Here is a 57,671-nt window from a genome sequence, read left to right as displayed (position 1 = left end):
ACGATCGTACCTGCGCACTTACATGGCAGCCGAACCACACCACGGCATAGGCCTGCAACTCATTACTGATAAAGCCGGACTTATATCACAAAATACTATCGCGGGCAGCTATGCTTATCACTTAGGTTTATCGCCAACCTCAAACCTGGCGGTAGGTATAACAGCGGGAGTTAACCAGTACTCCATAAACAGCTCAGAGATCACGGTTGAAAACCCGATAGACCCGGCCATTAACAATGGTAATAACAGCAAATGGAACCCTGATGTTAGCGCGGGCGTGTTACTTTATGGGCCTAACTATTATACAGGCTTTTCGGTACAGCAAGCACTATCGCAAAGCATCTTTTCATCCAGCTATAATCAAAGTAAAACCGTGCCGCATTTTTTATTTACCGGTGGCCTGCGTTTATACATGACGGATGATTTGACCCTGCTGCCCTCAGTACTGGTAAAATTTATTGACCCCGCCCCTACTACCTATGATGTAAATATGAAACTCGCGTTTCGCGATGATTTTTGGGTGGGCGGCTCTTACCGTAAAAATGATTCGTTTGGCATATTGGCGGGCTTTAACCTGAGCTCGCTTATCAATGTTGGATATTCGTACGATATTACTACGTCCAGCCTCAACGCGGTAAGCAAGGGCTCGCACGAAATTGTGATCGGCATAATGCTCAACAATACTTACAATGTAAAGTGCCCGCAAAGAAGTTTTTAAGCTATGTTAGATACTTTATACAAAACCTTTAACTTAGGCGGCGGCAATAAATGCCTGTAAAAACCCGTTTTCAACTTTAAACTATTTCTTTAACAATGAAGTCACTAAAACAATATGGCAGCATTTTGCTTATTGCCGCTTCGGTAGCAGCAATGCCGGCCTGTAAATCAAAGAAAGCCGTAGTAGCGCCGCCACCGCCGCCAAAACCGCCGGTTGAAAAACCTGCTACTCCGCCGCCGCCACCGCCCGTAAAAGAAGAAACCCCGGCTCCGCCACCGCCGCCGGCAGCGCCAAACTATAATTTTAGCAACATACAGTTCGAATTTAACTCAGGTATACTGAAAACCGACTCGTACGCGCTGCTTGACAAGGCCGTTGCCGAAATGAAAAAGGATGACGCGGTATCATTTATGCTGGATGGCCATTCATCAGCCGAAGGTTCAGAGAAACACAATATGGACCTATCAGTTGAGCGTGCCAACTCGGTAAAAACTTACCTTACCAACAGTGGCATAAGCGCCAACAGGCTTACTGTTAAAGGTTTTGGCGAAAGCAAACCAATATCAAGCAATACTGACGAGGCAAGCCGTGCGCTTAACCGCCGTGTTGAGATCAAAAAACAGTAATACTTTTATACTAAAACAAAAACGGAGCGCCGCAATAATGCGGGCGCTCCGTTTTTATTTATAAGGTATTTGCTTATTTAACCTCAGTAATAAACTCTTCAACAGGGGTACGTACCTTTTTCAGGTTCACCAGCCAGTCGTTAGCTTCATCGCGGTAGCCTAAAGGCAATAGGGTAACACTTTTCAGCCCTTGCCCGGCTAAGCCTAATATTTCATCAAGCTGCTCATGTAAAAACCCTTCCATTGGTGTAGCATCTACCTTTTGTTCGGCAGCGGCGGCTATGGCCAAACCTAAAGCTATATATGATTGCTTAGCAGCGTGTGCAGCATGCCATTCCTGGCCTAATGGTTCATACGTACTCCAAACTCTGTCAAGGTAAGCATTCATTGCATCATCAGGCAGCCCACGCTCCTGCACGGTACGTTTAAACACTTCTCCCATACGATCATACGTGTACTTATCCCATGCGGCAAAAACCAGCAGGTGTGAACAATCGGTTATCTGGCTTTGATCAAAAGCGATAGCTCTTATTTTAGCCAGCACCTCGCGGTCAGATATTACAAATATTTTATAAGGCTGTAAGCCTGATGATGATGGTGCCAAATGGGCGGCATCCAATATATAATCCAGTTTCTCCTGCGGAACTACAGCTCCGTTCATTTTTTTGGTGGCATAACGCCAGTTCAAATTTTTTATTAAACTCATAGTGATTTTACGTTTTATTGTGCGGCCAAAATTAAATGGTTAAACATTTAATTTTGTCATATGGCAACCATAATTATTTTGCCTTTGAACGACAAATCACCGTAAAATCAACACTTGTACTATGCTGCAGGCAGGCATAGCAGTTTACCATCACTCTGCCCTTTTCTTTTTAAACTCCACATCCAGTTCGGCAAGGTAAGTATCATAGCCTTTCAGATCAATAAAAGCTGCCGGGTTATACGTATCGCCGGGTTTGTGTTTGGTATGCAAGTTAAACTGACTGGCGTGAGATGACACCCATATATCAAACGAAAGCTTCTTCATAGCATCAAAAGTGTAAGCATAATCCTTTTCAATAGCCGGGTATTCGCTCACCTCGCCAAATTTCTTTTCGGTTACGATGCTTGGCATGTTAGCTATCAGCACGCGGTAAGTGCGCACCGCATCCTTTACATCCAGCAAAAAGCTGCATGAGCCCTTGGTATGCCCGGGGTGGTGCAACATAGTTAGTTTTGTATCTCCCAATATAATGCTATCCTTATCGTGCAATATCCTGTCGGCTTTAATAGGCACGTAGGTACTAACGCCATTACCTAAAGCATAGTCACTGCTACCGCCATCGGCCATTACCTGCGCGTCGGCCTCATCAACCATCATTTTAGCGCCTGTTTGCTTTTTAACGGCAGCCATGGCCCCTAAGTGATCATAATGGGCCTGGGTGGTGAGCAGTATTTTTATATCCTTAAACTTAAAACCCAGGGTAGCGATATTCTTTTTTATTATATCAGCAGAGTTAGCCAATCCGGTGTTGATCAGGATGTTTCCCTTAGGTGTTACGACAAGGTAGCTCGCCAGATCATAAGTACCCACATAATACAGGTTACCCGCAATGCGGAACGGCTGATATGGCTTTGACCATTCGGCAGGCGTATCTTTGGGCTCAATTACTTTTTGTGCTGATGCCGAGAATGCAGTAAAGGCAAATAGGGCAATAAGCAGGGTTGTTTTTAACAGGGAGTGTAGCATAACGCAAATATAAACCGCCATGTAACATTTATGAATAATTACATTGCATAAACTTTATAATAACTAATTTAGCTTTGCTACTATCGGTAAAAGCCCTTATAATAACAAATTTACCGGTATCCCTGGATTATGCTGATCGTATTAAATATCATTTTCTGCATCGCTTTTATAGGCTTCGCTTATCTCAACTTTAATGATGTTGACTGGTACCTGTGGGTGCCCATTTACCTGAGCGCCGCAGCTTGCTGCGGATTTGCCGCCGCTGGTACTGTTTATCCTACTATATATCTCTTACTCATCGCGTTTTACCTGATATATGCCGTATTGCTGTTTTTTCAGAAAGATGGCGTGCGCGACTGGATAAGTAAATACAACAAACCAAGCCTGGTTGAAAGCATGCAGGCCGAAAAGCCTTACATCGAAAAAACACGCGAGTTTTTCGGGCTGCTGATTATTGCCGGGGCTTTATTAATTAACTTTTTGGCCGTATAAAAGCTATGTTTGGGTACGATACTGAGGCATTAAGGCATTTGCTTGCCACTATAATTCAAAACAATATTAAGCTTGATGCCTGGACATGGTTAAGCAAACAAGGCGATATTAACAACACTGCGAATTTTAACGCGGCCTTTGCCATGATGCCCCGTAAAACAGGCAAAGCAGTTATTACCATAACTACTGAACAGGCCGAACAGTTGAACACCATCCGCCCGGGCTTTGTTATCGAGGGCTGGACCGCAGACCGCCTTGGCCGTGTATACCTGTTGTTGCAGGCCGATGCCACAAACAGGGAGCATTATTTCGCCGTAATTGAGAACCTGTTTTTAGCCGCCGAGATGAATGAGTTGGTAGCTTTATATTCAGCATTGCCAATTTTAGCTTATCCGGATTTTTTGGTAAAACGTTGTGCCGAAGGCATTCGCAGCAATATTGGGAGTGTGTTGGAGGCTATTATGTACCATAATCCCTACCCGGCCGAATACCTGCCCGAAGCCGCCTGGAACCAACTGGTGATGAAAGCCATTTTTACCGACAAGCGCCTGGATCTGATAACCGGCCTTAACGATCGTAACAATCCCGAACTTGCCCGTATACTGATGGATTTTGCCCGCGAGCGCGGTGCCGCTGGCCGCAGTGTAGTGCCTGAACTATGGCATCTGGCTTCGCCATTTACCGATGCCGGCATAGTGAATGCCGTTAAACAACAATACAGTACCATTTAATAACACCAATAAATTGAACGATTATGTGCTGCAGCCATTCATTTGAAGATAAACCGCTTCCGGGCCAAAAACCCGAGGCATTTGATATAAGCGCCGTTAAAGGCATGAAATTTTTTGACCCGCATGTGCACATGACATCGCGCACTACGGATGATTACCAGGCTATGGCCGATGCAGGTGTGGTAGCACTGATTGAGCCTGCCTTTTGGCTGGGCCAGCCACGTACTGGTATTGATAGCTTTCGCGATTATTACAGCAGCCTGGTAGGTTGGGAGCGTTTTCGCTCATCGCAATTTGGCATTAAGCACTATTGCACAATCGGCCTTAACTCACGTGAGGCTAATAATGAAGCCCTTGCCGAGCAGGTAATGGAAATACTGCCGCTGTTTGTTTATAAAGATGGCGTGGTTGGCGTTGGCGAAATAGGCTTTGACGACCAAACTGCTGCCGAAGAAAAATATTACCGCCTGCAACTGGATCTGGCTAAAGAGGCGGGTTTGCCTGTACAGGTACATACCCCGCACCGCGATAAAAAACATGGTACCCAGCGCAGCATGGATATCGCTATTGAACATGGCCTTGATCCGTATACGGTCATTATCGATCATAATAATGAGGAAACGGTAAAGGAAGTGCTTGACCGTGGTTTCTGGGCGGCATTTACCATTTATCCGTTCACCAAAATGGGCAACCAGCGTATGGTTGAGGTGGTGAAGCAATATGGCTCTGAACGGATCATGATCAATTCGGCTGCCGATTGGGGCATCAGCGATCCGCTGGCCGTACCCAAAACCGCCGCCCTGATGAAATTAAATGGCATCAGTGCCGAAGATATTGAACTGGTAACTTACCGCAACGCGATAACTGCCTTTGCCCAAAGCGGACAAATTGATGAAGCCGACTTTGGTGTGAACATTGACCAAAGCGCCAGGTTTGAGGGCAACAGCATTTTACGCGGCGGCCAGCAGCCAAGGGTAGATAAATCGTCCATCATTATCAGTTAATTGTTTTGAGTAAAACCATCAGTTACCTGCGCATGATGCGCCCGGCCAACATCGTTACCTCCGTAGCTGATGTGCTGGCGGGCATAGCCATCACCGGCATATTTGCTGACCCGGGCGCTTTCATGATGCTTGGTTATTTATCAACCACACTATTATTATGCTTTTCAACCGCCTGCCTGTATGGTGGCGGCATTGTATTTAATGATGTTTTTGATGCCGAGCTGGATAAAATTGAGCGCCCCGAGCGTGCCATTCCAAGCGGCATCATCAGCAAAGCATCTGCCGCAACATTGGGCAGTGTATTGTTGATAACCGGTATTACAGCAGCCGTTTTTTGCGGAGTCATGTCGGGTATATTGGCTGTAGCCATCGCCTTTTTCGCATTGCTTTATAACAGGATCAGCAAGCATCATCCCTTTTTCGGGCCGCTTAATATGGGGCTTTGCCGTGGGTTGAACCTGCTGTTAGGCATCAGCATACTGCCTGATGTATTGCAGCATTGGTACATGCTGGCCGTGGTGCCCATCATCTATATATTTTGTATTACGATGATAAGCCGCGGTGAGGTGCATGGGGGCAGCAAGGGCAATTTGTACATCGCTTCAGGCTTATACGGCATTGTGGCGGGCATCATCGCCTATTTTGGTTACCGTAACGGAACGCTATTATTAACCTCGGTTTTTCTGATACCTTTCATCTGGATTATATTCCGTCCGTTATTAAAGGCTATTCAACAACCTGTTGGTAAAAATATAGGCGCGGCTGTAAAGGCAGGTGTAATATCGCTCATCCTGATGGATGCGGCTTGGGCGGCAACATTCAGCACATTTTTCGTAGCTTTATTGATAGCCTGCCTGTTACCATTATCCATGTGGCTGGCTAAAATATTTGCCGTTACCTGATTTTATTTTTTAACGTTTTTTGATTCGGAGCTTTAATGGAGCATTTACAACAGTCGTTCACTGTAAAATTTGAATATAAAGTACTTTTCACCGCCGGGCTTTTTGAAGCCGGCAATAGCATTTTCAACGATTTTTTATCGCAGGTAAATACTGCCGTACAGCGTAAAATATTTTTTGTGATTGATGCGGGTGTAGCCCAGGCGCATCCGCAATTAACAGCAAACATCAAAGCTTACTTTGCAGCTAACAACACGGTAAAACTGGTTGATCATATCCTGATCATTCCCGGTGGCGAGCAGGTAAAAAATGATACCACTTATTTCGACCAGGTGGTTGAAGCGGTAAATACTTACGGCATCGACCGTCACTCATACATAGCGGCCATTGGCGGCGGTTCGGTACTCGATATGGTGGGCTATGCCGCGGCTGTATCGCACCGGGGCATTAAGCATATCCGCATACCTACAACGGTGCTATCGCAAAACGACTCAGGCATCGGGGTAAAAAATGGTATCAACTATTTTAATAAAAAGAATTTTCTGGGCACGTTCGTGCCGCCGGTAGCGGTGTTTAATGATGAGCAATTTTTGACCACACTTAGCGACCGCGACTGGCGTTCGGGCATATCCGAAGCTATTAAGGTAGCCCTGATAAAGGATGCCGACTTTTTTAACTGGATTGAAGCCAACGCACAAGCCCTGGCTGAACGTGACATGACCGTAATGAACCAATTGGTTTGGCGCTGCGCCAAGCTGCACATGGAACATATTGCCGGTGCCGACCCGTTCGAGAGCGGCTCATCGCGCCCACTGGATTTTGGCCACTGGAGCGCACATAAGCTGGAGTATCTGAGCAATTTTGAGGTAAGGCACGGCGAAGCCGTTGCCATGGGCATAGCGTTGGATACGGTTTATTCAAACCTTTCAGGTCGCCTTACATCGGCTGAAAGCCAAAGGGTAATTCAACTGCTGCTTAATTTAGGCTTTGAGGTTACCCATTCGCTATTGCAGGTAAATGAGGGCAACAGCCCGATACTGGATGGCCTTGAGGAATTCAGGGAACACCTGGGCGGGCAGCTTACCATTATGCTGCTTACCGCTATAGGCCGTGGGCAGGAAGTACACGAAATGGATACCGCCCTGCTTGAACAAGCCGGCCATATTTTAACAGATACACAGCAACACCAGTTGCAATAAACGTTATCTACCTATGCAGATCAATAACGCGCATTTAACCTACTGCACCAATATACATCCCGGCGAGAGCTGGGCCGATCATTTCGCTGCCTTAAAACAAAACTTTCCGGAGGTTAAGGCGCAGTTATCTCCTGACAAGCCAATGGGTATCGGCCTGCGCCTGTCTAATCAGGCAAGTCTGGAAATATTGATGGGCGATAACATGCAGCAGTTTAAGGAATGGCTGTTTGATAACAACGCGTACGTATTTACCATGAACGGCTTTCCGTACTGGGGCTTTCATGATACCGTGGTAAAAGACCAGGTACATGCGCCCGACTGGACAACCAGTGACCGTTTAGCCTATACCCTGCGTTTATTCCATATCCTTACCGCATTGATTCCTGAAGGCATGGAAGGCGGTATCTCCACCTCTCCGTTAAGCTACAAGCATTGGTTTGATACCGGCGTTGAAATGGAAGAGGCCAAACTTGTCGCCACAAAAAAAATATTGTTGGTGGCCGAGGAGTTAAGCAATATCTATGAGCAAACCGGCATTCTACTGCACCTGGATATTGAACCGGAGCCGGATGGCATATTGGAAACCGGCCGTGAATTTATTGACTGGTATGAGCATGTTTTACTGCCGCACGGCATTACCCATTTTGCGGAGAAGCGCGACCTGTTAGCTCATGAAGCCGAAGCACTGATAAAGCGCCATATCACCCTATGTTATGATGTTTGCCACTTCGCCATTGGTTATGAGCCGCATCAGGCGGTGATAGATGAACTGGAGGCCAAAGGCATAGTTACGGGCAAGATACAGATCAGCGCTGCCCTTAAGGCTACCTTTACTGGCGAACCGGATAACAAACAAGCCATATTGGATGAGTTTGCCAAATTTGATGAGCCCACCTACCTGCACCAGGTAATTGCCCGGTTGCATGACGGGCAGCTTGCCCGCTACCCCGACCTGACAGATGCCCTGCTGCTGAAAGATGACGCCGCAGAATGGCGCGCGCATTTTCACGTGCCGATATTTCTGGAAGATTTTGGCCTGCTACAATCAACCCAGAGTGACATAAGCGAGGTGCTGGAAATCTGGAAGAACAAACCGTTCACCAATCACCTCGAAGCTGAAACTTATACCTGGGGCGTATTGCCACAGGAGTTAAAAGTACCCATGGCGCAATCCATCAGCAGAGAGTTGGCGTGGGTAAAAAACAAACTAAGCATTTAATACATTCGTACCTATGAATAAAACGGTTGTTATTGATATTGTTGGCCTGTCAACCTCGGTTATTGGCGAGCATACCCCCTTCCTGAAACAATATATCGCTAAAAAAAACCTTACTACCATTGAGCCGCTTTTGCCCGCGGTTACCACCTCGGTACAGTCGGCTTACCTAACCGGCAAATGGCCAGCGGATAACGGCATTGTAGGCAACGGCTGGTATGACAGGGTGGATAGCGAGGTAAAATTCTGGAAACAATCGAACAAACTGGTTAACGGTGAAAAAATATGGGACAAAGCCAAAAAGGAAGATCCCTCCTTTACCACATCCATGATGTTTTGGTGGTACAATATGTATTCAAACGCTGATTATTCGGTTACACCACGCCCAAATTATTTGGCCGATGGCCGTAAGATGCCCGATTGCTATTCGCACCCGGCTGAATTGCGCGATGTGTTGCAAACTAAGCTGGGGCAGTTCCCGTTATTTCAGTTCTGGGGGCCGGGCGCTAATATTAAATCGACGCGTTGGATAGCTGATGCATCTATGCATACGGATGATCTGCACAACCCTACCCTCACGCTTATCTACCTGCCACACCTGGATTATTGCCTGCAAAAATTCGGACCGGATATTGCTAAAATAGCACCTGAATTAAAAGAGATAGATGATGTGGTGAAAGATTTGGTTACGTTTTACGAGCAAAAAGGCGCAAAGATCATCCTGCTTTCGGAGTACGGCATCGCTCCGGTAAATAACCCCATACATTTGAACCGTTTGCTGCGCCAGCATGATCTGCTGGGCATACGCGTAGAGCGCGGTTTGGAACTACTGGATGCGGGTGCCTCAAAAGCGTTTGCCGTGGCCGATCATCAGATAGCTCATATCTACATCAATGACCCATCAGTTACTGAAAAAGTAAAAAGCCTCATTAAATCTGTTAAAGGTGTTGAACTGGTGCTTGACCGTGAGGAGCAGGCCAAATACCATATTGACCATGATCGCGCTGGTGACCTTGTAGTGATGGCCGATAAGGATAGCTGGTTTACCTACTATTTTTGGCTGGATGATGCCGTAGCGCCCGACTATGCCCGCGTGGTTGATATCCACAAAAAACCGGGTTACGATCCGGTTGAAATGTTCATGACTTCAAAGGCACGTGCCGGGTACAAGCTGTTGCGTAAAAAGGCAGGCTTCAGGTATGTAATGGATGTAATACCGCTGGATGCTACTCTGATCAAAGGATCACACGGAAGGGTTAACGTAGCCAATCAATATAAACCTGTACTGATTACTGATAATGCAGTGGCGGGTACCCTGAACGCGCCGGATGTTTTTGATGTGATATGGCAGCATCTTAAAGGCTAACCTATTCCTTAATTGTTTAGGCCGGTTGATTGGAACACCTTTTGCACTAACTGGTGTAATATTTTCTAATCACCTGTAACATATGCCTAAATGGATTAAAACTACCCTGAAAGTATTGGGTGGAATATTAGCACTTATACTGCTCTTATTTATTGCGGCAACGCTATACATCACCTTTAACAAACAAAAGGTATTAACCCTTATTACCCAAACCGTTAATAAAAGCATTGATGGTAAGCTGGTAATCGGCGAGCTTGATCCTACTTTTTTTTCGGCATTCCCTAATGTGGCGGTATCGCTAAAAAATGTATCATTAAAAGATAATCAATGGCCAAAACACAAGCATACGCTTTTACAGGCCGGTGATGTAGAAGTAGCCGTAAATGCCCTTTCATTGATAGCAGGCAACGTTAACATACAGAAGATCAGTATAAATAATGCATCTATCGACTTTTTTACCGACAGCACAGGCTATAGCAACACGGCTGTTTTTAAGAAAGGCAAACCTAAACCTGATGCCGATAAAAATAAAGATAGCGATGAAGGTGCGGCAGCTATCATCAAACGTATTGACTTAAACAAGGTTGCCTTTTCCTTAAATAACCAAAAGGCCAATAAGTTATTCAGCTTCTATGTAAACTCCCTTAAAGGTAAGGTTGATTACCCAAGCAGTGGCTGGAAAGCTAAAATAAACCTGGATACCAAAGTTAAAAGCCTTGCCTTTAATACCAAACGGGGCAGCTTTTTAAAGGACAAACAGTTACGCGGACCGTTCGATATTCAGTACACTGAAAAGGATGGTGTGATAACCGTAGCACCCAACAAATTAAATATTGGCGAAGATCCGTTTATTATAGGCGCTAAGTTTGAAACGGCTAAAGATCCTGTAAAATTCACCATTAATATAAAAGTTGACGAATTGCTATGGCAACATGCCGCTAATGTACTGGCTCCTAACATAGCCACTAAACTAAATATGTTCAGCATATCAAAACCGCTTGAAGTTACCACCTCTTTAGTAGGCGATTTTGGCGGTGGCGGCGATCCGGCCATTAATGTGCGCTGCAAGGTTAGCAATACTACCCTTAAAACACCCGGAGGTGTGATGGAAAACTGCAGCTTTAATGGCATGTTTACTAATGGCTATGAAAAAGGTAAAGAATTAGGCGACGAAAACTCAGCCATAGGCTTGTATAATTTTACAGGTAATTATAAAGGTATGCCTTTTACAATGGATACTACAACCATCGTTAACCTGATCAAACCTATCGCTTCGGGCGCATTCCGCTCCAAATTTGATGTAGCTAAGCTGAACAATGTTTTTGAGGGCGATCCGCTTAAATTTAACAAAGGCGTTGCCGACCTCAACCTGCACTATAAGGCCGATATTGTGGATTATCAGTTAAACAAGCCGGTATTCCGCGGTGCCATTAACATAAAAAACGCTGATATGACCTATGTACCGCGGGGGCTTAATCTTAAAAATTCATCGTTATCATTATACTTTACCGATAATGACTTGTTATTTAAAAACATACAATTACAAAGCGGCCGCAGTATTGTAAAAATGGATGGGCGGGTAAAGAACTTTTTGAACCTGTATTACAAAGATCCGGAGAAGATGGTGCTAACGTGGTATGTTCGCAGTCCGCAATTATACCTGGGTGAGTTTTTAGGCTTTTTAAATAAGAAAAGCTATGTACGCAAAATGCCGAAAAAACGCACCAACAACGGTAACCTTGCCGAGCAACTGAATGATGTATTTGAAAAGGCCAGCGCCGAACTTCACATGCTGGTTGAAAAAGTATACTATAAAAAATTTCTGGCTACGGATGCCATTGCCAGTGCCGAACTTACCGATAATGGCGTTACCATCAACAGCATCAGCCTTAAACATGCCGGTGGCTCACTTAACATAAGCGGCCGTGTGCAGCAGGATGGACCGGCTAACTCGTTCGATATAAAAACAAAGGTGAACCATGTTAACATAAGCACCTTTTTTTACGCGTTTGATAACTTTGGCCTGAGCAGCCTTACCAGCAAAAACCTGACAGGTTTTCTCAGTTCAAACGCCAGCGTAAAAGGGCGCATTACCAATGATGGCAGCCTGGTGCCGCGGTCTGTATTCGGTACCTTGTCGTTCGATCTAAAGAATGGCGCTTTAAAATCATTCGACCCTATAAAGAGCGTGGGTAAATTCGCGTTCCCTTTCCGCGATCTGGATAATATCACCTTCCCGCAGTTGAATGGTACTTTTGATTTGCGTGGCGAAAAGATCAACATCAGGCCAATGCAGATCAGTTCGAGCGTACTGAATGTGGATATGGCCGGTGTTTATTCATTAGGCACAGGCACTAATATAGCTATTGACGTTCCGTTGCGTAACCCTAAGGATGATTATAAAATAACCGACCCCGAAGAACGCCGCAAAAAACGCATGAAGGGCATAGTACTGCACCTGCTTGCCGCCGATGGTGACGATGGAAAGGTAAAGATTAAACTAAACCGCAACCGCAAAAAAGATAAGGATAAAGACGACGAAAAGGATAAGAAAAAAGAGGAAGAAGCGAAGTAAGCAATAGCTATGCTACTACCCTGCTCCACTCCGGGTGCCGCTTTAAAAAGCCTTGCACATAAACACATAGCGGCACAATTTTGGCACCCTGGCCCTCAATGTACTGAAATACCTTTTCAACCAATGCCGAGGCTACGCCTTTGCCTTCAAGCTCCTGGGGCACCTCGGTATGTACAAGGTAATATTTGTCGCCTTTTTTTATGTAATCAACAAAAGCGCGATAGCCTTCTACAACAAATTCAAAATTGTGGATAGCCTCGTTATTTACCAGTTCAATATCAGTGTATGACGACATAAGCAGATGGTTTGTAATTCAAATTTAACCATAATATACCGTATACCAAATACCCGGTAACCGCGTATAAAAAAGGGCCTTGTATAACAACAAGGCCCTTTGATATTGATTAAATATAAGTATTATTATTTACCCATCTGATCGATAACGGCCTGTGTTACGCCGGTGTATGAAAAACCACCATCATGAAACAGGTTTTGCATGGTTACCATGCGGGTAAGGTCAGAGAACAGGGTAACCACATAATCAGCACACTGATCGGCATTGGCATTACCCAACGGACTCATCTTTTCAGCAAATTCAATAAAGCCATCAAAGCCTTTAACACCCGAGCCTGCAGTAGTGCGGGTTGGTGATTGCGATATGGTGTTTACGCGTACATTCTTTTTCATGCCGTACTCGTAACCAAAATTACGGGCAATGCTTTCTAATACGGCTTTGTTATCAGCCATATCATTGTAACCCGGAAAGTAACGCTGGGCTGCAATATAGCTTAACGCCACAACTGAACCCCACTCGTTAATCAAATCCTTTTTCATGGCTTCCTGCAATATGCGGTGTAAGCTCAGGGCTGATATATCAAAACCTTTAAAGGTATAATCGTAATTATTTTCAGGATAAGGGATGCTTTTGCGCACGTTAACGCTCATGCCTATGGAGTGCAGTATAAAATCAACACCGCCATTAAAATGCTCCTGCGTTTTGGTAAGCAGGTTTTCAATATCCTGATTGCTGGTAACATCGGCTGCAATAACCGGGGCATTGCATTCTTCGGCCAATTTGTTTAATTCGCCCATGCGCAAGGCTATAGGGGCATTGCTTAATACTATTTCGGCACCTTCCTGTACGGCGCGCTGTGCTACCTTCCAGGCTATTGATTGCTCGTTAAGGGCACCAAATATTATCCCTTTTTTACCTTTTAATAAATTATAAGCCATTATATGAGTTTTTTATAATCGGGGTAAAGTTATAATTATTTTTTCAGTTGACGGTGTTCAGTTTACAGTTGGCAGTTTGCAGTTACCAGTGGGCAGTGGACGGTTTGCAGTGGACAGTTGGCGGTTGGCTTTTTAACCAAATAACTGCGAACTGATAACTAAAAGCAAAATGCCACCGGTAACTGCAAACTCATAAAAACTCACAAAGAAAGCAACTCCCTTGCGTTTTGCAGGGCACTTTCGCCGGGCTTGTCGCCGCTTAGCATTTTGGCAATCTCGAGTACGCGCTCCTGCTCGGCCAATTCCTTTATGCGGCTGTAGGTAATATCTCCCTGTTGATCCTTATATACAAAAAAGTGGCGCTGCCCTTTACTGGCAATCTGCGGCAGGTGCGTTATGGTGATTACCTGCAGGTTGGCGGCTAAACGCTCCATGATCTGGCCTACCTTGTTGGCTACCTCGCCGGATACACCGGTATCTATCTCATCAAAAATAATACTTGGCAAGGCCGTATATTGCGCCACCAGCGATTTAATGCTCAGCATCACCCGCGAGAGCTCACCGCCTGATGCTACCTTGCTCATTTCGCCGGGTGTATGCCCTTTATTAGCCGAGAAGAGGAAACGCACATTATCGGTTCCGGTTTTAATAAAATCAACCGTAGTGGTTAGCTCTATTTGTAATACGGAGTTAGCCATGCCCATTTCCGCAAGGGTAGTTATCACTTGTTTTTGTATTGAGGGGATAGCTTTGGCCCGCTTTGCTGATAGTTCGGCGGATTGTTTTTCCAGTTCCTTTTTTATAGCGGTTATCTCTTTCTGCAGCTTTTCGATAGCATCATCACTGGATATGGCCTGCTGTATTTTGCCCGACAGATCATCCTGCAATTGCAGCAGTTCGGCATTACTGCTTACGCGATGTTTTTTTTGCAGATTATAAATTATGCTTAACCTGTCGTTAACCTCCGTGGCGCGGGCCTCATTGGTAAAGGTGCGCTGCTCCAGGTTTTCAATTTCGGCAGCTATATCTTTCAGTTCAATAACCGTACTATTTAAACGGTTATGCAGATCCTCTATTTCGGGGTTAAATTTCTCTAATGCTGATAGCTGCAGTCCGGCTTCTTTTAGTTGTGCTAACACAGCGGCTTCACCATCCTGTAACAAATAATTAGCGCCAAGCAGGTTACGCTTTATTTCTTCGGCGTTGTTTAAGGTGTATAACTCCTGCTCCAATTGTTCCTGCTCATCGGCGGCAAGCCCGGCCTTTTCCAGTTCATCATACTGAAACTGGTAGTAATCAAGATCGGCCTTAGCCTTTTCACTATCTTCTATCAGTTGCTTTAAGCGGTTATTTTCGGCACGGTATAGCTTAAATTTAGTTTGATAAGCCTCCAGTTGCACGGCATTACCGGCAACAGCGTCAACCACCATCAATTGAAATTCGGGGTCGTTTATTTCGAGCGTAGCATGTTGCGAGTGTATATCGATCAGCTTTTCGCCCAACTGCTTTAACGTGGCCAGGTTTACAGGGGTATCATTAACAAAGGCGCGCGATTTTCCATCGGCCGATATTTCACGGCGCAGCACGGTTTCGGCCTCATAATCCAGGTCGTTATCAGTAAAAAATTCCTTTATATCAAGGCTATCCACCTTAAACAAACCTTCAATAATGCACTTTTTTTGCTGGTTAAAAAAGTAGCGGCTTTCGGCGCGCTGCCCTAATATAAGCGACAGGCCACCCAATATAATAGACTTACCCGCACCGGTTTCACCGGTGAGGATGTTGAGGCCTTTATCAAAGCTGATCTCCAGGTTATCAATCAGCGCGTAATTATTTATGGTTAGCTTTTTAAGCATGGTGCCAGTATCCGTTTTTTGCGGATACTAAATTACAAAATCGGCCGTAAGGTTGTTTGATTTACTTTTCAGGAATCTCCGGAATATGATATCTCACAAGGCTGGTAGTACTGATCAGCCTGTCGCCCTGCTGAACGTCGGTTTGTATAGTGCCTATGCCTTTAACCATATAATTATTGTAGGTGTAAAGCAAAGCATAGCTTCCATCATCCAGCTTGGCCGATACAGATACGCCCGTGCTTACCACTTTGCTATAATCCTTGCCCTGCACTTTACGGGTCGTATCGGGGTTTTTCATATAGCCTACCTGCATAACCTCCTGCCCTTCTATCGTACCGCTTGGGGTAAGCCGGCCGGTCCAGCCGGTGTTGATTTTGGCAGTATCAACCAAATAATAAAAATTAACCGGTTCGGCACCTAAAAGCGCATCCTGCTTGCGGGTGTAATAGCTATGCCCGTCAGAGTAATAATATTCTTTTGAGCTGCCGTTTTGCTCCGAAAGTACATTAGCCTCATAATATACCACGCCGTTCACCGTCACTGTATTACCATTTAAAGTTTTGGTTACGGTATCGGTTGTTGAACCTATGGCCTCGGCATATACCCAATAACTCCCTTTAACAAGCGGCTGATAGCTATCAACTGATGCAATGATATTTTCATACCCGCTAAAATCGGCCGGATCTTTTTTGCACGCGGCCATCATCAACACAAAAACAGAAGTTACGAGTACCAGTTTTTTCATATACCTGCCCTATAATTTTAAAAAATGCAAGCAAATTGTATATGTTACAATAAGCCTCCATCCTTTAAACTGATTTTGCCCGAAAAAGGTTAGGTTTAAATACGATGGCAGACACTTTTTTTACTATTTGATAACAACTGTAAAGAGTAGTAACAAACAAAGCCTCTGCCGTGCAGGCAAAGGCTTAACAATTGTGAAAAAAGTATGCTATCAATTAAATGATAACCGGTTTTGGTAATAATCTAATATTTTGGTGCGGATAAAGTAATCGTACCGGGCAATAATGAGGTTGGTGCGAGAGCGGTCAAGGTTGCCTTTGGCGATAACAAATTCAACCGAAGTAACAGCACCGGCATTAAACCTGATCTCGGTAGTACGGAAAGCCTCCGCATAAGCCGCCACCTGGTCGGCCTGAATTTTATAGCGTTCCATAGCCAACGACATGTTGGCATAGGCCTGCTCAACATTTTGCTTCAGCTTTACCTTGGTAGTGTAATCAACATATTGTGATTCCTGCAGGTTTATTTTTGCAAGCGCTACATCGTTCCTGCGTTTAAAACCGTTAAGAAAAGGAATAGACAGGTTTAACCCGAAAGATGTGTTATAGTTGTTACGGAACTGGCTTGTATAACTTCCTGCCGACCCGCTCGAGTACTGGGTAAACACGCCCGAATAAAAACTCAAAGTAGGGAAAATCCGTCCTTTGGCTGCTTTAACCGCTTTCTGAGAACTTTGCACCCGCAATTCAGTCGCTTTAACCTGCGCCAGATCTTTCAGCGCGGTATTATAAACATCATCCTGGGTAGTTTTGTAAGCCGCGGGCAATTCATCAGCGCTCAGGCGTTCAAATTTTATATTTTTATTATAAGGGATATTCATCAGCTCAAGCAAATTAAGCCGGGAGGCGATCAGGTTATTTTTAGCGGTGATAAGCGATAGCTGATCGCTTGCTAATTGTCCTCGTAAATTGTAAAACTCGGCAGGGGTAACGTTACCATCACGATTGAGCACGGCTAACCTGTCGGCCTGTTGTTGCGATACCTGAACCTGGGTTTCGGCCTGTGTTACCTGGTCCTCATTATTAAGCATGGCCAGATAGGTGGTTATAACATTAAGGCTGATGCTGTTCTTTGCTGCCTGAAAATCCATTTGTCCGGCCTGATAGGCCAATGCAGTTTGTTTAATGCTGCTGAACATGGCTAAACCATCAAAAAGCACCAGGTTACTGTTAAGGTTATAATTTGCGTTAGTAATTTGCGCGTTAACGTAAGTAAGATCCGCATTCTGGCTACGGCCATTGTTGATAGAATGGTCAACAGCGCCGTTAATGGTTGGTAGCAGATTGAGCCTTGCTTGTTTCCAGTAAATGCGCTGGCGCTCCATTTCAAGTTCGCTTTTTTTAACATCGAGGTTGTTGCGGATAGCAATATCAAGGCATTGCTGCAAGCTATACACCGTATCGGTTTGTGCCTGCGCGGTGCCGCCTGTTAAAACAAAGGCTATAACTATAATATATAAAAAGTATCGCATGAATATCAGAGTGTTGTAGTTGATTCTATCCTGCCATCCAGCAGGTTGATGATGCGCGAGCCGTACTCGGCATTTTTTTCGGAGTGGGTTACCTGGATAATGGTTACGCCGTCTTCCTTATTTATTTTGCTGAACAGTTCCATAATTTCCTCACCCTGTTTTGAGTTGAGGTTACCCGTAGGCTCATCTGCCAAAAGTAATTTTGGTTTACCTATAAGCGCACGGGCAATACCCACCAGTTGCTGCTGCCCGCCCGATAGCTGCGCCGGGAACAGATCCTTTTTACCTACAATGTTAAACCTGTCAAGCATATCGGCCACGAGGGCCTTGCGCTCCGCACCTTTTATATTTTGGTAGATGAGCGGGGTTTCAATGTTCTCGTAAACGGTAAGCTCATCTATCAGATGGTAGGCCTGGAACACAAAGCCTATATATTGCTTGTACAATGCCGAGCGTTGTTTTTCCTTTAACTGATGTACGGGCTGCTCCATAAAATAATGGTAACCGTTGGTTGGTTCATCAAGCATACCAATGATGTTAAGCAACGTTGATTTGCCCGAACCTGACGGCCCCATGATGGATACGAACTCGCCCTGGTCAATATCCAGGCTCAGATCATTAAGCACATAGGCTTTGTTGCCCCCTGTTTGGTAGTATTTTGAAATATGTTGTAATGACAGCATAGTTGTTCTGCTTTTTTTAATTGTGATTATGCCATTAATATATGAATAACATACCAAAACAATAAATAACTACATATCAATAACTTACAACAAAACAACATTGATTTCCTGTTCGCTTATGTAACATGGAGCGTACGGTTATGATACAGTTTTTATCCGCAGCGGCATTAAAGCAAAACGCCCCGCTTTCGGCGGGGCATCTGCATTCATATTAACTAAAAACTATTCGCTTCGTAAACTCCTGACCGGGTTGGCCAGTGCGGCTTTTATTGACTGGAAACTTACCGTTATAAAGGCTATGCCAACAGCGATGAATGCAGCCAGGGCAAATATCCACCACTCAATATCAATACGGTATACAAAGCTTTGCAGCCACTTGCTCATTAGCCACCAGGCTAACGGGAAGGCAATTAATGCGGCCAGCAGCACCAGCTTTAAAAAATCGCGAGAGAGCAGCAACACTAAACCGGCAATATTGGCACCAAGTACTTTACGTATGCCTATCTCCTTAGTGCGCTGCACCATGATCATGAATGATATGGCCAGCAAACCGATACATGATATAATTATGGCGATGATGGCTCCGCTTATAAATATGGTTGAAAGGCGCTGCTCGGCTTTGTACTGCCGCTCGGTATTTTCATTTACCCACGAACCCTGAAAATCAGCATTAGGGAATGTTTGTTTCCACTTACGCTCTATCATGCTAAAGGTTTTCGACAGGTTTTGCGGCCTCACTTTTACAAATATGTAATTCATTTCATAGCCGCTCAGCACCAGCGTTAGCGGCTCTATTTCGCTACGTAACGAGCGGAAGTGGAAGTTTTTCATTACACCAACAATTAGCGATGGTTTTTTATCATCCATCGGCAAATAGGTACCTACCACGTTTTTACCGCCAAGCTGCGCAGCCATCTTTTCGTTAACTACAACGGCATTGCTATCAGTAGTAAACTCGCGCGAAAAGTCACGCCCCTCAAGCAACTTTATACCCATAGTTTTGGCATAATCATACGATACGCCTTGTATATTGGTATGTATATCATGGCCTTTATAAGTAAACCCGATTATTGAGGTGCGGGTTGATCCGTCCTTACCACTACCCATATTATCATAGGCGCCTGATACGGCTACCACGTCGGGCTCGCCGTTCAGTTGATTGCGGAACAATTCGAGCGAACGTGCACCATTAACAGAATTGCCTACCGGTATGCTTACCACTTCATCCTTACTGTATCCTAAGGGTTTGCTTTTCAGGTAATCAATTTGTTGCCAGGTAACCAGGGTACATACAATAAGCAGGGATGATAACGAGAATTGAGTTACCAGCAGTATGTTGCGCACCTTGCCCGGCTTTACGGTGTTTACGGTACCTTTTAACACCATTACCGTTTTGTAACGCATCATCAGCAAAGCCGGATATAAACCGGCAATTATTGTTATCAGGATAAATAAGCCGGTAATAACCGCTAATTGAACAGGCTGCAGCAGCATATTCATAGATATTTGGCTGCGGAAGGTTGCTTTAAAGCCCGGCAACGCGAAATTGGCGATGACAATACCAAGCACGAGCGCAAACAGGCACACTAATAAAGTTTCTATCCAAAACTGGGAGAGCAATTGCCATTTATTTGCGCCAAGTGTTTTGCGTACACCTACTTCGCGCGCACGTGTAAAAGCGCGCGCTACCGAAAGGTTTACAAAGTTGATGCAAGCGATAACCAAAATAAAGATACCTATAGCAAGTAATGCCATTACATAGGTTTTGTTAACCGAGTTACCCTCAAGGCCTACCAGTTCAGTATCAAAATGGTTATAAGCAAAAGGCAAAAGGTTCAGGGTGTACACGTTGCCTTGCGCATCAGGCCGGGCACCATCGCGCTTCATATCAGCAATGGTGGTTTTAAATGCCTTTTTTACAAAGCTTTGCAGGCGGGCATCAAATACGGCAGGCTTAACATTATCATTAAGCTGTACAAATACGTTATGATCGTGATGGTCCCAGCTCTTCATGTTAGCCTGGTATTCGGGCGCGTTCTCAAACCGTAACAACAAATCAAAGTTAATGCTCGAGTTTTGCGGAAAATCCTTTACAACCGCGCTTACCACAAAACTCCTGGGCTCGCCCGAGTAATTAAGCTCGATACTTTTACCAACAGGGTTGGTTTTACCAAATATGGCAGTGGCCACAAATTCAGAAATCACGACATTGTTCAAATCCTTCAACGGCGAGGCGTTATCACCCTTAACCACCGGAAATGTGAACATTTTTAAAAAATCCTGATCAACAAAACGAATGCTTTCTTCAATTTGCTTATTACCATAGCGTACAATGGTACCACCATTGCCCATGCGGGTAATGTATTTTATATCCTGGTACTCGGCCTTAACAGCAGGGGTAAGCGGCGCGGGCATTGAGGTGGATTTCTCAACTTTATCAGCTCCGTTCTTTGTGAAATAAAGCTGGTGTATCTTATCCAGATTGGTGTGGAACTTATCGTATGAAAATTCGTAATACACCGTAAGGAACAACATGATACAACAAGCCACTGCCACCGAAAGGCCAATGATGTTCATGATATTGAATACCCTGCCTTTCCAAAGATTTCGCCAGGCGGTTTTTAAGTAATTTTTTAACATGATATGGTTGTTATATTTTAAAGATCTGAACTAAAACGTTGATACAGCACACTTACCAATGCCATACCAACCAAACAAATTACTGGTTATCAAATATTTAAGTTCAACAACCAATACTACAATGTACGCATGCGTAACAACAGGTGTTCGCTTATGATACAAACTGATTACTCGCTGCGCAGGCTTTTTACCGGGTTAGCCAATGCCGCCTTTACAGCCTGTGTGCTCACCGTAACAATAGCGATAAGCAAAGCCATACCGCCCGCCAGCGCGAACATCCACCAGCTAAGGCTGATGCGGAAGGCAAAATCCTGCAGCCATTGCGCCATAATGTAACCTGCAAGCGGCGCGGCAATAAGCAGGGCCAGCATAACCAGTTTCACAAAATCAGCCGATAGCATGGCGGTTATGGACGTTACCGAAGCACCTAAAACCTTGCGGATGCCTATCTCCTTTACACGCTGTTGCGTGGTGAAGGTTATCAGCCCGAATAAACCCAGGCAGGCAAGGAAAACAATGAGCATACTGAAACTAAAAAACAGTTGCTTCAGCTTAGCCTCGTTCTTATATTGGTCGTTTACCACATCGCTTACCCATTTATATAAAAATGGTTTTTCGGGGTAAGTGCTTTTAAATAACGCGTTAATAGTAGCTAATGAGTTTGAAGGATGGTTTTGTTTGAGCCTGATGAGTATATATCCCTCATTAGACTTATCAGCACGAATAATGCAGGGTTTCATACCAAAATGTAACGATTGATTATGAAAATTGCTGATTACCCCTACCGGGATGCCTTCAATATTTGCTGTACGCGAGTTGAGTTTCAAACCTAAAAAACCTGCCGTGTAGTCGGTAATAATTACCGGCCTGGTCTTCATCATTTTGTTCAGCTTAATTTCATCAACCATCATCAGCGAATCAAAATTCACCACATCGGTTCTCATCTCACGATCAAACAACCTGCCGCTTTTGAGTTTAACTTTGAGGGTAGCAGGCAGGTCAGCATCACCACGAATATAGTTTACCACAACCTTACCGCTTTGTCCCGGCACGCTGATCTCGGTTGACATATTGCCCGGCCCCTCACCGGGGCTCCACGAGCTGATACTTACATTTTCAACACCGGGCAACTGCCTCAGCCGCTGCTTAAAAGCCTCGGCACCCGGGCCCCAGTTATTATAATTCAACTTTACAAGGTTATTTTTATCAAACCCAACATCGGCTGTATCAATATAATTTAGCTGGTAATGCACCACCAATGTAGCTATGATGATACCTATTGAGATAACGAACTGCCCCACCACCAGGGATCGTTTGAGCCAGTTAAGCTTAAAACCCGACGGCAGTTGGCTGCGCAAAATAGTCATGGGGCCGGGGCGCGAAAGATACCATGCCGGATATATGCCCGTGAGCAGGCTTACAAGTAGCATGGCTAAAATAGCCATACCCACAAACCCTATGTTATAAACATTGAACACCAGTGCATGACCAAGATAAGCCTCAACATAAGGAATAAACAAACTGGCGGCACCAATAGCCAGTACAAAGGCGATCACAAAAAACAATACCGACTCGGTAATGTAGCGCGATATAAGCTGGCCTTTGCTGGCACCAAGCACTTTACGCACACCGGTTTCCTGCATGCGGGTAAATATGCGCGAGGTTGTGAGCGTCATGAAATTAAAGCAGGCTATAACCAGCAGCAAAGCCGCCACCGCTATAAAAATATATAAGCTGCGCATACTGCCATGCACATCCTGTACTTCGGCAAAGTCCGACCGCAGGTAAACATCCTCAAGCGGCTGAAACTGGTAACTGTAACCGGGCTTTTTAGGCGCGGTGAAACCAGCGTACCAGTTATTTACCTTTTTGGCAAACCTGCCTGCATCAGTACCGGGCTTTAGCAACAGGTATTGTGTATTGAAGGTACCATATTCTTCTTTAGCAAGCTGATCATCGCTGGTACGATAGGCAACTATTGATATTACATCAGCACGTAAATGGGTATTTACAGGCAACTCCTTAACTACCCCGGTAATGAGGTAAGGCTGCGGATCGCCATACTCGGGAATGGTATAATATATTTTACCTACCGGATCCTGACCCTTAAAATGCTGCTGCATGAATTTTTCGGTGATCACGAGGTTGGCATAACCGGCCACAAACTTTTTAGGGTTGCCTTTGGTAACCTTTAGATCGAGAAAGTTCCATACCGATGCTTCGGCCAATAAATTTTTTACAGCTACACCATCACTGTTAGCGCCTATTTTAAGCCTGTCGCCAACTACCTGCATACGGCAGTAATCCTCCAGCTCCGGAAATTCCTTTTTAAGCGTTGGCCCCAGGCCGGTAAACGTTTGCGGAAAACGATCATCGCCCTTAACCCTGTTATTTACAGATATGATACGGTATATCTGCTTAGCCTTGCTCCATTGTTTATCGTACGATAACTCATCGATCACAATAGCGGCCACCAGCAGGCATGCCGCAAGGCCAACACTAAGGCCTATGAGGTTAATGGCCGCGTAGGTTTTATTGCGCCACAGGCCGCGCCAGGTTATCAGTAAGTTTTTTGTAAACATGATGATATTTTAAGCTGATAATATTTATTACTCGCTGCGTAAGCGCTTAACCGGGTTTACAATAGCTGCCTTAACGGCCTGAAAGCTGATAGTGCAAAATGCTATTAACACAGCAATTATACCGGCTGTGGCAAACATCCACCATTGCAGTTCGGCACGGTAGGCAAAGTTTTGCAACCACTTGTTCATTAACCACCAGGCCAGCGGCGAGGACAGCACCAACGATATCAGCACCAGGTAAATAAAATCCTTTGAAAGCAAAGTTACTATGCCCGATACCGAAGCGCCCAGCACTTTGCGTATGCCTATCTCCTTACCGCGCTGCTCGGCAGTAAAGGCAGCCAAACCAAATAAGCCCAGGCATGATATAATTATAGCCACTATAGCGAATACCGACATCAGGCCCGATACCTTGGCATCTTCCTTATACATATTATCAAACTCCTGATCAAGAAAGGTATAGTTGAACGGGTCGCCTGGGCAATACTTATCCCATACTTTTTGGATGCCTTTAATGGCTTCGGCCTGTTTGCCGGGTGCTACCTGTATCAGGTAATCGGTACTATAATAATCATCTAACTTAATAATGGCCGGGCCTATCTTTTCGTGCAAACTCTTAAAGTTAAAATCCTTTACCACGCCAATAACCTGCCCGGTATCTCCACGCGAAACTAAACGCTGCCCGATGTAGGGTTTATGCAGGTTGAGTTCCTTTACAGCGGCTTCATTCAGTATAGCGTTCTTTCGATCAAACTTTCGGCCTTCATCAAACCAACGGCCTTCCTTTAATTGCATTTTTACGATCTTCATGTAATCAGCATCAACCTGAAAATAAGCCATTGCCGGGTCAAAATCCTTTTCACGGCCATCCCAATCCAAGCCGCCTGATGATTGCCCGTCGTTGTTTTGTATCGAACTCATAGCCATAAGCGATACATTGGTTACCATATTCAGCGCTTTCAGGTCGTTCTTGATACTTTGTGTAGTACTGGCGCGCTGCTCATCTGTTATCGTCCTGAAAAATCGTCTGAATGGCAAACCGAACGACAATACCTGCGAACGATTATAACCGGGATTTTGGCTGCGGATAAAACTCATTTGCCTGTAAATGGTGATCACACCCACTATCAGTAAAATAGAAAAGCTGAACTGTACCACCACCAATGCCTTGCGCAGGGTAGCATCATTCAGTTTAAGTACGCTGATGCCCCTGAACGTATTAAGCGGTTTAAATGATGACAGCAGTAATGCCGGATAAATACTATTTAACACCACCGCGAAGAACAACGTACCCAACACTACCGTCAATAAGGATATGTTACCCGGATCGAGCGTAAAGTTGCGCCCCGTAAAGCTATTGAACCAGGGCAGGCTCGCGCTTATGATAATTACCGTGAAGATCAACGCGAACAAACTGATCACCATTGATTCGGCCACGAACTGCATGAACAGGGTGCCACGCCCCGCGCCTACTATTTTTTTGATGCTTACCTCCTTAGCGCGTAAACTTGCACGCGCGGTAGTAATGTTTACGTAATTGATACAGGCGATCACGAGCAGAAAAACACCCAACGCCCCAAACACTACTATAGCCTTTTTATTACCCTGCCGTAGCGCGGTATTTTGTAAACCGCTCTCAAAATGCAGATCTTTTAACGGGGTAAGTGATATAGCCAGGTTGTTTGTTTCGCGGGCTTTTGCCGTAATGGTCTCAATTTTTTTGGCTACTTTTTTAGTATTGCTACGCGGGTTAAGCTTTAAAAACGTGATGTAGTAAAAATTACCCCATTGCATCTCATTCTCCTTCTCCTTTGGGTTGGCGCGTCTTGAAGCTATGGGCGCAAGCACATCAAAGGTAAAACTGGAGTTGGCCGGAATATCTTTTATAACACCCTGCACCTTATAATCAAGCGTATCAATATGGATGATCTGCCCCACGGCCTCTTTATTGCCGAAGTATTTTTTGGCCTTACTTTCGGTAAGTATCAGGCTAAAGGGCTCACTATTGAATGCTTCCGGCCCACCGCTTACAAATTCATAATCAAAAACATCAAACCAACTGCTGTCTATCAGCGCTACATCCTTCTCCGGGAAAAACTCACCATTTATTTTAAAATAAGTAGGCGCATAGTTTAGCGGCCTGATGCGGGTAACTTTTTCAACCTCTGGTATCTGGCGTGAAGCTTCCTCGCCCATGCGGTATGATGAGTTCTCCCATATCCAGGTGGTACGTTTATCAATTGAAAGATGGTTTTTAATACGATAAATATTGGCGGCGTTTTGATGATAACCGTCAAAATTAAACTCGTTTTGCACCCACATAAATATTAGCACGGCAGCCGCCATGCCAACCGCCAGGCCGCCAATGTTTATAAAACTTACTACACGGTGCTTCCACAAACTTCGCCAGGCTGTTTTAAAATAATTTTTGATCATGATAATATGCGGTTGTGTTAAAATTCAATTTATTCGCTGCGCAGGCTTTTTACCGGGTTGGCCAAAGCCGCTTTTATGGATTGAAAGCTTACCGTTATAAAAGCGATCAGCAGGGCCATTACACCAGCCAGCGCAAACACCTGCCAGCCTATAGTAATGCGGTAAGCAAAATCAGCAAGCCATTTATTCATGGCGTACCAGGCAATGGGTATAGCAATAGCTAATGATATACCTACCAGCAGCATAAACTCTTTGGTGAGCAATTGCACCACACCGGCAACGCTTGCGCCAAGCACCTTGCGAATACCAATTTCGCGGGTTTTAACCTGCGCGGTATATGTGGCTAAACCAAGCAGCCCTAAACACGATAGCACAATGGCCACTGCCGAAAACAGGTTGAACAATGCCGACGTACGCTGCTCCTTTTGGTAAAGGTTGTTAAAGGCTTCGTCTAAAAAACTATAGTTAAACGGTATCTGCCCGTTATATTGTTTCCACTGTTGGGTGGCAGCCTCTACCGCTTTGTGTGCCTGTACACCGGTTGTTTTTATGTATACCCGCCAGCAAGCCTGCGGATTGTAAGTAAATACCACCGGCTCAATTTTATTATGCATGGAGCTGATATGAAAATCCTTAACCACACCTGTGATGGTGCCATTGGTTTTCCATAAGCGCATGCGTTTGCCTATCGGATCTTTTAAGCCCATGGCTTTTACAGCGGTTTCGTTCACAATAAAATGTGCCGAATCGGCCACGGCGCCGGTAAACGTTTTACCCTCCAGCATCGGGAACTTGAAGAATGGCATGGAAGTTTCATCAACTTGAATCGGGCGGAAGAGCAGGTTGGAAGCAGCAGGCTTACCCTCCCAGTCATTGTCGCCTGTCCAGCCCTGGTTATCGATAATATTGGCGCCGAGCCTGGTTACTGATAACACGCCGGGCTGCTTTAACAATTCGGCCTTCACGGCCTCGTAGTGTTTCTGCATATCGGTACGCATGCTGAACGAAAAAACATTTTCCTTATCGTACCCTAAATTTTTATTACGGATGAAATTTAATTGGTTGCCAATAATTAATGTGCCGATGATAAGTACTACCGATACCGAAAACTGAACCACAACCAACACCCTGCGAAAGGCCACATTACCCAAACTGCCCGCAATTTTACCCTTGAGCGCCTTTAACGGCTCAAAGGATGATAACAGCATAGCAGGGTAAATACTGGTTGCCATTAAGGTGAACAGCAACGTGGCGGCAATGCACAGCCATATTTGGTAGTTGGTTAAGCTAAGTGTTAAATGTTTGCCCGAAAAATCATTATAAAGCGGTAACAACACATACATCGCTCCGATGGCTATAATGGTAGCAATGGCGAACATCAACGCCGTTTCAACCACAAACTGGATAAATAGCTGCAGCTTACCCGCGCCAATTATTTTACGCATGCTTACCTCACGGGCACGCAGCATGGCGCGCGCGGTTGAAAGGTTTACATAATTTATACAGGCAATAACCAGTATCATTACAGCTACTATGCTAAACGTTTTTACTGTTTCGATAGCGCCGCCGCTTTCGCCTATTTTGTATAAGTGGGTTAGCAGCAGCGATTGCGTTACATAAGGTACAGGCTTATCCTCGGGCTTGTTACGCTCGTGTATGGCTTGTAGTTTTTTGGTAACCTGGTTAAGGTTTACGCCATCTTTTAAATGCAGGTACGTTTCGAAGCTGAAATTACTCCAGTCGGCATCCATTGATGACAGCCGGGTTTTGCCATCATAATTAACGTTGCCTTCAACGTAAGCTATCTTGTTAAAACGGGATATAGGCAGCAGCAGGTCATACCTTACCGTTGAATTTGCCGGGGCATCCTCAATTACGCCGGTAACCTTCATCTGCTCATCATGGCCTAAAATAACAACTTTCCCTATCGGATCTTCGTCACCAAAATAACGCTCGGCAACTGAGCGGCTTATCACTACCGACTGATCGGCCGGGAACGGGTTACGCTTATCACCGCTTATTAGGTTAAAGCCAAAAATAGTGAAGTACGATGGATCGGTAAAGGCTACCTTATCCTCTGTAAATACTTTATCCTTATACTTGAACGGGGTATTGCCGCCAATGTTCATAATGCGTACGGCATCCTTTACCTCGGGCAACTCGGCTTTGGCATAAGTAGCCACAGGCGCTATCACTACGGAGAATACCTGTTTTGTTGGCCCGGTACCACCGATAATGCCCACCTTATAAATATTTTTAGCCTGATTGTTAAAACCGTTAAAGCTCAACTCATCCTGCACCCAAAGCAATATAAACAAACTGATAACCAACCCTAACGCCAGCCCGATAACGTTAATGCCGGTGTAAAACTTATTACCCCGTATGTTGCGCCATGCTGTTTTAAAATAGTTACGTATCATAAATTATTTTTTTAGGCAGACAGAAATTTGATTAATTACTCGCTACGTAAACTTTTTACCGGGTTGGCTATGGCCGCTTTAACCGATTGAAAACTTACGGTAAACAAGGCTATGCCGAAAGTTATTAAGGCCGCCAGCACAAATACCCACCACTGCACCGGGGTGCGATAGGCAAAGTTTTGCAGCCATTTATCCATGCTGTAATAGCCCAGCGGAACAGCGATCAGCGTGGCCACCAGTACCGGTTTAAGCATATCGCCCGATAACAGCATCAGTATATTTTGTACCGATGAACCCAGCACTTTGCGTACGCCAATCTCCTTGGTGCGCTTTGCCGCGGTAAATGATGCCAGCCCAAACAAACCTAAACAGGCTATAAATATGGCCAGGCCCGAAAATACGCTCAGTATGGTTTGCTGCCGCAGATCGGCCTTGTAGGTGGTATCAAACTTCTGATCAAGAAAGGTATACTCCATCGGGTAAGCAGGAGCGGCTTTGGTGTAGGCTTGTTTAATAATGTTCAACCCGGCGGTTATATTACCCGGCTTTAGTTTTATTACAGCTACACGTCGATCCTCCGCAGGAGATATCACCAGCGCATCCATATTCTCTTTTAGCGAGAGGAAATTATAATCCTTTACAACCCCTATAATACGCCTGCGCAAGCTATCGCGCATGTTATTGATGATCCACTTACCAACGGCCTGCGCCGGGGTAAAGCCCAACTGGCGGGCGGCGGTTTCGTTGATCAATACTGAGTTTGTGGTATCAGTAGCAAAAGTTGACGAAAAATCACGACCGGCAAGTATCTTTAATCCGAGGGTTTTTACATAATCAAAATCGGCAAACTCGGTGCGTGCGCTATAGGTATCGTGCTGGCCTTCCACATCAAAGCTATGCCTGTCATAAAAACCACCCGGCTCGCCTGACATTAGCGATACCGACTCCACATTGCTGTTTGCCAGCAACTCGTTTTTAAAGTTTAAGCGGTTATTATAAATATCGTTATTATCAATGGGTACTATCACGCTTTGCTCCTTGCTGTACCCTAAATCCTTATTTTTTACAAAGCTCATTTGCTTTTTAATAACGATGGTACTGATGATCAGGAAAACCGAGATACTGAACTGCACCACCACCAGCGCCTGCCTGAAATAAGCACCGCCTTTACCTAATTGCAGCTTACCTTTAAGTGCCTGTATGGGCGAAAAGGACGACAGGAAGAACGCCGGATAGCTCCCCGCTAAAAATCCGACAAATACTATCACCCCAAGTAAAAACAAATAGATTGCCGGCGAGTTCCATGATATGGTGAGTGAATAGCCTAATAAACTGTTATACCACGGCATTACCAGCAGCAGCAAGGCCAGGGCAAGCGTGCAAGATATAATGGTTAGCAATACCGATTCGCCGATGAACTGGCTTATTAAACTGTTACGCATGGCGCCCAACACCTTGCGCAGGCCCACCTCTTTGGAGCGCTCAACGGCACGAAGGGTAGCCAGGTTCATGAAGTTAATGCAGGCGATAACCAGTATCAGCACAGCAATGGAAAGAAAAATATAAACTACCTTTTTATCGCCATGTTTAACATTATCAAAAGTAGAGGCCTCCTGAAAGTAAACATCTTTTAAAGGTGTTAGCGCAAGGTCAAAATGGGCATGCATCTGCGCCAGATCCTTACCCATGTACTTATCCATAAAAGCAGGGAATTGCTTTTCCAGTTGCGCCGGATCAACGTTTTCATTTAATTCTACATAAACAAACTCGTTGTTGTTACGCCATTTTTTAAACCACTCCTCGTTGGTATAATTGGTAATAGGCATTACCATGGTAAAATTAAGATGCGAGTTTGATGGAACATCCTTAACTATACCGGTAACCTTTAGCTGCAGGCTTTTATCCATCTCTATCACCTTACCTATGGCATCGGCATTGCCAAAATATTTTTTTGCTATAGTTTCGGTTAGTACAACGCTATGCGGATCTTTTAAAACAGTGCTAACATTGCCCTTAACGAGCCCGAAACTGAACAGCTCAAAAAAATCGGGATCAACAGCGTAAATATTCTTCTCGTTAAATGAATTATTGCCCAGCTTTATCAGGGCCTGCGTTGGCATAACGCGTACTGCCTTTTTAATATCCTTCGGATAATCATTCAGCAACGCCGGGCCATACGGGCCAGAAAGATACGGAACACGCACCTTGCTCACATCGTAACCACGCATTACCCGGTAAATGTTTTTGCCTTTTTCATGAAAGCTATCCACACTAAACTCATTTGTGATGTATAGAAATATCATCATGCAAACGGTAATGCCTATGGTTAGGCCAAATATGTGTATAAATGAAAATGATTTCTTTTTATACAGGTTGCGCCAGGCTATTTTCAAAAAATTCTTTAACATGATACCGATGTTTTATAGGTGATTACTCGCTGCGCAAACTTTTAACCGGGTTGGCAATAGCTGCTTTAATAGCCTGGTAACTAATGGTAGCCATAGCTATAAATACAGAAATTACCCCGGCACCAATAAATACCCAAATGCTTATATCAATACGATAGGTGTAGCTTTTTAACCATTCTGTCATCCCCCACCAGGCCAGTGGTGCCGCCACGATGAAGGATATGATCACCAGCTTTAAAAAGTCGATAGACAGCAGGCGGGTAATACGCGCTACCGAGGCGCCCAAAACCTTGCGCACCCCTATTTCCTTAATGCGGTTTTGTGCCATGTATGTAGCCAGGCCAAACAAGCCCAGGCACGATATAAATACCGTTAACCCGGCAAACAAGGTAGCCAATGTGCCTACACGCTGCTCTTCAGCGAATTTTTTGGCATAGTCCTCATCTACAAAAGTGTACTCGAACGGGTAATCCGGATTATATTTTTTAAATATCTGCTCAATATTTTTCAGGTTGGCAGCGGTGCTGCGTGCCGGGTTAAGCTTATAGTGAACAATGTTAAACCATGAACTTGGCCCCTGTATCACCATCGGGTGAACCGGCTCATAGGGCGATTGCAGAATAAAATCCTTAACTACGCCTACTACATGCCATTTAGTATCACCATTATTAATAATTTGCCCTACCGGGTTTTTAAAACCCATTATTTTAACCGCCGCCTGGTTAAGCAACATGGCTAAAGAATCGGTCGGGTATTTTACAATATCAATATCGCGGCCATCAACTATCTTTAATCCAACAGTTTTGGTAAAGTCGCCATCAACGTTAAATACATTAAAATCAAGCCGTGCATTAGGGTCTTTACCCGGCCAGCTATAACCCCAGCTATCACTCCAGCCTTCGGTAATTGGCGCACTGGTTTTGGTGATACCTGTTATAGCGCCGCTCGCTACCATCTCGCTACGGATGGCATTATAGTGCTTACCCATATCGCCATTCATATAGCTGTATACCAGGTTATCCTTTTTATAGCCGGTATCGCGGTTTTGGCCATACTGTAACTGGCTTTTAATGATGATAGTACAGATGATGAGTGCAATAGCGGTAGTAAATTGAATAATCACTAATACCTTACGCGGAGCAACAAGCGCATTGGCTGCTTTAAACGTACCTTTTAATACTTTAATTGGTTTAAATGATGACAGGTAAAAAGCCGGATAACTGCCTGCAATGACACCGGTAAGCAGGATGAAGCCGATGAATAATATCCAAAAATCAACACTTGCATAGGGTAAAACTAACTCCTTACCGGTTAACTGACTAAAGCCGCTCAAGCTTAGCTGAACAATGAGCAATGCCAGTATACCTCCAAACAAGGCGATCAGTATCGACTCGGCAAGGAATTGACCTATCAGCAACCCTCTTGGTGCACCTGCAACCTTACGTATACCTACCTCTTTCGCGCGTTTTTCGCTTCGTGCGGTACTCAGGTTCATGAAGTTGATACAGGCTATTAGCAATATTAAACCTGCTATTATAGCAAACAGCCTTACTGTACCTATACGCCCACCTACGTTTACGCCATTTTCAAACTGTGAGTACAAACGCCACTTACTCGCAGGGTGCAAAAACACTTCGGTATCCTTTTGATCGGAGTGTGATTTGGTGATGTTTTTTATACGTGCGTTAGCCGTTGCTAATGATACACCTTTTTTTAACAAAGCATAGGTTTGCACCGAATTATTGCCCCAATATTCATCATCCCAGCCAATCTTTTTCATGTAACTCCAGGGCAGCAGGTAACCAAACTTAAAGCGGGTATTATTGGGCAGATCCTTCATCACAGCCGAAACCGTAAAGTTGGCATTACTATCAATCTTAACCGTTTTGCCCATAGCGGCCTCGTTGCTTCCATACAGCTTTTTGGCCAATTTTTCTGTTAATATGATGGATGAATTATCAACAAGGGCCTTCTTCCGTTCGCCCATTGCCAGCGGAAAGCTGAACATATTGATAAAGCCCTGATCGGTAAAATATCCCCGTTCCATCAGCTTTTTATCGCCAACGGTAAACAAAAAAGTACACTCGGTGGTGTGGGTGGCATCCTCTATCTGCGGGTAATCGGCCTTCAGGGTTTTAGCCATTATTTTAGGTGTGGTATTCCAGCTCCAAAGGTTACCATCAAAAACAGCCCTGTTGTACATGGTGTACAGCCGGTCTTTTTTCTCGTGAAACTGATCGTAACTCACTTCATTTTGCACCCATAATAAAATAAGCGCCGCACTGGCCATACCAATGGTTAAGCCTGCAATGTTAATAAAGGTGAAGGCTTTATTCTTGATCAGGTTGCGCCATGCAATTTTAAGATAGTTTTTTAACATGAGGTTTATGTGTGTATTGTGATAGCTATTTTTTGAATTGATTACTCGCTCCGCAGGCTTTTTACCGGATTGGCGGTAGCTGCTTTAAAGGTGTTTAATGATACCACCACCAATGTTAGCAGCAGTATGCCTATACCTACAAAGCCAAATACCCAAATACTCATATCAATATGGTAAGTGTATTTTTGCAGCCAGTTGTGCATCAGGTACCAGGTAACCGGCACGGCAATTATAAAGGCCAGCCCCACCAGTTTTAAAAACTCGGTTGATATCAGCATGATAACCTGTTTTACCGTTGCGCCCAGCACCTTGCGAATACCTATCTCACGGAAACGTTTTTCGATAGTGAACGATGCCAGCCCCGCCAGGCCAAGGCAGCAGATAAATATGGCCAGCCCCGCAAAAATATTGGTAACACGGCCTATCAACTCCTCGGTATAAAATTTTGCACCGTATTCCTGATCGGCAAACTGGTATTCAAACAGATCTTCAGGACTATATTTGTTATAGATGGTTTTGATAGATGCCAAGGCCTTTTTTGGCTGTATGCCATCATTTAACCGCACGTTTATCCAGTTAACGTTGTTGTTACTGTAATAGGTCATCATCGGCCTTACCGACTCATAGGGTGAGGTCATTACAATATTATCGGTAACTCCTATCACCGTATATTCCTTTGGGCCATAACGCATTTTCATACCTACGGGGTTTTTAAGCGCCATAGCCTCAATTGCCGCCTTGTTAAGCAGCATGTTCGAGCTATCTGCCGGAACGCCGTCAAAATCGCGGCCTTGTAATATGCGAACGCCTAATGTTTTGCTAAAACCCGCATCCGTAAACATTCCCGAAAAAATAATTGGGTCGCCCGCGGGCTTGCCAGCGTAATCAGGCCCGGGTGATTGCCACCATATGTCGGTAACGGGCGAAAAGCTGCGGTTAACCGCCTTAATAAGGCCTGTTCGCAGCAATTCATTCTTTACCACATCGTAATTTTTGTTAGTGCCCTGGCTTGCCGGCAGCATAATCAGGTTATTGGCATTGTAACCCGTGTCGCGGTCTTTAACATGCTGTAATTGCTGGTAAATTACTATGGTTGATGATATAAGCAATATTGACATTACAAACTGCCCAACCACCAGTACCCTGCGGGGTACTATAGCGCCTTTGCCTACCAGTATGCTGCCCTTTAAAACTTTTACCGGATTAAATGACGACAGGTACAACGCCGGGTAGCTGCCCGCGGTTATACCGGTAAATAGTATAATAATCAATGCGCCCAGCCAAAGTAACGGCTCACCAAAGTTCAGCACTAATTTTTTATCAACCAGTTGGTTGAACATCGGAATTAACACAATAACCAGTATAACCGACAGGGTAAAGGCGATGATCGACAAGATCATCGATTCAGCAAAGAATTGTAGTACCAGTTGCTTCCTGTCAGACCCGAGGGTTTTGCGTATACCTACCTCCTTGGCGCGCTTTTCACTACGCGCGGTTGATAGGTTCATGAAGTTAACGCAGGCAATAAGCAATATTACCAGCGCTATGATGGCGAACAGGCGTACGTACTCTATCATGCCGCCTACGTTTTTGCCATCCTTAAAATCATGGTACAAATGCCATTTGCTCATGGGGTAAGCAAAGTAGGTGCTAACCTTTTCGTCAGGGTTGTGCTTTTTCATTACCGCACTTACAATACGGCCAACTTCAGCCTCGGTAGTACCGGGTTTAGCCTTAACATATACCCGCCACGATGAGTTGCGCCACTCGGCTATGTTTCTTTTAGTATCCGGGTCTGAATAGTTAAAGGGTACCAAAGCATCAAAACGCACGGTTGAATTACCGGGAGGATCGGCAATAACGGCGCTTACCTTAACCGACTGGCTGGTATTTAGCTTTAACACCTTATTGATCGGATCGGCATCACCAAAAAACGCTTTGGCAAATGTTTCGGTTATCACAATGGACGATGGATCTTTTAATGCCTGCGCCGCACTGCCTTTTATAAACTTACAGGTAAAAACATCTAAAAAAGCTTCGTTAACATATAATATATCACGCTTAAGCTTAATGTTTTTATAATCAATAAGGCTGCTTTGCGTTTGTGTGGTTACGGCAGCTTTTTCAACTTGCGGATATTCGGCTTGCAGCTCCGTAGCCAGGGGGAACACCATGTTCTCATCCGTAAATATGTTGTTCTTGAAATTACGGGTGGCTACGGCCTGGTAAATCCTGTTGTACGCGGTATTGAACTTATCAAACGATATTTCATCCTTCACCCACAAAAAAATAAACATGGCGCACGTTATGCCTATGGTTAAACCCAACAGGTTAGTAAACGCGAAACCCTTATTACGCACCAGGTTTCGCCAGGCTATTTTAAGGTAGTTTTTAAACATGTTTATTGTGATTTAAAGGTGAATGTTTTGAGTGATGTTGGTTTATATCATGATGTTCTCTACCACGGTATGCCCATCCAGCAGGCGGATGATGCGGTGGCTATAGCGGGCATCATGCTCGGAGTGGGTTACCATTACTATGGTGGTACCTTGTTCGTTCAAATCGGTTAGCAGTTCCATTACCTCGTTACCGTTGCTTGAGTCAAGGTTACCGGTAGGCTCATCCGCCAGTATCAGTTTAGGTTTGTTTACTACCGCGCGGGCAATGGCCACACGCTGTTGCTGACCGCCCGATAATTGCTGCGGGTAGTGGTTACGACGGTGCATGATCTGCATTTTATCCAGCACTTCCTCAACGCGTTTTACACGATCGGCAGCGGCTACACCGGTATAGATCAGCGGTAGTTCCACATTTTCAAACACGGTAAGCTCATCAATAAGGTTAAAGCTCTGGAAAACGAAACCAATGTTATGCTTACGCAGATCGGCACGTTTACGCTCACTATAGTGCGCTATCTCGGTACCGTTAAATACGTAGCTGCCACCATCAGGGTCATCCAACATGCCAATAATGTTCAGCAAGGTTGACTTGCCGCAGCCCGATGGACCCATAATGGCTACAAACTCACCTTTTTTTACTTCGAGCGACAGCCTGTTAAGCGCAACGGTTTCAACTTCCTCAGTACGGTAAAACTTTTCGAGATCAGTTATCTTTATCATTTTTTCCTCCTTAACCACCCGGTGGTTATTATATTAATTGTGATTGTTCTTTATTAAAAATTCTTTGTTATTGTTTCAGTACCAGCTCCTGCATATCGCCATAGGTATCGTAGCTTGATGTTACCACCTTATCGCCCGGTTGCAGGCCTTGCAGCACCTCATAATAATCAGGGTTTTGGCGCCCAAGCTGTACATCAACCCGGTAGGCGGTTTTGCCATCCTCGCTCAGCTTAAATATCCAGTTACCACCGGTTTGCTGGTAAAAGCCACCTTTAGGCACCAGCAGCGCCTGCGTTTCATCACTCAATGCCAGGCGTATCTGCAAGGTTTGGCCGCGGCGCATCTCCTTGGGTATGGCTCCTAAAAATTCCATATCAACCTGGAAACGGCCATTGGTAACCTGCGTAAAAACTTTTTTAATGCGCAGTTTATAGGTCTTATCCAAGGTAAACTCACCCATCAGGCCATTGTATACACGTGAAATATAGTGCTCATCCACATCAACCCTAACCTTATATCCTGATAAGACATCGATTTGCCCTAAACGTTGCCCCTTATTTTTGGTCTGCCCGATTTCGGCATCCATTGAGGTTAACTGCCCGTCAACCGGCGCACGAACGATCAGGTCGCCCACCTTTTTGCGCATCAGTGCCAGGGTACTTTTCATGTGATCGTATGATTCGCCCATTTGCGTGAGTTGCTGCTTGGTTGAGGTCGAATCCTGGTTCAGAATTTTAGTGGTCAGTTTTTTACGGTTAACAGCATACTGATACTCGTTCTCTGATTTTTTGAATTCCTGCAAACCGATAGCCTTCTGATCATACAAATGCTTATTGAGCTTATAAATACGCTCGGCCTCTTTCAGGGCATTATCAACCTCGGCCATCTGGTTTAATTTGCCAATTGTGTTTTGCTGCGCGTTATCGCGCGATATCTGCATTTGGGTAAGCACGTTAAATACCGATGTTTCCTCATTAGCCAGGCTCAGCTCCAGGTCAGTATTGGTCAGTTTCAATATCGGCTGTCCGGCTTTCATGGTGGTGCCATCCTCAACAAATAGTTTTTCAACACGGCCGCCCTCAACCGCGTCAAGGTATATGGTGGTTTTAGGCATTACAACGCCGTTAACCGGTATAAACTCCTGGAACGGGCCTTTTTTGATCTCGCTTACGGTAATACGCTCGGTATCAACATTAAGCTTGCTTTTGCCCGATGTAAAATAGATGCTGCCACCCACCAGTAATACGATGCCCGTAATACCGGCTATGGTAGTTATACGTTTAGTGTTCCACGTCTTTTTCTCAATTTTTCTGTCCACTGTAATATAAATGAATTTACTGTACTATAACAAAAACACATGCCACAAATTAAAATACTGTAAAACAATAACTTAAATACAAATACCCATAAATGTGCGTACGCTAATGTTACAGCAAGTGTACGGTATTGATACAGTGTACGTTGAAGCCCAAAACAGCAATATTCTGTTTATCAACAAGTTGAATTTATGGTTGATTTGTTGCCCGCTTTGAGCAGATAATTTAGCTTAAAAACACCACCAAAACAATGCTTTTTGGCTAAAGGCATTTTAAGCGATTGATATTTTATTTACCTTAACATCTTATTCAGCATTGGCACAGATGATATTAAAAAAGGCGACCATCCTGATAGTTGATGACGACCCGGATGTTTTGACCGCGGTAAAGCTATTGCTCAAAACCGAGGTGCAGGAGATCATAACAGAGAAAAACCCTGAAAACCTGAACTGGCTGCTGCAGCGCAACCAGGTTGATCTGGTTTTGCTTGACATGAACTTTAACAGCGCCATAAATACCGGCAACGAGGGTATTTACTGGCTGCGCAAGGTAAAGGAGTGGAAGCCTAATGTATGCGTTATTATGATAACCGCCTATGGCGATATTGACCTGGCCGTGCGATCACTAAAAGAAGGCGCTAACGATTTTATTGTTAAGCCCTGGCATAACGAAAAACTGATAAGCACCATTACCGACCTGCTGGATAAGAAGGAAGGCGACAAAACCGGTAAGCCGGTAAAAAGCAAAGCCGGGTCGACAGATATACTGGGCGATTCGGAAATGATGCAGGATATCTTTCATAAGGTGAATAAGATAGCCCCAACCGATGCCAATATTTTGATACTTGGCGAGAATGGTACGGGCAAGGATTTGATGGCCAAGGCCATCCATGAGCGATCATTACGGGCTAACAAACCTTTTGTTAAGGTAGATGTTGGTGCGCTTACTGATTCATTGTTCGAGAGCGAACTGTTTGGACATAAAAAAGGCGCTTATACCGATGCCCGTGAGGACAGGCCCGGCCGTTTTGAGGATGCGCACGGAGGCACCCTGTTTTTGGATGAGATAGGCAACATTACCCTGCAACAGCAGGCCAAGCTTTTAACCGTACTGCAAAACCGGCAGGTAACAAGATTGGGCACTAACAAACCAATTGATATCGACATCAGGCTGATATGCGCTACCAATATGCCCTTGCAGGAACTGGCCAACGAGAACCGCTTTCGTAAGGATTTGATATACCGCATTAACACGGTAGAAATCACCATGCCGCCGCTGCGTAAACGCAATAATGATATTGTGGTACTGGCCCGCCACTTCGCCAAAATGTACGCTTCAAAATACCTGAAACCAACGATGGATTTTGAGGCCGCGGCATTGCAAAAGCTAAAGTCATACAACTTTCCCGGCAATGTGCGTGAGTTACAGTACTCTATTGAACGGGCTGTTATTATGGCTGATACCGATGTATTACATGCTGATGATCTGCTGTTTTCATCATTGGAAACACCTATACAGCAAGCTACGGAGGGCGATGACAATATTCCGCTGAGCGCGATGGAAAAGAATGCCATACTGCGTGTAATAGAAAAACACAGCGGCAACATAACCCGCGCCGCCAAAGAGTTAGGTTTAACACGTACAGCCCTGTACCGCAGATTGAGCAAGTATGATATTTAACCGGTACGAATGGCGCCTGGTGTTATGGGTTTTTTACCTGTTTATTACCGTAACCGCTACGGCCTTTGTGCTGGTAAAGGGTAGCTACCCATACCTTGTAATCACCGGGCCCGGGGTAATATATTGCGTATTGGGTTTAATACGCTTTCAGCAAAAGGCGCAGCAGGAGGTTAGCCAGTTTGTTGAATCGATACACTATCGTGATTTTTCGCGGCACTTTGATGTACACCGCGCCCCGGAGGAATTAAAGCCCCTGCGCAAGGGTTTTAATGATATTAATACCACCTTTAAACTCATCAGCCGCGAACGCGAAACACAATATTATTACCTGCAAAAAATATTGGAACTGGTGGATACGGGCATCCTGTCCTACGATGAGGAAACCGGCGAAACAGGCTGGATAAATGAAGCCTTTAAAAAGCTGCTGGGCATCCCCTACTTAAAATCGATACACTCGTTAGAGAAACGTGAGGAAGCGCTTTACCGGGATATTATCAAACTAAAACCCGGCGATACCAACATTGCCACCATCAGCCGCAACCAGCAACTGGTAAAAATTTTGGTTACGGCAAGTGTGCTGCGCAGCGAAGGGAAGATGTATAAGCTGATCGCTTTTCAGAATGTGAGTGAGGCGCTGGATGAAACCGAATCAAAGGCATGGCAAAAGCTATTGAGTGTGATGACGCATGAGATCATGAACTCGGTTGCGCCAATATCCTCATTGGCTGATACATTGAAAAACCGCTTAAAAAGCCCGGAGATTGCCAACAGCCCGGTAAGCAGCCAACTGGAGGATTTGGAACTTGGCATCGATACCATTAAAAAACGCAGCGAAGGTTTGCTGAAATTTACCGAGAGCTACCGCAACCTGAACAAGATAACCAAGCTCGACCTGGAAAAAGTTTTGGTGTGCGACCTGTTCGAGAACCTTAACAACCTGATGCAGCCATCGCTGGAGAAAAAGAACATTGAGCTGGATATTATTTTGCGCGATCTGTCGCTGGCTATTGAGGTTGATATTAACCTGATCGAGCAGGTACTGATTAACCTGCTGGTCAATGCTATTGAGGCGGTTAAAGATCAAAAGGAGCCCGTAATCACCTTATCTGCCGAAACCACCGCCAACAACAAGATCATTCTGAAAATAGCCGACAATGGCATCGGCATGCCGCCGGAATTGCTGGATAAGATATTTATTCCTTTTTTTAGCACCCGTAAAACCGGCAGCGGCATTGGCCTAAGCTTGTGCAAGCAAATTATGCTGCTGCATAAGGGCAGTATCAAGGTACAATCCGTTGAGGGTACGGGTTCAGCATTTTTGCTGCAGTTCAATTAAAAATAGTGTAACAATATGTCGGCCCGGCCGTCATATATCTATAAAAATTTAAACACCATGCGTTACTTCCTTTGCATCATACTGCCTCCGCTCGCTGTATTTACAACAGGGCGTTTAGGCGCATTTATATTGAGTATAATACTTACCTTATTTTTTTGGATACCGGGCGTTATACATGCCATACTGGTAACCAATGATTATTATGCCGCCAAAAGGCACCGCCAGTTGGTTAGGGTAATGAGGTACAGCAGGTAATATACCTGCTGTACTTTAACAAATTATTCTTTACCAAAGGTTATGCCCTGCCAGTCATCCGTACGGAAGGGCGAGGCAGGCAGATCATCAGCATTGTACAAATTACAATCGGGGTTATTGCCCCAGCCATAGCGCACCGCAACCGGCGCGGTTACTTGGGCACTGCTTACTATTACCTTGTTGCCTTGTAATTTGGCATCGGCCCAATAGAATTTTTTATCAGCACCGGCAATGGCAAAGCCTGTGGGTTTATCGCCTTTAACTTTTAGTCCGACAGCGTTGCTAAAGGTTAGCTCCATAGTTTTACCGTTAGCCTTTACCGAAGTATATGCCGGGCCTGCATAAGTTATTTTTTCGCCATAGTTTTTAGCACGTGCTATCAGTGCCAATCTGCGGCCTACCTCCTGCTTATTGGCGGGGTGAATGTTCGCGGCATCGCCAATATCAATAGTTACGGCCATACCGGTGTTAGGCTGCTTCAAGGTCATCAACTGCGCCTCACGCAATTCTGCCCAGGCTGATTCAACCGGCGCATTATCTTTGGGCATAAACGCCGCTAACTGCACAAAGTAAAAAGGGAAATTGCCTTGTCCCCATTTAGCGCGCCAGTTATTAATCATGAGCGGGAAAAGTGTACGGTATTGGTAAGCCCTGTCGGCGTTGCTTTCGCCCTGGTACCATATAGCACCCTTTATAGTGTAATTAATGATGGGGCTCACCATCGCATTGTACAACACGGTTGGGCGGTTTGGGCCATCCGGGCGATATGGCATTGGCGGCATATCACTCATTTTATTGATGATATTATACTTCCACTCGCCAGCCAGATCAATTGCCGCGGCGACATCACCAACCGGGGCAATGCTTACCGGTTTGTTATCAAAACCACCGTTACCGCCGGTATCAAATATGCGCACAGCAATTACATTTGGCCCTGCCTTTACCAGTTTGCCGGGTATGGTATAGCTGCGGTTAGCATAAAACACCTCGTTATGCCCAACTTCAGTACCGTTAAACCAGGTAACATCAATATCATCCAAAGCGCCCAGGTTCAATACCAGATCTTTACCTGCCCAGGCGGCAGGCACATTGATTACCTTTCTGAAACCTATTACCCCATCAAAATTGGGCAAACCCGCGGTTTCCCAAAAACCGGGCACCTTAATGGTTTTCCAGGCGGCATCATTGTAGGCGTTTTCAATCCATGGCAATTTTCCATTGCTGTATGACGGATCTTTTTTATCTATCAAACCCATCCATTGTTTCAGTTCACCCTCATAACGCGCCAACAGTTCCTTTTCGTCCGGGCTGTTTTCCATATCGGCAACAGGTTTTTGAAATGCGGGCATCTGCTTCAGGGCATCGCCGCTTGTCCAGGCCTCGGCAATGGTACCGCCCCAGGTAGTATTTATAATACCTATCGGGATGTGTTTGCTCTCGTACAAATTGCGGGCAAAAAAGTAAGCCACTGTCGAAAATTTAGGGAAACTTTCAGGCGTGCATATTTGCCAGGCACCTCGTGTTTTAAGTTCGGTTTGTGGTTTTATATTGGTAACGTTCTCTATTTTGAGCATCCGTATCTGCGGATAATTCGCTGCCGCTTTCTCCTGCTGAAAATTCAGGATATCACCATACATGGCGGTAGGTGTCATTTCCATATTTGACTGGCCCGAACATACCCATACCTCTCCTATCAATATATTTTTAAGTTCAGTTTGCTCGCCATCATTAAATGTGATAGTATAAGGTCCGCCATAAGCAGGCGTGGCTATCTTTGCCGTCCAGTTACCGCCGGCATCGGGTTTAATAGTGTAGCTTTTTTTATTCCAAGAAGTAGTTATGACCAAATTTTTCCCCACATTGGCCTTTCCCCATAAGTTGACATTGCTTTTTTGCTGAAGTACCATATCATCAGTAAAGCATCCGGGTAAAACAACCTTAGCCTGGCATACTATTGCAGGAAAAAGTAATGCAAGGGCAATAATTAATTTATTTTTCATAAAAATTTATAATTGGATAGCTAAATATAGCTAAATACTGGTAAATCTATTTACCAAAAACGGGTAATTAATTCCCCATACCTTACCCAAGTGGTGAAATATTTACCCGCTTTTTGTTAAAACAATTTCGCCATACGAAAATCTAATAATAAGGTTACACCTATTTTAAAACTTTTAGGTGTGATTTATTTTCCCATATCCAAAAACATTTCTTTTAGGTTATACATAATTGGCATTAATTATATTTTTAAGAAAATAAACCATGAAAAATTGCCTTCATTTTAAAAATTTCGCTTTTATAGCCAATATTTCGTGAACGGGTTAAAACACGACATTTTTTGGCATTGGACTTATAATTGGATTACCTGTGGTATGAAAAGAATAATACTAAGTGCCTTAACTATCGTTGCCTTTGCAAGCTGCAAAAAACTTAACGATGTTTTGCCTGACTCAACCATACCAAATAATCAAGAAGTTACCAAACCGGCGACTGAAGAAGATAAAAAGCTTTTAGCTACTTTAACTATTACGCCGGTAATTTATAAAACCCCGGTACAGGTTATTTCAACCAGCGTTGAAGGCAGCAAACTTAACCTTGCATTTAACGAGAAGGTACACCTGCTTATTGATAAGGATCGTTACAGCAGCTCATGGTACATTATATTTAATGAGGATTACAGCGGCACAGCATTGCAGGGACTTGATTATACCACAGTTACCCAATGGGGCACAACTGTAAAAAACTGGAAATCAAACAACCTTAACCAGTTTGTAAAAATAGTTACCGATACTACAATAGCCGGTAAAACAGTAGTTAATGTTAAGTTTGAACGTAAGTTCAACTTTTACAAGGAATATGATTCGGCCGAACAAGCCATTACCCAGCAAACTGCCCTTGAAGGTAAAACAGAAACGGTAAAATACGTTACACGTTATGAGCCGGATAGCGACACCACACGCTTTTATAATGTAACGGCTAAAGTGATCTATAAAAAATAATTGACCTCATAAATACACTCTATTATGTATAGGCGGCTCATAAATGGGTCGCCTTTTTTATTTTTTTATACGTTTAAACTGGTATAATTTGATATTTTCAACAGTAATTACAACATTTGAACTCCCGCTGTTGCCTGTTACATGATATTTAAACGTTGCCTTTTTTGCCTTATCGCCTTACTTTTTACAATAACTGGCTATGCCCAAAATACTGACAGCCTGCTGCGGCAATTTAACAAGTTAAAAAAATCAAAGGGCTTTTACCGGGATACGGCCAACATCAAACTGTTAACAAACCTTGCATCCGCCTACCGTACTGATAATACTGACAGCTCTTTGCTGTTTGGTAATACGGCATTAACTATTGCCCGCCAAACCCATAGCTCCGAGGGTGAGGCAAACGCCTGGGCAAGTATTGGCGGCGCTTATTATGTAAAGGGATCGTACTTTCAATCGCTCGAAGCGGCATCACGGTTAATGGATATTAGTTCGCGTATCAATTACAAAAGGGGCAAGGGAGATGCCTACCAGCTCAGGGGGCTGATATACCTTGGGCAGGATGAGTTTAAGGATGCCATAGCTGAGTTTGCAAAAGCGCTGAAGATATATAAGCAACTGGGCTTACCGGGTAAAACAGTGCGTATGTTATTCAACATCGGGCTAAGCTATGATGAGCTTCAGGATTCGACAAAAGCATTTGACTATCTTAACCAGGCCAAAGCCATCGCTTTACACACTAACGATGAGCAAATGGTGGCTATGATTTATAACCGCATAGGCGAAACTTATTACGATTTTAAGCTTTATAAAACGGCCATTGCCTTCCATAACAGGGTAATAAACGGCAAATATCAGGATAAGTGGGAAAACGCTTTTGCCTACTCAGGTTTGGCACAAGCCCAATACGAACTGGGTAATTATGATGCTGCATTAAAAAATGCTGTTAAAAGCCGGCAACTGGCCCATGAGGTACAAAGCCTTTGGGATGAGGTAAGGGCTTTAAAAATACTGGCACAGGCCTATGCCGCTACAGGCAATTTTGAACAGGCCTACCGCTACAACACACAGATGAATGTGTATAACGATAGCTTGCTGAATGACAACAAAGCAAAAAAGCTGGATTACCTGCACCTTAAACAACAACGGGATGAAAACATCAAGCTGGAAAAAGAGAACGAGATACACACGCAAAAAACACGGTTCAACCAACTTTTACTGGTAGCCATAGGCGTACTTACTGTTTGCATAAGCATATTTGCGGTAATTATGAGCCGGAGCAATGTGCAAAAAACCAGCCTTAATAATAAGCTGGAACGGCGCAACAGATCCATTGCCAACCAAAAGGAAGAAATAAGTCAGCAAAACGAAAAGCTTGATGCCATAAACCACACCAAAAATCAGCTCTTCTCGGTTATCAGTCATGATCTCCGGGGGCCGTTCGCTTCCATCATGCAAACTATTGAGCTGATACGCGATGATGAATTAACAGAGGACGAGCGTAACAGGATACTGGATAATTTTTATAAGCAGGTAGGCCAAATATCAACCATGGTGAATAACCTGTTACTTTGGGCCAACAGCCAGTTAGAAGGCAATATTACCCAACCACGTGAATTTGATGCGACAGTTATTGTTAATGAGGTAATAAATGTATCGGCCTACCTTGCGGGTAATAAAAATGTACAGTTGATACATGAGCATACCGGCACCAAGCAAATTTTTGCAGACCCGGATCATGTAAAAATCATTGTGCAAAACCTGGTTGGCAATGCTATTAAGTTCACCCCGTCCGGCGGCTCCGTTACCATATCATACACCCACGATGGTCCTAACCAGGTAATTCATATTAAAGATACCGGTGTTGGCATAAGCCTCGAAAAAATGGGTAAGCTTTTTAAGGTAGTAGGCAAAAGCATTAGCGGCTACGGCACCAATCATGAGCAGGGCGCAGGCATTGGCCTGCTGCTTATCAAACAATTTACCGAGGTAAATAAAGGCCGTATTAAACTACACAGCGAGCCCGGCGTGGGTACTGAAATATCCGTTTACTTACCTGTAAATGCACCTGATCAGTAAACTTTTTCTACCTGGTAACTTTTGCCGTTAAGGGCAAAGTTATCACCGGCCTTTTTACCTTTTAACAGTACACCGATAGGCGATGCGGCCGATACAGCAATATATGCTGCCCCATCCGCATGTAATACACCCGCGCTTATTGATATATAAAAGTTACCGTTGTTGGTTACAACAATGCTGCCCGCATCGGCTATGCCGCCGGCATTGCTCACCGTACTTAAATGATTAAGTACCACCTTTAGTTTATTAGCCTCGTTTAGCTGGGCCATATTGCGGTCTGTTTCCTGCTGCATCATGGCGCGGCCGGTTTCGTATTTATCGCCTGCGCTGCTTTTGGTTTCGTTATTTGCGGATTGCTGAGCTTCGGCAATGGCCTGCTCGGCATTATTTATACGCTGCTGTACGTAGTTGAGGCAAAGGGTATGGAGTTTGGATTTCAGTTCGGTCATGCAGATAGTTAAAAACAAGGTTCAAGTATACTAAAAAAATAAGAGCCCCCTTGCACTCGCTGCCCGGGGACTCTCAACCTAAACCTTATCACATATGTAAGAATTGAACTTACATAGCATTATAACGCACCTAAATGCGAAATAATATACGAACTTATTAAAATCAGTTTAACCCAATGAATTTCAATCCGTTATTTTTTTAAAATATAGTTTACTGACATTTAATTAACTACCTGTTACCTAAATTAACAGCGTCAAACGCACACCATATAGTTGTAAAACGGTTAAGCTACCGTTTTTCCACCTTATCATAAAACCCGCCAAAGGAGTTAACTTTTACAGCATCCTCTTTAAAAAAGTCGCCGGGGAAACCGAGTGGCACGGCACTCACTTCGTCAAGCGCTTTTAAGTGCGCATCGGTAAGTGCTACGTTTGTTACCTTCAAGTTATCTTTTAACTGGCTAACTTTTGTGGCGCCTACAATGGGTATCGATGAAAAGCCCTGGCGGCGTGTCCACTCCAATGCTACATTGCCTGGTGATACCCCTAATTCGTCAGCTATCTCCACCACTTTTTTGGTGATGATAACACTGTTATCATCCAAACGCTTGCTTTCGGGCTTTATACGCCCCTGCTCGCCGCGCAGGTATTTGCCTGTTAAAGCTCCCCCGGCCAACGGCGCCCATGGTGTAACAGTCATGCCGAAATGTTTGGCCATAGGTATCAGTTCGCGCTCGGGTGTGCGCTGCAACAGGCTATACTCAATTTGCAAAGCGATCAACTGGCTCCAGCCCATCAGTTCGGCAAGGGTATTACCTTTGGCAACCACCCAGGCGGGTGTATCGCTAATAGCGGCATAATTTATTTTGCCTTGTTTTACCAGGTCATCCAATCCGCGCAATACTTCGTCAATAGGCGTAATATTATCCCAGATGTGCAGGTACAGCACATCAATAAAATCAGTTTTCAGGCGTTTCAGGCTTTCCTCAACGCTGCGCATCATGTTTTTGCGGTTATTGCCTGATGCGTTTGGATTGGTGCGGTTATCCAGCAAGGTGTATTTGGTGGCCAGCACAAAGTAATCACGATCGTGGTTGCTTACATACTCACCTATTATTTTTTCGCTGGTGCCCAGTTTATAAATATTGGCCGTATCAATAAAATTACCGCCGGCATTGGCAAAAGTATCCATAATGGCAAAGCTGGTTTCTTTATCAGCACCCCAGCCGGCCTCGGTACCAAAACCCATGGTACCTAAACAAAGCTCAGACACCTTGAGGCCCGAACGGCCTAACAATTTGTAGTTCATAAAAGCAGATGATTTAAGTAAAACATTATAAACGAGTACAAGGTTGTATCAATAACATCAAATTTAACCGTTAAACACAGGTTATGAAAATTATAAACACCACAAAACCGTTATTGGTTGATAACTTGTACGATTATTTAAAGGCTAACCTGAACCGGCAGTTTGCCGAGCACCGTAATGAAGAAATTAATTTTGACCTGTTGCTGAACGGGCAAAGTATAGACATACAAAAGCCTGACCTGTATGATGGCTTTCTTTTCAGGCTGACGGCTACCGGCAGCAATACGCTGGAGGTAGCTAAATCAGAACATTATGTGGATGATGTGAATGTGCTTACGCTCGAATCAGTTTTGGATGATCTGTTTGTAAAACATCTGGGCGCTACCGCGCCGCAGATCTAACCGTTTATCCAACTGAATTTGTATTCGAGCATCGGGTTCTTCATGCGCTCGGCCACGCGCAATAAACGCTCAGGCAGTTTCATGATGTAATCGCGGGCTTTCTCAGCTTCGGCATTAAGGTCGGTAACGCTTTCAATATGCCAGTCCTCTATCAGCTCTTTCAGTATGTCAACATAATCAACAGCGGTATAAATACCCAGGCGTTGCGCCGCATCAGTAAAGTGACCGAATGTTTGACCTATTTTAAGCCCCACCTCACGTAAAAAATGTGCAGGCATAACAATCTTTTTGCGCATCATATCCTCAAAAGCCAGCATGGCCTCACTCGCGTCTACCTCAAATATCTTTTCAATAAAATATTTATAAGCTTTGGCATGGCGCGCTTCGTCTGACGCGATAACGCCGCACATTTTCGACAACAGCGTATCGCCATGTTTTTTGGCCTGCGATGCTACGCGGCGGTGCGATACGTTTGTAGCCAGCTCCTGGAACGAAGTATAAATAAAGTTGCGGTACGGATCGGCACCGGTGCCTATATCAAACCCATCAGCAATTAAGTACTGGGTTGATACTTCCATCATGCGCATATTTACACGGCCCGACAGGTATAAGTATTTATTAAGCAGATCGCCGTGGCGGTTCTCTTCGGCAGTCCAGTAACGGGTCCATTTCATCCAGCCGCCTTCTTCGTCCCGTGATACACCTTCAACCATGGTAAGCCATGATTCATAAGTCGGCAGCGCCTCCTCGGTAATGGTATCACCTATCAATACGGCTATCAGATCGTAAGAAAGGCCTTCGGCGCTTTCCTGCAGTTCTTTTATCTCACTAAAAAAAGTATCTCTTGAAGAATCCGGCAAAAAGTCGGCAGGTTGCCAAATGGTGTCAATCGGCTTTAAAAAATCATGCATCTTATCAAGCATGTATTTTTCAATATGCGTCATTACTTCCCTTCTTTTTTCTTCAAAATATCTCATAGCAATTTATTAGGGCTCAAAGTTAGTTAAATTAACTTAGTAACAATACATTTTGGGGTGGTATGATGAAGATCATTTTTGAACGTTCACACGTAGATTTATCGTCATTCAAACCACAATTGATTAACATATAGGAAAAATTTTCCGCACAATATGGAAATATTGCCCCACTTTTTTGCCCACACCCCAACTGTTTACCATAATACTAAATCAGGTATCCGGTATGTTAAAAATAAAAATCTTTGTTTTACAGAATATTCTGCACAGCCTTTAGTTAACTAAACACTTATAAACGATTTTAGTTTGATCTATTTTAAAGGCCTCTGTAAACCTGTTTTAGCAAAATATACGTGTAGTGCTTAAATTATACCATCTTTTTAAACAGATACATGTTTAGCCCGCCCCCACTAACTGCCGGGGTTTTACCTTTTCACAACCTGTATCTCCGGGGCATTTGGTTTACTTTTTGTGATTATGGAACTGTTAATTCCCGGTTTTTACCAGTGATGTTTAGATTGATGGACATCAATGAAAAGAATTACTAAACCTGTTGCCCTAATATTTCAACTACTGCATAATGTTTTTAAAGATCACTAAAGAGGAATTCTCAAAAGAGGTATTAAAAAAGGCCTGGTACCAAACCAATATCATCATCTGGACTATCATCTTTCTATACCCGCTTTTTAGCATCGTTGATTTTATATACGCAAATCAGCTATGGGTTAGTTTTTTGATCGTGCGCCTTACATCGGTTTTTGTGATCTATATGCTGTATAACTTTTTTCAGGCGCGTAAGCAAAGCTACCGCATACTGCTGCATCTGGTTATCGCTATCCTGTCAGTAAGCACGGCGTTGTTGTGCAACCTGGTCAATATCGAATCAATAAATATTTATTTTTTGCTGTACGCGGCCATCATCCTGTTTTTTAACCTGCAGGTATTTTGGGAAGCGCTTAACTCTATTATACAGGCACTGGCTGCCTTTTTATTTTTAGCGATATTTTTTAACACGTTTAACGAGTATACTATTGATCTGCTGGTAAGCAACGGCGGCCAGTTCTTTTTTGTTATTGTGGTAATATCAACCATTATACCCCATGCCCGCTATAAAGTACTTGCCCGCGAGGTACAGGCACAGATACTGATCGAAAAATCAAACGAACAACTGAAGGCCCAGTACCAGGATATTAATGAGAAGAACAATATTATTGATATGCAGTACGAGCAACTGCGCAAGCTTGACGAGCAGAAGAACAGCTTTATAAACATTGCCGGGCACGACCTTAAAAACCTGATAGGCTCCATTATTATGAGTAATAATATGGTTAAGGATGAGGATTACCGTCTGAGCAATGACCAAAAGGAGTTTGTTGGTTACATTACCGAATCGGCCGAGAAGATGCAGTATATGCTTAATAAGCTGATGGATGTTAAGGAGATCTCATCACCTGAGATTAAGTTTAACCTGGAGATATTTGATGCCAACCAGGAGGTGCAATATGTTTTTAAAGGCTTGCAGGAAACCGCCCACATGAAAAACATACACCTGATTGACTATATATTGAAGCTACCGCTAAATGTTAAGCTCGACCGTGTATTTGCCGGGCAGGTGTTCCAAAATTTGCTGTCAAATGCTATAAAATTTTCGCAAACCAATAACAACATTAAAGTGGTTACCAGCCTGCAGCGCCAAAAATTTGTTTTAGAAATTATTGACGAGGGCATAGCCATTGGCCAGCAGGAGTTGGATATGATGTTCAACAAACTAAAAACATTAAATGATGTGGGTGCCGTGCAGGAGAGCCGCCTGGGCCTGGGCCTTTCAATTGCCAAACTCATGACCATGGAGATGGGCGGCGATATTTATTATCGCAGTGATGATAATGGCAACTATTTCAGAGTAGAATTTTACGTTATAAATTAATATGCAACCAATGAAGAGAGTTCTTACCTTCTTAGCCTTTTTACTTGTACTTTCAATCAACACCAGGGCGCAAAGCGTTGTGTCGTTCAAATCAATGGGGCATCCGGATAATGCCATTTACGGCATGAGCGGCGCTTCATCGTACTTTTTGAGGATCAGTCCGCTGGTTGAGATGAACGGCAGTAAACTGGTAATGTACTTTGAGCCATCGCAGGCATTGATCAAGGATCATTCCTTTATCAACATCCTTATCAATGATCAGCCGGTGATCAGTTCAAGGCTAACCAAGGATTCTTTACAAAAAATAGTGATCAACCTGTCAAGGGCTGACCTATCGCCCGAAAAGTATTTAAAAGTACAGGTTAAAACCCTGCTAACCATCAGCGATGATAAATGCCGCGACCTGGATAACCCGGCCATGTGGATCAAGATAAAAGGCTACTCGTACCTTTCACTGGTAAAAAGCAACAAGAATTTTTTTAATAACGTAAATATCAGCAACTGCTTTGAATCAAAACGCGCTATAGTATATCCGGCAAACCCGTCACTGCACGATCTGAAAGCTGTAGCATGGGCATACGCAAGACTTAAAAAAACACAATCAAAGGAGATACATGTGTACGAGGCCGGTAAGGTACCTGATAGTGTTAAGAATTATATTATGGTGGGCGATGTATCGCAACTGCCCGAAGCACAGCGCCGCCTGGTAAAAGTAAATCCGCAGGACGGGCAAGGCCTGTTTTACCTGCACAAATCCATAACCTCACTTACCGATACGCTTACCACCATGGTTGATGTACGCGGCAAACTGGTTCCGGTTAAAACGGTATCAACCAGCGTGGTACCTAATGAAATTCTGTTTGTTTCAGGCGGTGATAACCGTGGTTACGAAAAGGCTATTACCGCCCTGGGTAACATGAATATACTTAACTCAACCTATGGCGACTACCTGCTGATAAATAACGCCGAGAACAGCTTTTTTCAAAATATTGACGAAAGCCGCTCAAAATTATCATTAAAACAGGTAGGCGGTACCAGCACTTTCATGTCGGGCATTGGTTCATTAAAAACTGTATATAACTTTAAAAACAGCGATTTTAGCTTTACACCAAAGGAGGTTGAGATACGCTTTGTTGGTATTTACAGCAGCCTTAACCCCGGCGATCGCGGCTTTTTTAACATTTACCTTAATGGTTTACTCATCAGCAGTGAAAAGCTCGACGCATCGGGCAAGCTGAATACCGCCGTAACCATTAACCGCTACCAGCACCATAAATACAATACGCTGGAGGCCGAATTCAGGTTTTACCCAAGCAGCGGCAACTGCCAAAACAGCTTTACCAATTTCTTTTGTGAGATTGATGTTGATAAATCATACCTGGCATCAAAAAACCCTTTCATTACCAATGATCTGAGTTTTTACCAGTATCCCGAAGCATTTAACAGCGGCTCAACACGGCTTATTGTTAGCCGTAACTATGCAAAACACGCTGCCGCGGCCCTGGGCGAGATCATTTACGAGCTTAACAATAACATCAATGCCAACAACTTTCCGGAGATTGTATACTCAGACGAAGTACAACCGGGCGATCTGAAAAAATATAACGTGGTTGCGCTGTTATCACAAAATGATAAGCTGATGGATGAATTTCCGGACGCGCCTATAAAGTTCAACCAAAAGTTTCGCCTATACAACGCGGATAATAATAAGGTGGTTTATTCCCTATCAGACAGTGTATCAAACGGCCTGGCACAAATATTTTATGGCCGCAGCAATAATGCTACCCTGGTACTTACCGCAACCGGCAAACACCCGGCCGAGGCATTTTTATCTGTTGCGCGTTCAATTACCGAGCAATTGTCAACCCTGTCAAGCAACGTGTGTATCTCTGATATTAACACCAATAAATACCTTTTTAACATTAATAAATCAAGCGAAAACCTGGAGTACGTAGATACCAAAAGCGGGCTTGCTCAATTTTGGGAAAGCTACAACCTGTATATACTGCTGGGTATTTTGATATTGATACTGGTATCATTCCTGTACGTACGTTCAAGGGTACAAAGTTCTCAGGATCTGTTTAACGAATAATAATAATATTCATATATCGCCGGACTTTAATTGCTAAAGCCCGGCTAACCTTTAGTATTGATGATAACCTCTGTTGCTGAGCTATTAATTACCGACGGCTTTATTACCCCCGCCGAACGCGAGAGCATTGAAAAGCTTTCGGCAAAATTGGGGCAGGCCTTTATTAAGGTAGCCCTCAACTTTGGCTACATATCCCGTAAAAACTATGAGCGTTCGCTTATAAACGCGGGCTATCCGCTTAACCAAATACGTGAAGAGGAGTATGACAAGGATATACTCAGCAAAATAGAGCTGAAACTGGCTAATGATCATGTGGCGCTACCCCTGCGCGTGCAGGATGGCAAACTGATAACCCTGATGGCCGACCCAACCGACCAGCTTTTTATCGATTTCGTACGTTTTACTTACGATCTGGAGCCGGAGATCATCATAGCATCTGATCTGGATATCACCTGGATGAGCCACCGGTTATTGGGCGAGAAATATGTAAAATCGGCCGTGTTTGAACTGATGCACCGCGATCCGGCAAATTCCGCGCGGGTTACCTTTACATCAAAGCAACTTATATTTTTGTTTGTACTGTTAGGCGTGATTTGTGTAGGCCTGGTACTTAATTTTAAGAATACCTCCATTACCATCAATGTAATACTGAGTTTCTTCTTTTTAATAGCCATCTCGTTCAAGCTATTTTTGGCACTGGTGGGCTCGAGGTTTGAGCTGCACCAGGCGGTAACCAACCAGGAAGTGCGTGACGTAGTAACGGATGACCTGCCGGTTTATACCATACACCTGCCGGTGTACAAGGAGGATAAGCTGATCAAAAAATTGATATGGAACCTGCAAAGTATTGATTACCCCCGCGAGCAACTGGATATAAAGCTCCTGATTGAAGAGGATGATGACAAAACCCTTAACGCGGTACGTAACCTCGATTTTCCGGCTACGTTTGAGGTTATTGTAGTGCCTTTTCATATGCCTAAAACCAAGCCGAAAGCATGTAATTACGGTCTGCACTTTTCGCGCGGAACTTTTTTAACCATTTACGATGCCGAGGATATACCGGATACGGATCAGCTTAAAAAAGTGGTAGCTTTATTCAACAAGATGCCCGATAACTTTATATGCGTACAATGTTCGTTGAATTACTTTAACCGTAATGAAAACTTTTTGACGCGTATGTTCACCCTTGAGTATTCGTATTGGTTTGATTATATGCTTCCGGGGCTTGATACCCTGGATATTCCTATCCCGCTGGGCGGTACAAGCAACCATTTTAAAATGGAAAACCTGGTAGAGCTTGGCGCCTGGGATCCTTTTAACGTTACCGAGGATGCCGACCTGGGTGTGCGCGCTTATGCTAAGGGATATAAAATAGCAGTGGTTAATTCCACAACATACGAAGAGGCTAACAACGAACCCATTAACTGGATACGCCAACGCTCGCGCTGGATAAAGGGCTACATGCAAACCTACCTGGTACACATGCGCGACCCGATCGCCCTGTACCGTAAGATAGGCCTGAAAGGCTTTTTAGGGTTCAGTTTTTTTATAGGCGCAACCCCAATTACCTTTTTGGTATACCCGCTGCTGCTCATCATATTTTTGAACTATATATTGTTTGACCTGTCAACCATCCGTACCCTCTTTCCGGATTGGGTACTGTTCATGTCCATCTTTAACCTGATGGTAGGCAACATCCTGATGATCTATGTGAATATGATGGCCGTATTTAAGCGCAGGTTTTATGAACTAATACTTTTTGCCGTAGCTAACCCGATATACTGGATGCTGCACTCAATAGCGGCATACAAAGGCTTATACCAATTAATTGTAAACCCCTTTTACTGGGAAAAAACCAATCACGGTTTAAGTAAAATGAGCAGCCCGGTTAACGTAGTAAAATGATAAAGAAATCGACATTCCTTTTAATAATAACCTTTTTATTAGCCGTTTACTACCTGGTATTGGGAGTGTACTTCAATAAGCTGGGCTATTATAATGCCGAGGCACTATTTTATATCGAAAAATCAAAGATAGTTTTTGAAGGCTTGGGCAACCGCCTGAAAGTAATGGGTTTAACGGCTCCTATTATTCCGTTCTACTCAACCTTCCTGTTTACTTTTATTAACTACTTGCTGGCACCGGTAATAGCATCAGCCATTGGTACGGCCATATTGTTTTATTTGATAGCAGCTACCCTTTTAAAAGATGTTAAGGATAATTTTTATCTGGCGCTGTTATTGATATTTTTTGTATTCCATCCGGGTATGTTGTATGCCGCTACGGCAGGTAAAAGCCTGTATCTGGTGCTGGCTTTTTTTTACATGTTCTTTTTGAACATATTGAAGTTTTACCGATCAAACACAACATACCACGTATCTCTTGCCAGTATTTGCCTGGTAACACTTACCTTTTGCGATTACCGGTTCATCTGGTTAACGCTGTTCTTTATTCCGCTGATATTGTCCATCACTTTAAAAAGCCTTAACCTGAGCGAAAAGGAATCGATATTCAGATTGTTCCTGAGTTTTAACAGCCCATCATTAAGGCGTAAGCTTATCAGCAAAACCTTTGCGCTATATATCATCATATTTATATTACCTATCGCGTCAATTGTATGTTATAAGCTGCTCAACCTTACTCATGCTAATGATCTGAATTACTTTATTGAAAGCCCCTACGCTACCTGGAACGTATTGGCCGATAAAATAAACTTTGACGAGGTTACCAATAGTACCACGTATAAAATGCCCGATTCGGCTGTGCTGCTATCGTTAAAAATGATCATGTACGCTCCGCTAATATTGCTCGCGTTGTATATGTACCGCCAAAATACCTACCAGGTATTAACACTACTTACACCGTTTGCCTTTATTGAATTTTTGCGGCTCAAGTACGACAAGATTTATATAGCGCATGAATTTTATTTAATATTTATAATACTGGCACTGCTGTGCATTATTTTTAAGCTCGAATCATATAAAAATAAAAAGACACTGAGGATACTAATGGGTATTGGTATGGCCATACAAATATTTACCGGCTATTACTTTTTAAACCGCTCGCCTATTAGCGATGAGCAAAAGTTTATGATAATGCTGCGCAAACCTGTTGAAAACCACGACCAGGATGAGAGTAAGGATATTGCCGATTATATTAACGCCCTGCCTGATAACAGCCTGATTATGGCTGATGATGCTATTGCCTACCCGGTAGCGGCATTTGTAGATAACATTCAAAAACTGGTAATGCCATACCAGGATAAATTTTTAACCGCGATAGAAACGCCGAGGGGCTATGTGAGCTATATCTTGGTGGCAAGTCCGTCAAACAGGGTAAAGGGCTATACCCAGCTCAATAACACTTACTTTAACTTTATGCGCACTAATGACTCCGGGATGCTTGTGCAAAAAGTTTATGAAACACCTGACTGGGAATTGTACAGGATTAAATAGTTTTATTTATCCCTTATAATGAGCAAATTAGTGAATGAATTTAAAATTCGCACTATTGCTTATCACCTGTTTGTCTGCTGTACTTAGTTTTCAAAACAAAACTTATCAGCCTAAACGAAAAGATATTATCCCCAATATTTATACGGACACCACAGTTCGAAAGGTTGATCTTGGTAAGAGTAACCTAACTATTTCTATTCCCAGGAATTACAAGCTCACAAAATATCAAGGCACAGATTACTGGTGGTTTACATTCAAACCTAAAAATACACGCGATACTGTTTCACCAACAGGTAGAATATACCTGGAAAATTTCCCTAACAAACATTTATACCCAAATGACTGCCCTGTAATTAAGCAGAAGATGTTGTTTTTGGGCCGACTTGAGAACTTGAATATAAACGTTGTACTTTCCATTATTATACCCAGATAATTATTCAGAATACTGATACTACTGCCTGGTACGAAAAGATACAACTATTTGGCGAAGCCCGATCTGATAACGATTTACAACAGCTTATATTGATAATGAAAAGTATTAACCGGAGAAGTAAGCCAGTTGCCAATTAGCAGTTGCTAATAACCATTTAGCACTAATTGAGATACGTTTGTTAAGTTAGATTTGTGATGGAACGGAAGGCTGCCTTTGACTTAAAAAAGTCAATGTATAAAAAAAGCCCCGATCATTACTGAAGGGGGCTGATTGTAAAGTTTGGCACCGACCTACTCTCCCACGTTTTACCGCAGTACCATCGGCTCTGGCGGGCTTAACTTCTCTGTTCGGAATGGGAAGAGGTGGACACCGCCGATAT

General features: G+C 44.0%; 41 protein-coding genes and 1 rRNA gene (1 of these 42 running past the window's edge). 20 read left to right on the top strand and 22 right to left on the bottom strand.

The window, feature by feature from the left end; genetic code table 11:
• Nucleotides 1-718 carry the 3' portion of a type IX secretion system membrane protein PorP/SprF gene (locus LJ707_RS10665; protein WP_228950819.1) on the top strand. It extends 287 nt beyond the left edge of the window, so the window shows 718 of its 1,005 coding nt (coding positions 288-1,005); its start codon lies off the left edge, out of view; the stop codon is at nt 716-718.
• Between the two features lie 95 nt (nt 719-813).
• Nucleotides 814-1,344 (top strand): OmpA family protein, encoded by a 531-nt coding sequence (locus tag LJ707_RS10660; protein ID WP_228950818.1) that lies wholly within the window; start codon nt 814-816, stop codon nt 1,342-1,344.
• 73 nt (nt 1,345-1,417) lie between these two features.
• On the opposite strand, the gene LJ707_RS10655 is transcribed toward LJ707_RS10660, so the two are convergent.
• Both LJ707_RS10655 and bla read right to left on the bottom strand, forming a co-directional pair.
• The gene (locus LJ707_RS10655) at nt 1,418-2,050 is read right to left on the bottom strand and encodes a nitroreductase family protein (RefSeq protein WP_228950817.1); all 633 of its coding nucleotides are present in this window, start codon (nt 2,048-2,050) and stop codon (nt 1,418-1,420) included.
• 150 nt (nt 2,051-2,200) lie between these two features.
• Nucleotides 2,201-3,076 (bottom strand): subclass B3 metallo-beta-lactamase, encoded by an 876-nt coding sequence (bla, locus tag LJ707_RS10650; RefSeq protein WP_228950816.1) that lies wholly within the window; start codon nt 3,074-3,076, stop codon nt 2,201-2,203.
• 129 nt (nt 3,077-3,205) lie between these two features.
• Here bla and LJ707_RS10645 point away from each other — a divergent pair, with 129 nt between their 5' ends.
• From LJ707_RS10645 to LJ707_RS10610, 8 genes are all read left to right on the top strand, one after another.
• Nucleotides 3,206-3,568 (top strand): transmembrane 220 family protein, encoded by a 363-nt coding sequence (locus tag LJ707_RS10645; RefSeq protein WP_228950815.1) that lies wholly within the window; start codon nt 3,206-3,208, stop codon nt 3,566-3,568.
• Nucleotides 3,569-3,573: 5 nt separating this feature from the next.
• The gene (locus tag LJ707_RS10640; RefSeq protein ID WP_228950814.1) at nt 3,574-4,299 is read left to right on the top strand and encodes an EboA domain-containing protein; all 726 of its coding nucleotides are present in this window, start codon (nt 3,574-3,576) and stop codon (nt 4,297-4,299) included.
• A gap of 23 nt (nt 4,300-4,322) precedes the next feature.
• On the top strand, nt 4,323-5,303 hold the full coding sequence (locus LJ707_RS10635; protein WP_228950813.1) for a TatD family hydrolase: 981 nt from the start codon (nt 4,323-4,325) through the stop codon (nt 5,301-5,303).
• Nucleotides 5,304-5,308: 5 nt separating this feature from the next.
• Nucleotides 5,309-6,205 (top strand): UbiA-like protein EboC, encoded by an 897-nt coding sequence (gene eboC, locus LJ707_RS10630; RefSeq protein ID WP_228950812.1) that lies wholly within the window; start codon nt 5,309-5,311, stop codon nt 6,203-6,205.
• A gap of 35 nt (nt 6,206-6,240) precedes the next feature.
• Entirely contained in the window at nt 6,241-7,401 is a 1,161-nt protein-coding gene (locus tag LJ707_RS10625) for a 3-dehydroquinate synthase (protein WP_228950811.1), read from the top strand.
• A gap of 13 nt (nt 7,402-7,414) precedes the next feature.
• Nucleotides 7,415-8,620, top strand: a complete 1,206-nt coding sequence (gene eboE, locus LJ707_RS10620; protein ID WP_228950810.1) for a metabolite traffic protein EboE — start codon at nt 7,415-7,417, stop codon at nt 8,618-8,620.
• Nucleotides 8,621-8,633: 13 nt separating this feature from the next.
• Nucleotides 8,634-9,983, top strand: coding sequence for an alkaline phosphatase family protein (locus tag LJ707_RS10615; protein ID WP_228950809.1), 1,350 nt, complete (start codon nt 8,634-8,636; stop codon nt 9,981-9,983).
• Between the two features lie 82 nt (nt 9,984-10,065).
• Nucleotides 10,066-12,558, top strand: coding sequence for an AsmA family protein (locus LJ707_RS10610; protein WP_228950808.1), 2,493 nt, complete (start codon nt 10,066-10,068; stop codon nt 12,556-12,558).
• A gap of 7 nt (nt 12,559-12,565) precedes the next feature.
• Here LJ707_RS10610 and LJ707_RS10605 read toward each other — a convergent pair whose 3' ends face one another.
• From LJ707_RS10605 to LJ707_RS10535, 15 genes are all read right to left on the bottom strand, one after another.
• A complete protein-coding gene (locus tag LJ707_RS10605; RefSeq protein ID WP_228950807.1) occupies nt 12,566-12,853 on the bottom strand; it encodes a GNAT family N-acetyltransferase in 288 nt (95 codons plus the stop codon).
• Nucleotides 12,854-12,978: 125 nt separating this feature from the next.
• Nucleotides 12,979-13,791, bottom strand: a complete 813-nt coding sequence (locus LJ707_RS10600; RefSeq protein ID WP_228950806.1) for an enoyl-ACP reductase — start codon at nt 13,789-13,791, stop codon at nt 12,979-12,981.
• Between the two features lie 200 nt (nt 13,792-13,991).
• Nucleotides 13,992-15,647 carry a DNA repair protein RecN gene (recN, locus tag LJ707_RS10595; protein WP_228950805.1) on the bottom strand — a complete coding sequence of 552 codons (1,656 nt, stop codon included), beginning with the start codon at nt 15,645-15,647 and terminating at the stop codon, nt 13,992-13,994.
• A 61-nt stretch (nt 15,648-15,708) separates the two neighbouring features.
• A complete protein-coding gene (locus LJ707_RS10590) occupies nt 15,709-16,392 on the bottom strand; it encodes a hypothetical protein (RefSeq protein ID WP_228950804.1) in 684 nt (227 codons plus the stop codon).
• Between the two features lie 210 nt (nt 16,393-16,602).
• A complete protein-coding gene (locus LJ707_RS10585; RefSeq protein ID WP_228950803.1) occupies nt 16,603-17,922 on the bottom strand; it encodes a TolC family protein in 1,320 nt (439 codons plus the stop codon).
• A gap of 5 nt (nt 17,923-17,927) precedes the next feature.
• Nucleotides 17,928-18,605 (bottom strand): ABC transporter ATP-binding protein, encoded by a 678-nt coding sequence (locus tag LJ707_RS10580; RefSeq protein ID WP_228950802.1) that lies wholly within the window; start codon nt 18,603-18,605, stop codon nt 17,928-17,930.
• Between the two features lie 222 nt (nt 18,606-18,827).
• Nucleotides 18,828-21,245 carry an ABC transporter permease gene (locus tag LJ707_RS10575; RefSeq protein WP_228950801.1) on the bottom strand — a complete coding sequence of 806 codons (2,418 nt, stop codon included), beginning with the start codon at nt 21,243-21,245 and terminating at the stop codon, nt 18,828-18,830.
• A gap of 167 nt (nt 21,246-21,412) precedes the next feature.
• Complete coding sequence (locus LJ707_RS10570; RefSeq protein ID WP_228950800.1) at nt 21,413-23,827, bottom strand: ABC transporter permease; 2,415 nt, start codon at nt 23,825-23,827, stop codon at nt 21,413-21,415.
• A gap of 27 nt (nt 23,828-23,854) precedes the next feature.
• Nucleotides 23,855-26,263, bottom strand: coding sequence for an ABC transporter permease (locus LJ707_RS10565; RefSeq protein ID WP_228950799.1), 2,409 nt, complete (start codon nt 26,261-26,263; stop codon nt 23,855-23,857).
• A gap of 29 nt (nt 26,264-26,292) precedes the next feature.
• Nucleotides 26,293-28,683, bottom strand: a complete 2,391-nt coding sequence (locus tag LJ707_RS10560; RefSeq protein ID WP_228950798.1) for an ABC transporter permease — start codon at nt 28,681-28,683, stop codon at nt 26,293-26,295.
• 35 nt (nt 28,684-28,718) lie between these two features.
• Nucleotides 28,719-31,091, bottom strand: a complete 2,373-nt coding sequence (locus LJ707_RS10555) for an ABC transporter permease (RefSeq protein ID WP_228950797.1) — start codon at nt 31,089-31,091, stop codon at nt 28,719-28,721.
• 22 nt (nt 31,092-31,113) lie between these two features.
• Complete coding sequence (locus LJ707_RS10550; RefSeq protein ID WP_228950796.1) at nt 31,114-33,471, bottom strand: ABC transporter permease; 2,358 nt, start codon at nt 33,469-33,471, stop codon at nt 31,114-31,116.
• 41 nt (nt 33,472-33,512) lie between these two features.
• Entirely contained in the window at nt 33,513-35,870 is a 2,358-nt protein-coding gene (locus LJ707_RS10545; RefSeq protein ID WP_228950795.1) for an ABC transporter permease, read from the bottom strand.
• A 42-nt stretch (nt 35,871-35,912) separates the two neighbouring features.
• Entirely contained in the window at nt 35,913-36,590 is a 678-nt protein-coding gene (locus LJ707_RS10540; RefSeq protein WP_194103835.1) for an ABC transporter ATP-binding protein, read from the bottom strand.
• 67 nt (nt 36,591-36,657) lie between these two features.
• Complete coding sequence (locus LJ707_RS10535; RefSeq protein ID WP_228950794.1) at nt 36,658-37,908, bottom strand: efflux RND transporter periplasmic adaptor subunit; 1,251 nt, start codon at nt 37,906-37,908, stop codon at nt 36,658-36,660.
• A gap of 322 nt (nt 37,909-38,230) precedes the next feature.
• On the opposite strand from LJ707_RS10535, the gene LJ707_RS10530 reads away from it, so the two are divergent.
• From LJ707_RS10530 to LJ707_RS10520, 3 genes are read left to right on the top strand one after another with little or no spacing between them, the layout of a single operon-like run.
• Nucleotides 38,231-39,586 carry a sigma-54 dependent transcriptional regulator gene (locus LJ707_RS10530; protein ID WP_228950793.1) on the top strand — a complete coding sequence of 452 codons (1,356 nt, stop codon included), beginning with the start codon at nt 38,231-38,233 and terminating at the stop codon, nt 39,584-39,586.
• Nucleotides 39,576-40,922, top strand: a complete 1,347-nt coding sequence (locus tag LJ707_RS10525; protein WP_228950792.1) for a PAS domain-containing sensor histidine kinase — start codon at nt 39,576-39,578, stop codon at nt 40,920-40,922. Before LJ707_RS10530 ends, LJ707_RS10525 begins: the two co-directional genes overlap by 11 nt.
• A 57-nt stretch (nt 40,923-40,979) precedes the next feature.
• Nucleotides 40,980-41,177, top strand: a complete 198-nt coding sequence (locus tag LJ707_RS10520; protein ID WP_228950791.1) for a YqaE/Pmp3 family membrane protein — start codon at nt 40,980-40,982, stop codon at nt 41,175-41,177.
• A gap of 23 nt (nt 41,178-41,200) precedes the next feature.
• On the opposite strand, the gene LJ707_RS10515 is transcribed toward LJ707_RS10520, so the two are convergent.
• Complete coding sequence (locus LJ707_RS10515; RefSeq protein WP_228950790.1) at nt 41,201-43,177, bottom strand: sialate O-acetylesterase; 1,977 nt, start codon at nt 43,175-43,177, stop codon at nt 41,201-41,203.
• Nucleotides 43,178-43,549: 372 nt separating this feature from the next.
• On the opposite strand from LJ707_RS10515, the gene LJ707_RS10510 reads away from it, so the two are divergent.
• Both LJ707_RS10510 and LJ707_RS10505 read left to right on the top strand, forming a co-directional pair.
• Entirely contained in the window at nt 43,550-44,176 is a 627-nt protein-coding gene (locus LJ707_RS10510) for a hypothetical protein (protein WP_228950789.1), read from the top strand.
• Nucleotides 44,177-44,317: 141 nt separating this feature from the next.
• Entirely contained in the window at nt 44,318-46,252 is a 1,935-nt protein-coding gene (locus LJ707_RS10505; protein ID WP_228950788.1) for an ATP-binding protein, read from the top strand.
• Here LJ707_RS10505 and LJ707_RS10500 read toward each other — a convergent pair.
• Nucleotides 46,246-46,701 (bottom strand): 3-oxoacyl-ACP synthase, encoded by a 456-nt coding sequence (locus LJ707_RS10500; protein ID WP_228950787.1) that lies wholly within the window; start codon nt 46,699-46,701, stop codon nt 46,246-46,248. The two genes, LJ707_RS10505 and LJ707_RS10500, sit on opposite strands and share 7 nt — an antisense overlap.
• Before the next feature lie 289 nt (nt 46,702-46,990).
• Nucleotides 46,991-48,010, bottom strand: coding sequence for an aldo/keto reductase (locus tag LJ707_RS10495; RefSeq protein WP_228950786.1), 1,020 nt, complete (start codon nt 48,008-48,010; stop codon nt 46,991-46,993).
• An 83-nt stretch (nt 48,011-48,093) separates the two neighbouring features.
• Between LJ707_RS10495 and LJ707_RS10490 the strand changes: the two genes are divergently transcribed.
• Nucleotides 48,094-48,411 (top strand): hypothetical protein, encoded by a 318-nt coding sequence (locus tag LJ707_RS10490; RefSeq protein WP_228950785.1) that lies wholly within the window; start codon nt 48,094-48,096, stop codon nt 48,409-48,411.
• Here LJ707_RS10490 and LJ707_RS10485 read toward each other — a convergent pair.
• A complete protein-coding gene (locus LJ707_RS10485; RefSeq protein ID WP_228950784.1) occupies nt 48,408-49,388 on the bottom strand; it encodes an acyl-ACP desaturase in 981 nt (326 codons plus the stop codon). The two genes, LJ707_RS10490 and LJ707_RS10485, sit on opposite strands and share 4 nt — an antisense overlap.
• Nucleotides 49,389-49,965: 577 nt before the next feature.
• On the opposite strand from LJ707_RS10485, the gene LJ707_RS10480 reads away from it, so the two are divergent.
• The 4 genes from LJ707_RS10480 to LJ707_RS10465 are packed head-to-tail and all read left to right on the top strand — an operon-like array spanning nt 49,966 to nt 56,859.
• Complete coding sequence (locus LJ707_RS10480; RefSeq protein ID WP_228950783.1) at nt 49,966-51,312, top strand: sensor histidine kinase KdpD; 1,347 nt, start codon at nt 49,966-49,968, stop codon at nt 51,310-51,312.
• A gap of 10 nt (nt 51,313-51,322) precedes the next feature.
• The gene (locus LJ707_RS10475) at nt 51,323-53,404 is read left to right on the top strand and encodes a cellulose biosynthesis cyclic di-GMP-binding regulatory protein BcsB (RefSeq protein WP_228950782.1); all 2,082 of its coding nucleotides are present in this window, start codon (nt 51,323-51,325) and stop codon (nt 53,402-53,404) included.
• A gap of 60 nt (nt 53,405-53,464) precedes the next feature.
• Nucleotides 53,465-55,309, top strand: a complete 1,845-nt coding sequence (locus LJ707_RS10470) for a glycosyltransferase family 2 protein (protein ID WP_228950781.1) — start codon at nt 53,465-53,467, stop codon at nt 55,307-55,309.
• Nucleotides 55,306-56,859: a hypothetical protein gene (locus LJ707_RS10465; RefSeq protein WP_228950780.1), complete on the top strand. Its 1,554-nt coding sequence runs from the start codon at nt 55,306-55,308 to the stop codon at nt 56,857-56,859. Before LJ707_RS10470 ends, LJ707_RS10465 begins: the two co-directional genes overlap by 4 nt.
• Nucleotides 56,860-57,569: 710 nt before the next feature.
• Here the strand turns inward: LJ707_RS10465 and rrf are convergent.
• Nucleotides 57,570-57,671, bottom strand: a 5S ribosomal RNA gene (gene rrf / locus LJ707_RS10460); the annotation flags it as partial.

The sequence above is a fragment of the Mucilaginibacter sp. UR6-1 genome, assembly GCF_020880975.1.
Classification (GTDB): domain Bacteria; phylum Bacteroidota; class Bacteroidia; order Sphingobacteriales; family Sphingobacteriaceae; genus Mucilaginibacter.
Note: the sequence above shows the minus strand (reverse complement) of the source record. Positions and strands in the feature narration are given on the sequence as shown.

Bases quoted from the DNA above. Each gene is read 5' to 3' on its own strand.
- LJ707_RS10660 (WP_228950818.1), top strand. From the start codon at position 814: ATGAAGTCACTAAAACAATATGGCAGCATTTTGCTTATTGCCGCTTCG.
- LJ707_RS10655 (WP_228950817.1), bottom strand. From the start codon at position 2,050: ATGAGTTTAATAAAAAATTTGAACTGGCGTTATGCCACCAAAAAAATG.
- bla (WP_228950816.1), bottom strand. From the start codon at position 3,076: ATGCTACACTCCCTGTTAAAAACAACCCTGCTTATTGCCCTATTTGCC.
- LJ707_RS10645 (WP_228950815.1), top strand. From the start codon at position 3,206: ATGCTGATCGTATTAAATATCATTTTCTGCATCGCTTTTATAGGCTTC.
- LJ707_RS10640 (WP_228950814.1), top strand. From the start codon at position 3,574: ATGTTTGGGTACGATACTGAGGCATTAAGGCATTTGCTTGCCACTATA.
- LJ707_RS10635 (WP_228950813.1), top strand. From the start codon at position 4,323: ATGTGCTGCAGCCATTCATTTGAAGATAAACCGCTTCCGGGCCAAAAA.
- LJ707_RS10625 (WP_228950811.1), top strand. From the start codon at position 6,241: ATGGAGCATTTACAACAGTCGTTCACTGTAAAATTTGAATATAAAGTA.
- eboE (WP_228950810.1), top strand. From the start codon at position 7,415: ATGCAGATCAATAACGCGCATTTAACCTACTGCACCAATATACATCCC.
- LJ707_RS10615 (WP_228950809.1), top strand. From the start codon at position 8,634: ATGAATAAAACGGTTGTTATTGATATTGTTGGCCTGTCAACCTCGGTT.
- LJ707_RS10610 (WP_228950808.1), top strand. From the start codon at position 10,066: ATGCCTAAATGGATTAAAACTACCCTGAAAGTATTGGGTGGAATATTA.
- LJ707_RS10605 (WP_228950807.1), bottom strand. From the start codon at position 12,853: ATGTCGTCATACACTGATATTGAACTGGTAAATAACGAGGCTATCCAC.
- LJ707_RS10600 (WP_228950806.1), bottom strand. From the start codon at position 13,791: ATGGCTTATAATTTATTAAAAGGTAAAAAAGGGATAATATTTGGTGCC.
- recN (WP_228950805.1), bottom strand. From the start codon at position 15,647: ATGCTTAAAAAGCTAACCATAAATAATTACGCGCTGATTGATAACCTG.
- LJ707_RS10590 (WP_228950804.1), bottom strand. From the start codon at position 16,392: ATGAAAAAACTGGTACTCGTAACTTCTGTTTTTGTGTTGATGATGGCC.
- LJ707_RS10585 (WP_228950803.1), bottom strand. From the start codon at position 17,922: ATGCGATACTTTTTATATATTATAGTTATAGCCTTTGTTTTAACAGGC.
- LJ707_RS10580 (WP_228950802.1), bottom strand. From the start codon at position 18,605: ATGCTGTCATTACAACATATTTCAAAATACTACCAAACAGGGGGCAAC.
- LJ707_RS10575 (WP_228950801.1), bottom strand. From the start codon at position 21,245: ATGTTAAAAAATTACTTAAAAACCGCCTGGCGAAATCTTTGGAAAGGC.
- LJ707_RS10570 (WP_228950800.1), bottom strand. From the start codon at position 23,827: ATGTTTACAAAAAACTTACTGATAACCTGGCGCGGCCTGTGGCGCAAT.
- LJ707_RS10565 (WP_228950799.1), bottom strand. From the start codon at position 26,263: ATGATCAAAAATTATTTTAAAACAGCCTGGCGAAGTTTGTGGAAGCAC.
- LJ707_RS10560 (WP_228950798.1), bottom strand. From the start codon at position 28,683: ATGATACGTAACTATTTTAAAACAGCATGGCGCAACATACGGGGTAAT.
- LJ707_RS10555 (WP_228950797.1), bottom strand. From the start codon at position 31,091: ATGTTAAAGAATTTTTTGAAAATAGCCTGGCGCAACCTGTATAAAAAG.
- LJ707_RS10550 (WP_228950796.1), bottom strand. From the start codon at position 33,471: ATGTTAAAAAACTATCTTAAAATTGCATGGCGCAACCTGATCAAGAAT.
- LJ707_RS10545 (WP_228950795.1), bottom strand. From the start codon at position 35,870: ATGTTTAAAAACTACCTTAAAATAGCCTGGCGAAACCTGGTGCGTAAT.
- LJ707_RS10540 (WP_194103835.1), bottom strand. From the start codon at position 36,590: ATGATAAAGATAACTGATCTCGAAAAGTTTTACCGTACTGAGGAAGTT.
- LJ707_RS10530 (WP_228950793.1), top strand. From the start codon at position 38,231: ATGATATTAAAAAAGGCGACCATCCTGATAGTTGATGACGACCCGGAT.
- LJ707_RS10525 (WP_228950792.1), top strand. From the start codon at position 39,576: ATGATATTTAACCGGTACGAATGGCGCCTGGTGTTATGGGTTTTTTAC.
- LJ707_RS10520 (WP_228950791.1), top strand. From the start codon at position 40,980: ATGCGTTACTTCCTTTGCATCATACTGCCTCCGCTCGCTGTATTTACA.
- LJ707_RS10515 (WP_228950790.1), bottom strand. From the start codon at position 43,177: ATGAAAAATAAATTAATTATTGCCCTTGCATTACTTTTTCCTGCAATA.
- LJ707_RS10510 (WP_228950789.1), top strand. From the start codon at position 43,550: ATGAAAAGAATAATACTAAGTGCCTTAACTATCGTTGCCTTTGCAAGC.
- LJ707_RS10505 (WP_228950788.1), top strand. From the start codon at position 44,318: ATGATATTTAAACGTTGCCTTTTTTGCCTTATCGCCTTACTTTTTACA.
- LJ707_RS10500 (WP_228950787.1), bottom strand. From the start codon at position 46,701: ATGACCGAACTGAAATCCAAACTCCATACCCTTTGCCTCAACTACGTA.
- LJ707_RS10495 (WP_228950786.1), bottom strand. From the start codon at position 48,010: ATGAACTACAAATTGTTAGGCCGTTCGGGCCTCAAGGTGTCTGAGCTT.
- LJ707_RS10490 (WP_228950785.1), top strand. From the start codon at position 48,094: ATGAAAATTATAAACACCACAAAACCGTTATTGGTTGATAACTTGTAC.
- LJ707_RS10485 (WP_228950784.1), bottom strand. From the start codon at position 49,388: ATGAGATATTTTGAAGAAAAAAGAAGGGAAGTAATGACGCATATTGAA.
- LJ707_RS10480 (WP_228950783.1), top strand. From the start codon at position 49,966: ATGTTTTTAAAGATCACTAAAGAGGAATTCTCAAAAGAGGTATTAAAA.
- LJ707_RS10475 (WP_228950782.1), top strand. From the start codon at position 51,323: ATGAAGAGAGTTCTTACCTTCTTAGCCTTTTTACTTGTACTTTCAATC.
- LJ707_RS10470 (WP_228950781.1), top strand. From the start codon at position 53,465: ATGATAACCTCTGTTGCTGAGCTATTAATTACCGACGGCTTTATTACC.
- LJ707_RS10465 (WP_228950780.1), top strand. From the start codon at position 55,306: ATGATAAAGAAATCGACATTCCTTTTAATAATAACCTTTTTATTAGCC.